44 protein-coding genes and 1 pseudogene are annotated in these 46,842 nt (G+C 59.2%); 8 read left to right on the forward strand and 37 right to left on the reverse strand.

Annotation, left to right across the window (positions count from 1 at the left end):
* Window positions 1-150 precede the first annotated feature (150 nt).
* The 5 genes and pseudogenes from ASH01S_RS13675 to ASH01S_RS13695 all read right to left on the reverse strand — a co-directional run bounded on the left by ASH01S_RS13675 (window position 151) and on the right by ASH01S_RS13695 (window position 4,315).
* Window positions 151-1,404, reverse strand: coding sequence for an ABC transporter permease (locus ASH01S_RS13675; protein WP_067929014.1), 1,254 nt, complete (start codon window positions 1,402-1,404; stop codon window positions 151-153).
* Window positions 1,401-2,294, reverse strand: coding sequence for an ABC transporter ATP-binding protein (locus tag ASH01S_RS13680; RefSeq protein WP_067929015.1), 894 nt, complete (start codon window positions 2,292-2,294; stop codon window positions 1,401-1,403). The genes ASH01S_RS13675 and ASH01S_RS13680 overlap by 4 nt, the downstream gene beginning before the upstream one ends.
* A 316-nt stretch (window positions 2,295-2,610) precedes the next feature.
* Window positions 2,611-3,078 (reverse strand): GNAT family N-acetyltransferase, encoded by a 468-nt coding sequence (locus tag ASH01S_RS13685; RefSeq protein WP_169794241.1) that lies wholly within the window; start codon window positions 3,076-3,078, stop codon window positions 2,611-2,613.
* Window positions 3,079-3,163: 85 nt separating this feature from the next.
* Window positions 3,164-3,573: pseudogene (locus tag ASH01S_RS13690) on the reverse strand (NUDIX hydrolase).
* 61 nt (window positions 3,574-3,634) lie between these two features.
* A complete protein-coding gene (locus ASH01S_RS13695; RefSeq protein ID WP_083517179.1) occupies window positions 3,635-4,315 on the reverse strand; it encodes an aminoglycoside 3'-phosphotransferase in 681 nt (226 codons plus the stop codon).
* A gap of 67 nt (window positions 4,316-4,382) precedes the next feature.
* Here ASH01S_RS13695 and ASH01S_RS13700 point away from each other — a divergent pair, with 67 nt between their 5' ends.
* Window positions 4,383-5,366: an aldo/keto reductase gene (locus ASH01S_RS13700; RefSeq protein WP_067929018.1), complete on the forward strand. Its 984-nt coding sequence runs from the start codon at window positions 4,383-4,385 to the stop codon at window positions 5,364-5,366.
* A gap of 228 nt (window positions 5,367-5,594) precedes the next feature.
* Here ASH01S_RS13700 and ASH01S_RS13705 read toward each other — a convergent pair whose 3' ends face one another.
* Window positions 5,595-6,812, reverse strand: a complete 1,218-nt coding sequence (locus tag ASH01S_RS13705; RefSeq protein WP_067929019.1) for a murein hydrolase activator EnvC family protein — start codon at window positions 6,810-6,812, stop codon at window positions 5,595-5,597.
* Between the two features lie 227 nt (window positions 6,813-7,039).
* On the opposite strand from ASH01S_RS13705, the gene ASH01S_RS13710 reads away from it, so the two are divergent.
* A complete protein-coding gene (locus ASH01S_RS13710) occupies window positions 7,040-7,339 on the forward strand; it encodes a hypothetical protein (RefSeq protein ID WP_067929020.1) in 300 nt (99 codons plus the stop codon).
* Window positions 7,340-7,652: 313 nt separating this feature from the next.
* Here ASH01S_RS13710 and ASH01S_RS13715 read toward each other — a convergent pair whose 3' ends face one another.
* Window positions 7,653-8,147, reverse strand: coding sequence for a MarR family winged helix-turn-helix transcriptional regulator (locus ASH01S_RS13715; protein ID WP_067929021.1), 495 nt, complete (start codon window positions 8,145-8,147; stop codon window positions 7,653-7,655).
* Between the two features lie 344 nt (window positions 8,148-8,491).
* Here ASH01S_RS13715 and ASH01S_RS13720 point away from each other — a divergent pair, with 344 nt between their 5' ends.
* The gene (locus ASH01S_RS13720) at window positions 8,492-9,631 is read left to right on the forward strand and encodes an MFS transporter (protein WP_245629088.1); all 1,140 of its coding nucleotides are present in this window, start codon (window positions 8,492-8,494) and stop codon (window positions 9,629-9,631) included.
* A gap of 152 nt (window positions 9,632-9,783) precedes the next feature.
* Here ASH01S_RS13720 and ASH01S_RS13725 read toward each other — a convergent pair whose 3' ends face one another.
* The 13 genes from ASH01S_RS13725 to surE form a co-directional block, all read right to left on the reverse strand.
* Window positions 9,784-10,995, reverse strand: coding sequence for an ABC transporter permease (locus tag ASH01S_RS13725; protein WP_067929022.1), 1,212 nt, complete (start codon window positions 10,993-10,995; stop codon window positions 9,784-9,786).
* The gene (locus tag ASH01S_RS13730) at window positions 10,992-11,714 is read right to left on the reverse strand and encodes an ABC transporter ATP-binding protein (RefSeq protein ID WP_067929023.1); all 723 of its coding nucleotides are present in this window, start codon (window positions 11,712-11,714) and stop codon (window positions 10,992-10,994) included. Before ASH01S_RS13730 ends, ASH01S_RS13725 begins: the two co-directional genes overlap by 4 nt.
* A complete protein-coding gene (locus ASH01S_RS13735; RefSeq protein ID WP_083517181.1) occupies window positions 11,714-13,099 on the reverse strand; it encodes an efflux RND transporter periplasmic adaptor subunit in 1,386 nt (461 codons plus the stop codon). The genes ASH01S_RS13730 and ASH01S_RS13735 overlap by 1 nt, the downstream gene beginning before the upstream one ends.
* 165 nt (window positions 13,100-13,264) lie before the next feature.
* Window positions 13,265-14,674: a sensor histidine kinase gene (locus ASH01S_RS13740; protein WP_067929025.1), complete on the reverse strand. Its 1,410-nt coding sequence runs from the start codon at window positions 14,672-14,674 to the stop codon at window positions 13,265-13,267.
* Window positions 14,671-15,357: a response regulator transcription factor gene (locus ASH01S_RS13745; protein WP_067929026.1), complete on the reverse strand. Its 687-nt coding sequence runs from the start codon at window positions 15,355-15,357 to the stop codon at window positions 14,671-14,673. The genes ASH01S_RS13740 and ASH01S_RS13745 overlap by 4 nt, the downstream gene beginning before the upstream one ends.
* A gap of 31 nt (window positions 15,358-15,388) precedes the next feature.
* On the reverse strand, window positions 15,389-16,762 hold the full coding sequence (gene aroA / locus ASH01S_RS13750; RefSeq protein WP_067929051.1) for a 3-phosphoshikimate 1-carboxyvinyltransferase: 1,374 nt from the start codon (window positions 16,760-16,762) through the stop codon (window positions 15,389-15,391).
* Window positions 16,763-16,887: 125 nt separating this feature from the next.
* Entirely contained in the window at window positions 16,888-17,748 is an 861-nt protein-coding gene (locus ASH01S_RS13755; protein ID WP_169794242.1) for a ZIP family metal transporter, read from the reverse strand.
* A 280-nt stretch (window positions 17,749-18,028) separates the two neighbouring features.
* Window positions 18,029-18,778, reverse strand: a complete 750-nt coding sequence (locus ASH01S_RS13760; RefSeq protein ID WP_067929028.1) for a DnaD domain-containing protein — start codon at window positions 18,776-18,778, stop codon at window positions 18,029-18,031.
* 30 nt (window positions 18,779-18,808) lie between these two features.
* The gene (gene asnS, locus ASH01S_RS13765) at window positions 18,809-20,098 is read right to left on the reverse strand and encodes an asparagine--tRNA ligase (RefSeq protein WP_067929029.1); all 1,290 of its coding nucleotides are present in this window, start codon (window positions 20,096-20,098) and stop codon (window positions 18,809-18,811) included.
* A gap of 212 nt (window positions 20,099-20,310) precedes the next feature.
* A complete protein-coding gene (locus ASH01S_RS13770; RefSeq protein WP_083517183.1) occupies window positions 20,311-21,849 on the reverse strand; it encodes an ATP-dependent metallopeptidase FtsH/Yme1/Tma family protein in 1,539 nt (512 codons plus the stop codon).
* Complete coding sequence (locus tag ASH01S_RS13775) at window positions 21,846-22,367, reverse strand: hypothetical protein (RefSeq protein WP_067929030.1); 522 nt, start codon at window positions 22,365-22,367, stop codon at window positions 21,846-21,848. The genes ASH01S_RS13770 and ASH01S_RS13775 overlap by 4 nt, the downstream gene beginning before the upstream one ends.
* Before the next feature lie 94 nt (window positions 22,368-22,461).
* Window positions 22,462-22,974 (reverse strand): hypothetical protein, encoded by a 513-nt coding sequence (locus ASH01S_RS13780; RefSeq protein ID WP_157067147.1) that lies wholly within the window; start codon window positions 22,972-22,974, stop codon window positions 22,462-22,464.
* A 4-nt stretch (window positions 22,975-22,978) separates the two neighbouring features.
* A complete protein-coding gene (gene surE, locus ASH01S_RS13785; protein ID WP_083517184.1) occupies window positions 22,979-23,956 on the reverse strand; it encodes a 5'/3'-nucleotidase SurE in 978 nt (325 codons plus the stop codon).
* A 129-nt stretch (window positions 23,957-24,085) separates the two neighbouring features.
* Here surE and ASH01S_RS18570 point away from each other — a divergent pair, with 129 nt between their 5' ends.
* The gene (locus tag ASH01S_RS18570; protein WP_157067148.1) at window positions 24,086-24,244 is read left to right on the forward strand and encodes a hypothetical protein; all 159 of its coding nucleotides are present in this window, start codon (window positions 24,086-24,088) and stop codon (window positions 24,242-24,244) included.
* Between the two features lie 45 nt (window positions 24,245-24,289).
* Here the strand turns inward: ASH01S_RS18570 and ASH01S_RS13790 are convergent, their stop codons facing one another.
* The 4 genes from ASH01S_RS13790 to ligD all read right to left on the reverse strand — a co-directional run bounded on the left by ASH01S_RS13790 (window position 24,290) and on the right by ligD (window position 28,476).
* Window positions 24,290-25,618, reverse strand: a complete 1,329-nt coding sequence (locus ASH01S_RS13790) for an amidohydrolase (protein WP_067929032.1) — start codon at window positions 25,616-25,618, stop codon at window positions 24,290-24,292.
* Window positions 25,602-26,774 carry an S-methyl-5-thioribose-1-phosphate isomerase gene (gene mtnA / locus ASH01S_RS13795; protein WP_373278582.1) on the reverse strand — a complete coding sequence of 391 codons (1,173 nt, stop codon included), beginning with the start codon at window positions 26,772-26,774 and terminating at the stop codon, window positions 25,602-25,604. Before mtnA ends, ASH01S_RS13790 begins: the two co-directional genes overlap by 17 nt.
* Window positions 26,692-27,492, reverse strand: coding sequence for an S-methyl-5'-thioadenosine phosphorylase (mtnP, locus tag ASH01S_RS13800; protein WP_067929033.1), 801 nt, complete (start codon window positions 27,490-27,492; stop codon window positions 26,692-26,694). The genes mtnA and mtnP overlap by 83 nt, the downstream gene beginning before the upstream one ends.
* 72 nt (window positions 27,493-27,564) lie before the next feature.
* Window positions 27,565-28,476, reverse strand: a complete 912-nt coding sequence (gene ligD / locus ASH01S_RS13805) for a non-homologous end-joining DNA ligase (RefSeq protein WP_067929034.1) — start codon at window positions 28,474-28,476, stop codon at window positions 27,565-27,567.
* Window positions 28,477-28,552: 76 nt separating this feature from the next.
* Between ligD and ASH01S_RS13810 the strand changes: the two genes are divergently transcribed.
* Window positions 28,553-29,440, forward strand: coding sequence for an ATP-dependent DNA ligase (locus tag ASH01S_RS13810; protein ID WP_067929035.1), 888 nt, complete (start codon window positions 28,553-28,555; stop codon window positions 29,438-29,440).
* Between the two features lie 3 nt (window positions 29,441-29,443).
* On the opposite strand, the gene ku is transcribed toward ASH01S_RS13810, so the two are convergent.
* The 9 genes from ku to ASH01S_RS13855 all read right to left on the reverse strand — a co-directional run bounded on the left by ku (window position 29,444) and on the right by ASH01S_RS13855 (window position 39,548).
* Window positions 29,444-30,286, reverse strand: a complete 843-nt coding sequence (gene ku, locus ASH01S_RS13815) for a non-homologous end joining protein Ku (RefSeq protein ID WP_245629089.1) — start codon at window positions 30,284-30,286, stop codon at window positions 29,444-29,446.
* A gap of 45 nt (window positions 30,287-30,331) precedes the next feature.
* Window positions 30,332-33,181, reverse strand: a complete 2,850-nt coding sequence (locus tag ASH01S_RS13820) for a helicase C-terminal domain-containing protein (RefSeq protein ID WP_067929037.1) — start codon at window positions 33,179-33,181, stop codon at window positions 30,332-30,334.
* A gap of 51 nt (window positions 33,182-33,232) precedes the next feature.
* The gene (locus ASH01S_RS13825; RefSeq protein ID WP_067929038.1) at window positions 33,233-34,411 is read right to left on the reverse strand and encodes a tetratricopeptide repeat protein; all 1,179 of its coding nucleotides are present in this window, start codon (window positions 34,409-34,411) and stop codon (window positions 33,233-33,235) included.
* A gap of 91 nt (window positions 34,412-34,502) precedes the next feature.
* Window positions 34,503-35,540 carry a biotin--[acetyl-CoA-carboxylase] ligase gene (locus tag ASH01S_RS13830; protein WP_067929039.1) on the reverse strand — a complete coding sequence of 346 codons (1,038 nt, stop codon included), beginning with the start codon at window positions 35,538-35,540 and terminating at the stop codon, window positions 34,503-34,505.
* Window positions 35,537-36,865 carry a CCA tRNA nucleotidyltransferase gene (locus ASH01S_RS13835; protein WP_067929040.1) on the reverse strand — a complete coding sequence of 443 codons (1,329 nt, stop codon included), beginning with the start codon at window positions 36,863-36,865 and terminating at the stop codon, window positions 35,537-35,539. The genes ASH01S_RS13830 and ASH01S_RS13835 overlap by 4 nt, the downstream gene beginning before the upstream one ends.
* Window positions 36,862-37,992 (reverse strand): N-acetyl-alpha-D-glucosaminyl L-malate synthase BshA, encoded by a 1,131-nt coding sequence (gene bshA / locus ASH01S_RS13840; protein ID WP_067929041.1) that lies wholly within the window; start codon window positions 37,990-37,992, stop codon window positions 36,862-36,864. Before bshA ends, ASH01S_RS13835 begins: the two co-directional genes overlap by 4 nt.
* A 2-nt stretch (window positions 37,993-37,994) precedes the next feature.
* Window positions 37,995-38,402 carry a methylglyoxal synthase gene (gene mgsA / locus ASH01S_RS13845; RefSeq protein ID WP_067929042.1) on the reverse strand — a complete coding sequence of 136 codons (408 nt, stop codon included), beginning with the start codon at window positions 38,400-38,402 and terminating at the stop codon, window positions 37,995-37,997.
* 19 nt (window positions 38,403-38,421) lie between these two features.
* The gene (gene dapB / locus ASH01S_RS13850; RefSeq protein WP_067929043.1) at window positions 38,422-39,135 is read right to left on the reverse strand and encodes a 4-hydroxy-tetrahydrodipicolinate reductase; all 714 of its coding nucleotides are present in this window, start codon (window positions 39,133-39,135) and stop codon (window positions 38,422-38,424) included.
* A 77-nt stretch (window positions 39,136-39,212) separates the two neighbouring features.
* Window positions 39,213-39,548, reverse strand: coding sequence for a nucleotide pyrophosphohydrolase (locus tag ASH01S_RS13855; protein ID WP_067929053.1), 336 nt, complete (start codon window positions 39,546-39,548; stop codon window positions 39,213-39,215).
* A 155-nt stretch (window positions 39,549-39,703) separates the two neighbouring features.
* Here ASH01S_RS13855 and spoVV point away from each other — a divergent pair, with 155 nt between their 5' ends.
* On the forward strand, window positions 39,704-40,960 hold the full coding sequence (gene spoVV, locus ASH01S_RS13860; RefSeq protein WP_373278583.1) for a dipicolinic acid transporter SpoVV: 1,257 nt from the start codon (window positions 39,704-39,706) through the stop codon (window positions 40,958-40,960).
* A 371-nt stretch (window positions 40,961-41,331) separates the two neighbouring features.
* Here the strand turns inward: spoVV and ASH01S_RS13865 are convergent, their stop codons facing one another.
* The gene (locus ASH01S_RS13865; protein ID WP_067929044.1) at window positions 41,332-42,135 is read right to left on the reverse strand and encodes an undecaprenyl-diphosphate phosphatase; all 804 of its coding nucleotides are present in this window, start codon (window positions 42,133-42,135) and stop codon (window positions 41,332-41,334) included.
* Window positions 42,136-42,255: 120 nt separating this feature from the next.
* Here ASH01S_RS13865 and ASH01S_RS13870 point away from each other — a divergent pair, with 120 nt between their 5' ends.
* The gene (locus ASH01S_RS13870; protein ID WP_067929045.1) at window positions 42,256-43,344 is read left to right on the forward strand and encodes a YkvI family membrane protein; all 1,089 of its coding nucleotides are present in this window, start codon (window positions 42,256-42,258) and stop codon (window positions 43,342-43,344) included.
* 72 nt (window positions 43,345-43,416) lie between these two features.
* A complete protein-coding gene (locus tag ASH01S_RS13875) occupies window positions 43,417-44,262 on the forward strand; it encodes a YitT family protein (protein WP_067929046.1) in 846 nt (281 codons plus the stop codon).
* A 75-nt stretch (window positions 44,263-44,337) separates the two neighbouring features.
* Here ASH01S_RS13875 and ASH01S_RS13880 read toward each other — a convergent pair whose 3' ends face one another.
* The 3 genes from ASH01S_RS13880 to ASH01S_RS13890 form a co-directional block, all read right to left on the reverse strand.
* Complete coding sequence (locus ASH01S_RS13880; protein WP_067929047.1) at window positions 44,338-45,108, reverse strand: menaquinol-cytochrome c reductase cytochrome b/c subunit; 771 nt, start codon at window positions 45,106-45,108, stop codon at window positions 44,338-44,340.
* A gap of 72 nt (window positions 45,109-45,180) precedes the next feature.
* Window positions 45,181-45,852 carry a menaquinol-cytochrome c reductase cytochrome b subunit gene (gene qcrB, locus ASH01S_RS13885; RefSeq protein WP_067929048.1) on the reverse strand — a complete coding sequence of 224 codons (672 nt, stop codon included), beginning with the start codon at window positions 45,850-45,852 and terminating at the stop codon, window positions 45,181-45,183.
* 178 nt (window positions 45,853-46,030) lie between these two features.
* A complete protein-coding gene (locus tag ASH01S_RS13890) occupies window positions 46,031-46,684 on the reverse strand; it encodes a hypothetical protein (protein ID WP_067929049.1) in 654 nt (217 codons plus the stop codon).
* Window positions 46,685-46,842 lie beyond the last annotated feature (158 nt).

The raw sequence follows: 46,842 nt of genomic DNA on the forward strand, positions 1-46,842 counted from the left end.
CTTGGCTGATATATCCTCCTGACGGATGAAACACCTTGGTTGTGTTGGAATCGCCTCCGAGTTACGATACTGTTTCTTTCGGCTCCGTTCAAAATGATCATATCCGTTATGTCAACTAGATAGATAAGACCCGTAGTACCCTTGTTTTCTCTACTCTGACACATCAGCCTGTTCCACTTTCCACAGATTTCGCCACTTCAAGCGGCCCGACGTGCGCAAGGCGAATCGACTATACACGCGTGCGCCGATGCGAACCAACAGCCAGGCGCAGGCGATGTTGAGTACAATCGCCGCACAGACTTCCCAGACCGGTACGTCTGAAAGCGCGAGGCGCGCGGGCATGGAGAATGGGCTGACCATCGGAATGAACGAGAGCACCTTGGAGAACAGTGAATCAGGGTGCGGCAGCACCGCAAACAGCTCCAAGTAAAAGACAATCAGTGTCGCGAGCACCACGGGTGAAACGGCCATTTGCTGCTCCTCTGCGCGGGTGACCAAAGATCCAGCGACGCCATAGCCAATGGCCCAGAGAAAATATCCAATCACGAAGAACACCGCGAACCAGGCGAGCGTCGAGATGGGCACACTGTGTAACAATCGTCCGCCCATGTTGTCGGAAATCAACCGTACACAGCCGACAACCGTCATCCAGATGGCGTACTGGAGTAAACCGATCAGCGCTATTCCAATCACCTTTCCGAACAAGATCTGCCATGGCTTCGAGGTGATGAGCATCATTTCAATAATACGGTTCGACTTTTCCTCCACCACTCCTTGCGCGACCCAGTTGCCGTACATAATGACGGTAACAAACAGCAGGATCAGCATAAAGTAGACCACAATCTCTGATTGAACGATCTGTGCCGTCGACTTTGCACCGTTCTTCCACTGATGCATGTCAATTTTAATCGGTGCCCCGAGCGTCGCTTGACTTGCTTGCGGCAAGGTGGAGATCCGCGCTTGGGTCACCGACTGCTGCAGCAGCGTCTGCAGACTCTGTAATGTGCTCGGATCGATGGTTCCGTTTTCTTCAATGACGAACGAAGCGTCAGTCGTCTTGTCCCCGTTGACGGCAACCACCAGACTGACGTGATGATCTCTCATGAATGTCTGCATGTGTGTCTGATTGAACCTGCTGACTCCGGCGGTTTTTGTGGTGGATAGCCTGAAGTCAAACCGGTCGGGGGCTGCCTTCACCCTCTTTTGCAGCATGGGCGCTACAATCTGCTGTGGATCCGCAATCAGGACCTCGGTTTTGGTGTTACGCTGCAACCAGTTCAACAGCGACGGCAAGAAGGTGAAAGCAACGAGCATAACTAGTCCGATTATAGTGAATATCCAGTAACCTTTGCTTCTGGTGCGTAGTTTGAATTCACGCTCGATCCAAATCCAAAATGCCCTCACGCTGCTCCCCCTACCTTCTGCAAAAAGATATCTGCAAGTGACGGGCGAACCAGTTCGAAATAGGATATATCAACCCCAGCCGTAACCAAGCGCTGCAGAAGCGTGTGCGGATCGCACGCATCAATCGGGATCGAAAGGACACCGCGCTCTGTTTCCACGGCTACTCCCTCATCAAGATGTGGTCGCACATCGTCTGGGTTCGCGCGCAACCGGATCTCACGTGGTGGCTGTTCATGCAAGATCTGTTCCACGTCGCCGTACAGCACCATGTGGGCATCGTGAACGATGCCAATGGTGTCACTGAGTTCTTCGACATGTTCGAGTTGATGACTGGAGAAAATGATGGTGCTGCCTGCCTTCACCATCTCCCGGAACACCTCCTTGAACAGAGAGACGTTGACCGGGTCCAGACCACTGAACGGCTCGTCGAGGATGAGGAGCTGTGGATTGTGTATGATCGCTGCGATGAACTGCACCTTCTGCTGGTTACCTTTGGACAGTTCCGAGATCTGTTTGTCCCGGTAGTGGGCAACTCCAAACCTATCCAGCCATATGGCGCTTGCCGCAATGGCTTCCGACCGCGTCATGCCCTGCAGACGAGCGAACAACACGAGGTGATCCATGACCGTCATCTTCTGATATAGACCGCGTTCCTCCGGCAGGTACCCCACGTGGCCTTGAATAACCTTCCTTGCAGGTTGACCTTGCCAGAGAACATCGCCTCGATCTGGTTCTAGAATGTTGAGAATCATCCGGATGGTTGTGGACTTTCCAGCACCGTTCAGGCCAAGTAGTCCGAACACCTTTCCCTCATCGACAGTGAAACTCAGGTCCTGCACTACGTACTTGGAACCAAACGATTTGCATAGGGATCGCACTTCGAGACTCATTCACTTCCTCCTTCCTGCCACAATCTGTTGCAAAATATTAACCTAGTTTTGGAATGCAATCCGGCCAGACTCGGTGATCGCAAGCTATGTTCTCGGTCGCTTCCCGCATACCGCTTAATCAATTCCTATTATACCAATTATAATAAAAAATGTAAGTAGCAGCTACTTTCAAATTTCCACTAATAGATCTTGGACCACACCACTAGATGTGGCAAAGGGCCGGCTCTATGATTGGAGACGGAAAGGCATATGGATATTTAGGTACATCTCATGACCCGCGGATTGCCCCACGAATTAAGCCAGAAACGAATCGAAACTAATCGGATGAAACCTCATATTCATAAAACGCCGTTGGATATGTATGGACAAGTCTTTCGTCGACTTTTCTGAAGCCTTGGTCCTCGTAAAACTGGCAGAGTTTGCGTCTGTCGGCTGCGCAGTCCAGGCGCACGTACTTCTTCTGCCGTCGCTTCGCCTCTTGTTTAGCCCAATACAACATCCTTTGTGACAGGCCAGTCTTGGCAAACACCCGACGTATGCTGAATTTGTGAATGAACACGGATTCTCCTTGAGGTACGTCCGGCCAAAAAAGCTCATCGGTCTCCTGGAGAATGATTGTGGCGGCAGGTCTATCATTCACATGACCCAAGAATAGCTGATCCAGTGAATAGTCGCGAAGCAGATTGTCAACGGACACTTGCTCAGCGCTCCACATCTCTTTCCCACTTGTCTGCAGCCAAGCCGCTGCCTCCTTCAGGATCGCAGAGAAATCTTCCAGTTCCATTATCGAGACTCGCCGCACGTGAAGATTCACGATGACCGCATCCTCCATGCTCGAGAGTAGGCTGTGGTCAGACAGGGGTATCTCGTCAAAAGTCAACGTAGAATGGGTGTGTACTTTCGTCTAGGCACATTTGAATTCGTTCGGAGAAGTTTTTCCAGGTGACCATGTGCAAGGCCTGAGCGACAGTGAAGTATCCGACCTCCAGACTTGCTTCAGATACGGCTAACTCACCGCCAACTTCCCGGGCCAGCCACAGCGTGTTGCAAACGCCTCTCGACGCATTGTGAAAGATGCCACAGAACTTTATGACTTCCACATCGATTCCTGTTTCCTCCTTGACCTCCCGCATTGCTGCTTGTTGAATAGACTCCCCCTCTTCCACTTGCCCCCTGGCATCTCCCATCCACGCCTAGGGCTCCTTACCAATAGGATCTTGCCTTCCGAATTCAGGACAATCACACCGGCAGATAGGATAAATTGAGGCGGCGAATGCACATCTACTCCCCTCCCTTGCCGCAATAGCGTCCCGTTCTCCAGACCAACCTGCCTGAGTCCACTACCCACTCAAGCGCTCATAAAATTCCAGTTTCTCCTCATCCACTGCCCTCAACCCGTATGCCTCGCTGAACACCGAGAAACACGTTTCCGGCAGGCGATTGTAGCGCAGGGAACGCCAAACGGTGGCCAAGTCCCAGTACCGGTCACCCACGCCCAATTGTCCCAGGTCGATGAACCCCCGGATGGCCCCGTCCGAAACCAGGACGTTGGGCAGCGAATAATCGCCATGACAGACCACCAGATCCCCCTCTCCCCTGCCCTGGTCCTCCTGCAGTCGAAAAGGGCACGTGTCTACCGCCAATGCGTGAATCGCGCGCAGCCCCGTGGCCAGCAGCTTCGCCAGTTTCTCGGGGGTTTGCAGACAGGCCGGGTCCGAAGCCGGCAGGCCCGGGACCTCGGACATGAGCAGAAACTGGTAGGGCCCGCGAACGCCAAAGTACAAGACGCTTGGTACCGGAAGTTTTCCCTGCAGCCAAGCGAGCCGTCTTCGCTCCGGTTGGAGACTGCCGGTGGCGCCGTACTGCACCTTCAGGTAGACGGCCTGACCCGTTGGGGGCACCAGCCGGTATACCTGGCTTGATGAATGGCCCGTTCGATTTTCGCAGATCTGCCACTCCCGAACCTTCTGCGCCAAATCGTCCGGGAGGATATGCGCAAGGCTGGGCAACGTCCACCTCACACCCCTCCTACTGTGGATACGCTTAGTATAAAATGAAAGCGGATCATCAAACTAGGGGGCGAACTGTGTGCGTTATCGTGAACTGGGCAACACCGGACTCCAAATCAGCGAGGTCAGCTTCGGCACCTGGGCCATTGGTGGGGCCTGGGGCTCCGTGGCGGAGAGCGACGCCCTCAATGGTCTGGCTCGCGCCATCGACGCGGGGGTCAACTTCTTTGATACGGCGGACGTGTACGGGGACGGCCGTGCCGAGCGCCTCTTGGCCAAAGCGACCAAGGGCCGCGAGCACGACATCTATATTGCCACCAAGTTCTGTCGCGCAGGGGATATTCACGATCCGGCCACCTATTCGGAGGCCTGTGTGCGCGCCTTTTGCGAAGCCAGCCTGCGCCGGCTGGAGCGGGACACGATTGACCTTTACCAGGTACACTGCCCACCCCACGACATCATTCGTCAGGGCGCGGTCTTTGAAGTGTTGGACAAGCTGCAGCAAGAGGGAAAGATCCGCTACTATGGGGTGAGCGTCGAGACCGTGGCCGAGGGCCAGACCGCCCTTCAGTACCCCGGTGTTCGCGCGCTCCAGGTGATCTTTAACATTTTTCGGCAAAAACCGGCCACGGAGCTGTTCCCGCAGGCGGCGGCGCAAGGTGTCGGCATTCTTGCGCGGCTTCCGCTGGCCAGCGGGCTTTTGACCGGGAAGTTCAAAAAGACCGATACGTTTCCCGAAGACGATCACCGCAACTTCAACCGCGACGGCCAGGCCTTCAATGTCGGCGAGACGTTTGCGGGACTGCCGTTCGAAAAAGGCGTGGAATTGGCCGACCAGCTGCGCTGGATTGCCGCAGGCCGCGGCACCATGGCGCGCGCCGCGATGCGCTGGATTCTGGACCATGGCGAGGTCAGCTGCGTGATTCCTGGATTCAAAAATGTGGCCCAGGTGGAAGACAACCTGGCCACCTTGGATGCGCGGGGATTCAATGTGGAAGAACGGCAACGCCTGCACCAGTTTTATGAGCGCGACGTGGCGCCTTTCATTCGCGGTGCCTACTGATATGACGGGCAGCCTGGGAACCGGTATACCGGTTGACGTTGGGCGCATCATGTATGGCCCCGGGGTCCGCTTTCCCAGAACCATTCCGTATATGGTGCGGCGGACCAGGGGCCATAGGCGTCACTTGCCGAATCCCGGATGAGCATCCCCCATACCCTTGCGGTGGCGGCGCGCCAGGACCGTGCACCCGATCCAAGCATCGCCGAAGGCCCCAGTGAAGGAGCAGGGTCAACCGACGAATGAAAGGATACTGTTAAAGTAGCGCCGGACACCGTAGGCCCAGTTGGGATCGGTGGCGTAGATGCCCCAGGGATTGTGCGGATCGTTCAGCCAGAGGATAGCATCCTCTCCCTTCGGAGGCGGAGTGGACAGCTTGTGGCGAATCGTGTCCGCGGCAATGTTGGCCGAGTCCGCCAGTGTCGTGTTGTAGACCTGCCAACTGTAGAACACGTTGAAAGGGTTGTTACGAATCAAAGCAGCATCCGGACCGGGTGGAACAAATGCTTGTTCCTGACCCGTTATCGCCACCAGCAAGGCCGGGTTCACGTCATAGCGATGGGCCGCCGCGCAGATGGTCTCAATGTCTGCTCGGGAGAACGTGGACCCCTGTTGCTGCACATAAGCATACAGTCTATCCACGGATAGGTCGTGCCATCGCAAACTCGGAACAGTCACGTCCCCCGACGGCGTCGCGATGATGCGCTCCTGTTGCGCCGCCTGGCGTTTTAATTCAGCAATCTGCTCTTGTGTCAGGTGAATACGCGAACTTAACTCCTGCCGCTGTTGCATCAAGGAGGAAATGCCGCGATTCGCGAGCTGCAGCGAGGCTTGCTGCCGTCTTTCCAGGGCCAGCCGCGAGCGCTTCAAGGCCATCAGGTTTCTCCCCTTGGCGACCAGGCTTTGCAGGTTGTTCTCCTGTTCCCGTTTGTCTGCCCGCAACGCGTGTTCCAGTTGTTCAACCTCCCGCATCAGCCGATGCTCTCTCTCCGTAACGGCGGAGAGGGTCTGAACGCGGCTGAGCAAATCGGCCCACCCGGACGCTTGGAACAAAACTTGCAACAGCGGTACGTTTCCGTATTCATACGTCGCCTTGAGCATGGACGCGACATTGTGTTTGTCCCGGTCCAATTGCCGTTGTTGACGCGCTATCCGCTCGTTGAGCGCGGCTATCTTGTGTTCGAGGCTCTGGATATCCGTCTGGTTCTGTGCAATTTCCTGCGAGAGTTGAGAGATTTGCTGACGCGTCTGCGCCACTTGCCCCTGCAATTTTCCGACTTGCTGCCGCTGTTCTTCCAATCGTTGCTCCGTCTGGTTGGCTCGTTGTTGCAGTTGGGCCATCTCGTGCTGCTTGTCGCTCAGTGTGCTGGCGTCGGCCACCGCGTTGCACCAGCCACTCACGATGCACACGGCGGCTGCAGACGCTGCCAACTTTCCGGTCACTCGCACGGTGTGCTTTCACTCCCCTTCGCGGTTCCAAACTTGGCCTCATGTATATCTGTTCGTGGCCGTCGGCCTTTTCTGACCGTCCATCGGCACATTCTGGCAACCGTCACATCTTTCCTGCCGGCCACGGACCTGCTGCAAGTGGGTGTATCCCTGTCCGCGATCGCACACCCGCTGACTTGCCATGAGCCATATGGTATGGCGATCCGCACAAAAAGGGGGTGCTCAGGATGGCGGTGAACTATCATCTGGCACATCGTTACCTCGGTCACTGGGTGTATTGCCACTCCATCTACGGAATCCACCGTGGGGTATTGACACGGGTCCTGCCAAGCGGCATCGTTCTGACCCGCACCGTGTACTTGGCCAGCACGGACAATGGGCCGCGTGGCGTTCGGCTGCTGGTGTCTGCGGTAGACGAGGGGCAGAATGCGCATGGGGACATCGTGCCGGCGCAATTCTTTGGAGGCTTCTTCGTTCCGTTTGGAGGCATCTATGGCCTCTATCCCGGGTTTGGTTTTGTCATTTGACGGCCGTGGACGCCATCCAACCCGAGGGCCGCGGCCACCCGCGCAGGATTTCCCACTTGCCGGGCGAATTTCTTATGGGAAAGCCAGCTCACATTCTCATACTTCATGCACACAGACATTCAGTTTGCTTGGGCATCTGCACGAAACCTGCCCGGGTGGCTCAGGGCCCATGGCATCGAGGGAAGGGTGTTGTCCGCGGTCGCCGACGGTCAGGACGGATGCAGTCTCAGCAACGTGCGCCCGATTTCCCAAGAAGATTACCGGGACATCCTTGTTCAGGCGTACTCCGGCTGAAGCTCACAGGCCAAGGTTGCTACCGCCCCGGTTCCTCGCGTTCGTCCAGCTGCTTGTGGGAGTACCGGATGGATTCGTAATACGCTTGATTCAAGCGTACCAGGTAAGCACCCAACTGTGTGAGGTCCTGCGCTGACCAATCGCTGAGTAATTGGCGGTAGCGGCGCAGACGGGACGTCTTGGCTGCGAGAAACCGCTGCCGCCCTTCTTCCGTCAGGTCGACGCGGCTAATGCGCCCGTCACGTGGGTCCGGTGTACGGGCGATAAGTCCCTTGTCTTCCAAAGCACGCACCTGCCGGCTGGCTGTGGAAATGTCCAGTTGTAGGAATTCCGCCAGCTGGCCCACGGTCAACGTGCCTTCATTGACGAGAAAGCCCAGCATGAGGTAGGCGGACCGGTCCAACCGGTTCGTATCTTGTTGAGCCGTACGTTCTGACTCTGAGCGTCGGATGAGAATGGAGATCTGTTGTTGAATGAGGTCAATCGCTTCCATCGGTGGCAAAGGTTCTTCCACAAGTTCTCCCCCTTATCCGTTCCCGCCGCAGTATCCTTATCATACCTTCTCGTCTTTTGGTCTGTCACCTGTCCCGTTCTGTGGAACGCTACCGGAATCGCGGTGTTCAGCGGATCGTCGATTGGCACAATTCTCTTGACGATTTTTATTTCGGTTGTATAATACATATATTGTCTTGGGTCGATTCGGGGGTGACCCACTGCACACTTATGGAATGAACAATAGATGTGGGGGGATTCTGGATGCAGAGCGATACGGCGGCGCAATCGGTGTCTAAGGGTAGGGACCAGTCTTCAGGCCATCACGGAGCTGACGGTGAGAAGATTCAGTTGTTGCGTCAGCCCATGGCCGTTTGGGCGGTCGCGTTTGCGTGCGTCATCGCCTTTATGGGATTGGGACTGGTCGATCCGATTCTGAAGGCGATTGCCTCGCAGCTGCATGCGACCCCGAGTCAGACCGAACTCCTGTTCAGCAGTTACATGCTCGTGACAGGCGTGGCGATGTTGGTCACCAACTTCGTGTCACACCTCATTGGCCCTAAGTGGACTCTTTTGGCCGGGTTGTTTTTGATTGTCGCCTTTGCGGCTTTGGCCGGTTCTTCCCAAACCATCTGGCAGATTGTCGGCTTCCGGGCTGGATGGGGCTTGGGCAACGCGCTGTTCATCGCGACGGCCCTGGCCGTGATTGTCAGCGTGGCGAGCGGCGGCACCGCCGGCGCCATCATCCTGTACGAGGCCGCACTGGGGCTTGGCATTTCCGTCGGGCCTTTGCTCGGCGGTGTGCTGGGCAGCATCAGTTGGCGCGGACCGTTTTACGGCGTGGCGCTTCTTATGGCTATCGGATTTATCCTGATTCTCGTCTGGTTGCGGGGCGTGCCCAAACCGGCGCATGACAATTTGCTGCACTCGCTGGCGGCGCCCGCCATGGCATTGCGCCACAGGGGTTTACTGATCATGGGCATCATGGCCCTGTTGTACAACTTCGGATTCTTTACACTGCTGGGTTTTTCTCCGTTCGTATTGACTCTGAATATCTACGGTCTTGGGTACGTGTTTTTTGGCTGGGGTGTACTGCTGGCCATCACCTCGGTCTTTGTGGCACCCAGGCTGCAGGCGCGGTTTGGTACGGTGCCTGTTCTCATTGCTATCCTCTTGCTGATTGGCTTGGATTTGTTGACCATTGGGTTGTTCACCACCTCCCAGACTGTGGTGATTGTGGCCATTATTGTCGCAGGAGCGTTTCTGGGAGTGAACAATACGGTGGTCACCACGGCTGTGATGGAAGTGTCGCCGTTTGAACGGCCGGTGGCCTCTGCGGCCTACAGTTTCGTGCGCTTTGTCGGCGGGGCTGTGGCGCCGTGGCTGGCCGGCAAACTGGCGGAATGGTACAATCCGCACGTTTCCTTCTATGTTGGCGCCGCGGCGCTCGGCCTGGCCATCCTCGTTGTCTTCTCTGGTCGACGCTTCTTGTTGAAGCAAGTCTGACCTAATCTGACTATCCCCCCAGACTTGGACCAGGGGCGACGAGGCGTGGCTTCTTCCTGCAGCGCCCGTCGCCCCTTATCCTATATCCACTTGGACTCCGAGAGCGCCGCTTGCAGCGTCCGGATCGACCCTCGGATGCGCATCCAGTGCGACTACTCGTAGCGCAAAGCGTTCATTGGGGACATGCGCGCTGCGCGCAAAGCCGGATAGACGCCAAACACCAGTCCGACGGCCACCGCGACCACAAACGAAATCCAGATGCTGGACGGGTTGACGGGAACCGAGGTCTGAAGAAAGCGGCCGATGCCTTGAGCCCCCACGATGCCCACAACAATGCCGATGCATCCCCCCAAGAGACCGACGACGGCCGATTCAGTCAGAAATTGACCCAGGATGGAGCCTTGCGTGGCCCCCAAGGACTTGCGCAGGCCAATTTCTCGGGTGCGCTCGGAGACGGTCACCAGCATGATGTTCATGATGCCGATGCCGCCCACCAAGAGGGAGATACCGGCGATGCCGCCCAAGAACACCTGCAGGGTGTGGCTGACGTTGGACAGGGCGGACAGCAGCGTCGCCTGGTTGGTCACGGTGAAGTCGTCACTTTCGCCAAATCGCAAGCCGTGCGCCTGACGGAGCGTCGCCTCCACCTGCAGCTGGGCTTGGGTCATCGACTGGCTATCGCGCGCTGAAGCGTAGATGGTGGTCAGGGAATCCCCGCCCAGCAGGTGGGCCTGCATGGTTTGCAGAGGAATCAGGATGCGGTCATCGTTGTTGGTCGCTCCGCTGCTGCCTTCGGAAGCCAACTCCCCCACCACCTCGAACGCCAGTCCGTCAATCCAGATGGTCTTCCCGACCGGTGACTGTGCGCCAAACAGGTTCTCGGCGGCCGTTGACCCGATGACCGCCACATAGCCGTCGTGATTGGCTTCCACGGTGTTGAAAAAGCGTCCCGCCGCCAATGACAGGTTGCGAATGGTTTGTATATCGGGGGTAGTCCCCTCCACTTGGGTCTGGTAGTTGACAGATCCATAGACAACCTGCGCACGCGTGGTCACGTCTCCTGCCACAGCGGCGAGGGCGCTGTCTTTCTGCAGCGCCTTCACGTCGCTGTCCGTCAACGACGCGGAACTCCCAAGGCCCTGGCTGATGCCATTCTCAGTGCTCTGACCCGGAGAGATCACCAGCACATTCGTGCCCAACCCTTGAATCTGCGAGGTCACGCTGGCGGTAGCCGCCTGTCCGACCCCCAGCAGCGCCACCACAGCCGCCACGCCAATAATGATGCCCAGCAAGGTCAGGGCTGTGCGGAGCGGGTTGTGGCCCAACCCCAAAAACGCGGTGCGGAGGATGCGGTTGAGTCTCATGCCTCCACCCCCGCTTGTGGGCCGGCTGAATGGACCACCGCTTCGTCGGACGCGATGAGACCATCACGGACGCTCACGATGCGGCGCGCGTGTCGAGCCACATACTCCTCATGGGTGACGAGCACGATGGTTGTTCCCTCTCGGTTCAAGGAAGTAAACAGGTCCAGGATGTCGTCCGTAGTCTGGCTGTCCAGGTTGCCCGTGGGCTCGTCCGCCAAGACCACTCGCGGTTCGTTGACAATCGCGCGCGCTATCGCCACCCGCTGCTGCTGTCCGCCAGACAGTTGGTTGGGGTGGTGGTGACCGCGCAGGTGGGGATCTATCCCCACTCGGGCCAACGCTTCTCGCGCTTTGGCCAAGGCCGGTTGCGTCCGGTACCCTGCGTAAAACAGCGGCAGAGCTACATTTTCCACCGCGCTGGTGCGCGGCAACAGATTAAAATTCTGAAAGACAAAACCAATCTTTTCGTTCCGCAACCGCGCCAGGTCCCTATCTCGCAGCAGCGATGCCTCCACATTGTCGACGAGGACATGACCCGTTGACGGGACGTCCAGCAGGCCCATTAAGTGCATCAGGGTCGATTTTCCTGATCCGGACGGTCCGACAATAGCCACAAATTCTCCCGCATCAATGCTCAACGTGACATCACGGACCGCCTGCACAGTTTGGTCTCCGACCCCATAGCGCTTACTGACGTGTTCCAAGCGCAGGACAGCCATCAGTGGCCACCTCCGCCGGTTCCATACCCACCGTTCCCGCCGGAGTATGCGCCGAATCCGGTGGAAGTTCCGCCGTAGCCCTCCATGGCTCGGCCGGAGAACTTGCCGCCGTAGCCACCCATAAGCGCCCCCAGTCCGCCACCGCTCATGCTCGACTGGTTCTGGCCGGTGGAGGAGGCGACAGTGACTATGGCCACTCGTTCACCCTGTTTGAGGCCGCTCCGAATCTCCACCGTGTTGTCCCCATACAGGCCCACCTGGACGGGTACAAACGTCAGCCCATCCGGAATGCGGGTTCCTGGAAATCCGCTCCCTTCGTTCGCAGACATTGTGCCGCTGGGCTCTGCGCCTTTGTTTTGACTCGCTTGTACATACACCCCGGTCTGACCGTGCTGTGACACAACGGCCGCCGTCGGCAACATCAGGACATTCTCGCGGCTTTGAACAGCCACACTTACGGATACACTCTCTCCAGGCAGGAGGTGCACATCTTGGTTGTCCGGTGCGTTCACCTTGATGGTCACAGGGTACAGGGTGACCCCGTTTTCTGTCTGCGGCTGGTAACCTATGGTATCCACTTTGCCGGTCAACACGGGACCGCCTGTACCGAGCGAGATGGTGGCACTTTGCCCCTTCTTCAATTGCCCGATGTCCGCTTGGGCTACGTTGGCGGAGACCAAAAACTCATCCGAGCCCAGGTTGGCGATGACGGAGACAGTGTTCCCGCTGCCAACGCTGGAGTTGGAAGATGAATTGGACGATGCGGAGGAGCTACTGCTGTTTGAGGTCTCCCCGCCGTTCACACTTGCAACTTGCAATACAGTGCCGCTGATGGGGCTCTTGAGTGTGCAAGCGGCTATCTCGTCTTCGATTTGGTCGACGCTCGCCTGCGCGGCATCCACATTGGCCTGCGCTTCCGCCACCGCATTGGCGTCCGGCTGCTGGGTCTGGGTTTGGCCACGGCCGTTGGTTGTGGTGGTGACCTCTTCCGACTGCGCCAGCTTCGCCTCGGCTTCCGCCAATTGGGCCTTCGCCTGCTGCAGCTGGTTTTCGTAGTCGGTATCGTCCACGTGGGCGATGACCTGGCCTTTCTTGACCTTATCTCCCACCTGGACAGAGACGGAGGTCAGAGTTCCGGTGGTGGTGATGGTTGCCTCGTGAGCGGGCACAAGGGAACCTGTCAGGCTGACTGTGTTGACCACGTTCCCCCGCTGCACAGTGGTCCAGCGGATGGATGCCGCAGAGGCGGACACAGTGTGGCGATGACCGACGACCATGTACCCGGCCCCTCCAAGCACCACGATGACCGCACCCACCCATGGCCACGGCCGTGTCCACCATCGTCGTTTTGTCTCTGGTGGTTGAACATTCGATGTCTCTGACATGGTACCGTCCTCCCTCTACGGGGCGGCCGGAACCTTCGCACCACGTGCTTCCCGCTTCACCCATGTGTCCGCGTCTGACGGCGGATCTTGACCAAATTTTAGGAAGGACAAGGTGAAAAGTGGTGGACGATTTGTGGAGAAAATGTGGAGAATTTGTGGAGGCTGTTATGATTCCGTATCCAACGATGACTCGGGAGCTGCGGGGCTGCGCGGCAGCCGAACGACGAAGGTCGTACCCGCGCCCGGTTGCGACTGCACTTCAATGGTCCCTTGGTGCGCCTCCACATACTCTTTGGCTATAGCCAGCCCCAGGCCCGTACCGCCGCTCTCCCGGGATCTGTCCTCCTGGCCACGGTAAAAGCGGTCAAAGACGTGCGGCAGGTGCTCGGGCGCGATTCCGGGACCGCTGTCACGGACCGACACCACAATGGTGTCGGTGTCCTGACCCATTGTAACTTGCACTCGGCCGCCGGCAGGGGTGTAGCGCAGGGCGTTGCCGATAAGGTTGACAAACACCTGCGTAATGCGGTCCGGATCGACCGCCGCGTGTACGTCGTTGGACACAAGGGAGCGGAAGGACAGTTCCACCCTGTTGGCCTCCGCCTCCACCTGGAAATTGTCGACAATCCGCGCGAGGAGCGCGTCCAGCTCAGTGGACTGAATGTGCAAGGGCAACTGGCCCACTTCAGCCAGAGTGAGTTGGTGCAGGTCTTGTACCAAACGTGTCAGGCGTATCACCTCGTCGTGAATGGGTAGCAGAGTCTCCGGAGCGGCTGGTTGAACCCCTTGCTGAATTAATTCCAACTGCCCCTGCATAATCGTTAGTGGGATGCGCAATTCGTGCGCCACGTCCGCCACTAAATGTTTGCGCGCCTCCTCGGTCCTGTGCAGGCGTGAGGCCATGTCGTTGAACGCCTGGGCCACCTCCCCGTACTCGTCGCGGGTGACGACCGGCAACTGGGTGGCCAGATCGCCCGCACCAATTCGGTGGATAGCGTTGATCATTTGGTGCAAGGGTCGGGTAAGCCGACGCGAGAACCAGGCCCCTATCAGCAGCGCCATGCCCACCGTCAAAACCGTGCCGACGACGCTGGCGACGGTCATCGAATGCACCACAGTTTGTTTCAGCGCATACAGGGCATCCAAGCCGCGGTCGCGTATCCATAAATGGCCCACCACCTGATTGCCAACGGTCACCGGCACTTCGACCTCGCCATTGCCGCCGAGTGGACCGGGAAGCGACCGATGGTCCGTGTCAGGATGGCCGATGAAGACAATGACATGGTTGTTGGCATCCTGCAGAATGAGTTGATCCAAGCGGCGCGCGCTGGGCATGCCCTCACCCTGCTCAAAGATCCCCGATATGTACTGATCTACACCTGTCCACGAATCGTGGTTGGCATGATAGTAGTAGGCAAGCGATTGCGCCCATTGTGCGGCCGTACCTTGCTCGGCCGCCTGCGCGTATCTGCGGAATAGACCCCCGAAGTACGTGTACGAGATGAGCAGGTCCACCGCCGCCAGAAACAGGACGAGACTGGCGATACCGAGGAAAATCTTGTTGCGGACCTTCATTGGCCGCCTCCAAACCGGTAACCGACGCCGTGAACCGTTTGAATGAACACGGGATTGGCCGGATCGGACTCGAGCTTTCTTCGCAAATGGCTGATGTGGCTGTCAATGGTGCGCTCGTAGTTCATGTAGGCGTCGCCCATGGTGGCTTTAAGCAGCTGCAGGCGGCTGTACACGACACCCGGTTTGCGGGCCAGGGTCAGGAGCAGTTGAAACTCTGTCGGGGTCAACACGATCTCCTGATCATCCTTGACGACGCGAAACTGATTTTCGTCAATCATCAAGTTCCCGTAGCGCAAAACGCCGCTCTCTTCCGTCGGCGGCTGCGTACGCCGGAGGACAGACCGGATACGGGCGACCAACTCCCGCAGGCTGAACGGCTTGACGAGGTAATCATCCGCCCCCACTTCCAGGCCAACCACGCGGTCTGTTTCTTCCCCCTTCGCGGTGACCATGATGATGGGCACCTTCGATTGCCGCCTCAATTCCCGGCACACGTCGAGGCCGCTCATTCCGGGCAGCATCCAATCCAAAATGACCAGGTGCGGTCTGTCCTGCTCGACCATCTCCAGCGCCTGCGGCCCCGAGAACGCGGTCAGCACCTCGAACCCTTCCTCCTCCAGAAAGGGCTTCATGACGTCAATCACTTTCGGTTCGTCATCCACCAAGAGCAAGGTTGTCCGCATACTGTCCCTCTTCCCGGATAATGGTGTAGGATTAGGACTCTCCGTGGTAGTTTACACCGATTCCGAGTGTTTCTAGCATCGTGAAGTACCCTGGACAGGTCTTGCTCACACATCCGGGATCGAGAATACGAATACCGGGAACCCGAGCGCCAATGAGAGACAGCGACATGGCCACTCGGTGGTCGTCGTAGGAAGCCAGGCAAGCGGGCCGAATGGTGCCGGGTATGACCATAAATCCGTCCTCCCGCTCCCGGGCCTCAATGCCCAACCGGTTCAACGATTCGCAAACCGCCTGGATACGGTTGGACTCGTGGTGACGGATGTGCCCCACTCCGGTGACCGTCACCGGCGCGTCCGCAAAGGCAGCGACCGCTGCCAACGTCAGGGCCTGGTCCGACAGTTCCTTCATGTCCACTTCCAGTCCACCTTTGAGCACCGGTGGGCCCGTGACCTCAATGAATGTGTCTCCCCACTCGACACGGCAGCCCATGCGGGCGAGAATCTCCGGAAAGCGGGCATCCGGTTGACGCGTATCCCGCGACAAATTCGTGACGCGCATGCGCCCGCCGGTGACTGCTGCCAGCGCAAAGAAGTAGCAGGCGGTCGAGGCGTCTGCCTCCAAGGACAGGGGCTGGCCTTGGTAGCGGCCAGGACGGACGAAGAACCGACGAAACCGGTCATCCACATCAACCGGCACGCCCATGGCTGCCATCATGTCGAGTGTGATTCCCACATACGCGTGCTGGACAATTTCGTCGCTGACCACAATCTCCACAGGACCTTCGGCGTATGGCGCGGCAATGAGCAGTCCGCTGAGAAATTGACTGGAGACCTTGCCTGAGATCTCAACTGGTCCCCCAGACAGTCCCCGTCCGTGAACTCGCAGCGGCAATTGACCTGGCTCACGCAGCGACTGAATATCGGCTCCGAGTGTATGTAAGGCGTCCAGAAGCGGCCGCAGCGGGCGCTGACTCAGCCTCCGGCTGCCCCGAAGCAGCCATTGTCCGGAGTGCGCCACGGCCAAGGCCCCGGGCAGAAAACGGGCACTGGTGCCAGCGGCTCCGATATACAATTCGCCTTCGCGCACGGGCCACTCCCCAGCGGCACCCTCAATACGTACGGTCTCACCGCTCACCTGGCAGTGTACACCGAGTTTTTTGAACGCATCCAGGCACCAATACGAATCGTCCGATTTCAAGATGCCGTTGATTTCGGAGGTGCCGTCGGCCATCGCGGCCATCACCAGGGCGCGGTTGGTAAAACTCTTGCTTCCCGGGATTGCGATCTCGGCGTCGACAGGACGCTCCAGGGGTGACAAAGACACGGCAGCTATGCCGGATAGGGCAGCCCACGGGGAGCGGGCCTCCAAGTCAGCCGCTCCTGGGTCTGACCCGGAGGCGGGCATGGGGGTGAATGTGGCAAGTCGGTCGTGGCCGGATTGGTCCGCCATTCGCATCGGAGACTCCTCTCGTCGAATCATGCTCGCCATCCGCTCATTCGCGGGACAAGCTTGCTATCCCCCATTTTAGCCTAGTCCACCCACATCGTCAGCAGGCAGATCACGAGGATGCCGAATAGGAACGGCACCAGTACGGCCCGTGACGCATTCCCGCGCAGGGTCGGCAGCAGTTCCGAAAACGCGATGTACAGCAAGCACCCGGCGAGGACGGCCATGACCCACTGCAGGCTGGCCATGATATGGGGCAACACCTCGATTCCCACACTTGATCCGATGATGCCAGCGATTCCGGGAACACAAAGCATACTGACCACACGGCGTCGTTGCCCGAGTAGCGAAGGGAATCCGGATACCAGAGCGAGCGCCCACAAAACGCCTTCTGGGAGCTTGTGGATGACCATCCCCAAGAGAAACACCCAATCTTGGTTCTCTCCCGCGGTGACGGAGGCAGCCATCGCTCCTCCCTCCAGCAGACTGTGCAAGGCCAGGGAAACCATGATGACAATGCTGCTGGCCTGGTTGAGAACGCGGGGAGTGGGTACATCGGAGGCGGCTCTTGTCGGGTCCTGGTACGGCTGCGCCGCATCAAAGCGCCGGTCAATCAGGTGGGTGAGCGCCCACAGGAAAACCGTTCCCGTCAAGACGGCGTACGGGATGCCCGCTGCTTCCGACTGGACGGCATCGGGCAAGAAATCCACCACCACCAAGGCGCAGAAAACGCCCGCGCCAAATCCAAACACTGTCAGAATGCGGCGGCTGTCCATGTCCGCAAGGCGCCGCTCTTGCCCCAACACCCAAGCGCCGCCGGCCAGGATGGCCAGGGCGCAGACCCCGGCGGCAGCCAAGGCTGTCCACAACGGCATAGCCATCACCTTGGCCAACGCGGTGGACGCGGGAGCGGCTGCGGCTGCGGCCGTCCGATGGTTCCCCACGGCCATCGAGGAACAGGGGGACCGGCGATGGGGCGGCGAATCAATCCGTGTGGCAGGCCGCAGAACGCAAGAACCGTGTCGTGCGCGATATTGGGCATTGTCATCCCTCCCCTCCCATTGCATGTAGCTGTGGCGTCCGCGGTCAGCGGCAGAGGCCCGCTTGCACGGCAAACAGGCGCCTGCGTAAACAGACGCCCGGATCATCTGCTCAAGGCGATTTGTCGCTGGGAGGGTCTTGTTTGGCAACGAGTGGGGAAAGGCGGGTCAACCCGGTTAGGGTTCAGGCATCAGGAAATAAATGATAAAAAGCTTCATACCGTTCGTCACGGGTTGTTGCTTGGTTCCCGCCGCGCTTGCGCTGCAGCGGGCGTGGTTTGCTGGCTGCCACTTGTTCCCGGCCCTGCTGGCGCTCTCGGTAGCTTTCTCGATAAGCCTCCAGGTCTTGGCGCGTACGCACGCGGTGCCGCTGCCAATCGTACAAGATGCGGTCGATGTATTTGAAGCTGAACTTGTTGCCCAGAACGGCTTCGCGTAACGCCTCCATGACCAGCCATTGCGGGTGTCCGTCCGTATCCAACCAGTGACGAATCTGTTCAAACTCGAACTCCGACAGGGGGCGGCCGAATTCCTGTTCGAACAGGCTGAACAAGTCTGTCGGGCCAACATGCGGATCGACCGCCGCTTCCTGACGGCCCCGCAACGCTTGCCACAACGGGCTGAGGTCATAATAATTGGTTCGTGTTCCATCTGATTCTAGCCGTTCTCCGATGGACAACAGGTTTCGTTGGACGAGCCGAGCCACCGTGTCCCCGGCTTCCCGGGGGCTTAGGCCACAGCGCGCCGCCAGGTCCGCCGGCGTGAGGAAGCGTTCTTCCTGCGTCTGTACAGAGGCGATAACCTGCACCAGTACGGCAAACTCCGCCGGTGAGAGACTCAGGTCGCCGCAGTGCCGAATCAGATCGATGGGAACCGCCACAAACGGATGCGCCAAAAAATCGGCGTTATCGACAGAACGAACAGGAGGTTTCATGGCGGACATTCCTTCTTTGGCGGGACTAACTTAAGGATACAAACGATACAACAGCCGTGGGAACGGAATGGCTTCCCGGACGTGCTCAAGTCCGCAGATCCAGGCAATCGTGCGTTCCAAACCAAGGCCGAAGCCCGCATGCGGTACCGATCCGTAGCGCCGCAGATCGAGGTACCAACCGTAGCCGTCCAGCGGCAGATCATGCTCTTCAAACCGCTGCTGCAACAGGTCGTAGTCATGGATGCGTTCACTGCCGCCGATGATCTCCCCGTATCCTTCCGGCGCCAAGAGATCATCACAGAGCACCACTTCCGGCCGCTGCGGGTCAGGTTGCATGTAGAATGCCTTGATTTGCGTCGGGTAGCGCTCGATGAACACCGGACGGTCGTATTGCGAAGCCAATGCCGTCTCGTGTGGCGCTCCAAAGTCGTCCCCCCACTGGATGTCGTGACCGTGGTCCTGCAGCCAACGGATGGCCTCGTCGTACGTAAGCCGCGGAAACGGCGGACGTACCTGGGATAATTTTGACGTATCCCGGCCAAGCACTTCCAGTTCGTGGGGACAATGCTCCAACACGTGCTGAACGATGTGGGAAACGAACTGTTCCTGCAACGCCAGGTTGTCTTCATGTTGATAGAACGCCATTTCGGGCTCCACCATCCAGAACTCAATGAGGTGGCGACGTGTCTTCGATTTCTCCGCCCGAAACGTCGGTCCCATCGAGTACACCTTGCCCAGCGCCATCGCCGCGGCCTCGCAGTACATCTGTCCGCTCTGTGTCAGATAGGCCTCCTCGTCAAAGTACTGGGTATGAAACAATTCCGTCGTATCTTCGCACGAAGAGGGGGTGAGAATGGGCGGATCCACACGCGTGAAACCTTGTTCATGCAGGAATTCAGAGATGGCCCGCTCAACTTCGGAGCGGATCTTCAGGATGGCGCGTTGTCGAGGCGTGCGAATCCATAGGTGACGGTGATCGAGGAGAAAGTCGACTCCGTGTTCCTTCAAGGTAATCGGGTAGTCGGCCGACTCCTGAACCAGAGTGACATCCGTGACGGACAGCTCGTACCCGGATTGGCTGCGCTCGTCTCGACGCACCACTCCACTCACGACAATGGAAGACTCTTGGGTGAGACGTCTGCACCGCTCAAACAGCTCGTCTCCCACTTCGTTGCGTACAACCACGCACTGAATCAAGCCCGTGCCATCACGGACCTGGAGAAACAGGATTTTCCCACTGCTGCGTTTATTGTACAGCCACCCTTCCAGGGTGACCGTTTCTCCGACAAAGCTACCAATTTGGCCAATGCTAGTGCGCATGCTTACCGAAGTCCCTCCGCCCCGCGTTTCCATCAGAAAGGATAACTCGATTATAGCAGAAACCGTAGGTCGCCATCGAACGTCGTGTGTCGACACAAAACGACCGTCTCCGACACCCCCGGAGCTCCCACGGCTCCATTGCGCACCAGAGAACGGTCATCGTTTCACGCAGGCAGCTAAAAACGGTCGACCAGCGACCGGATGTCGGCGACCTAGATACCAACGGTTGCGCCTTGGCCGAGTGGTTGGCGCATGGCAATCGATTCCTTGGGAGCTGGCAGCGCCTTTTGCACGCTACGGAGCCAACGCCGGAACTCGTCACCCCCGATGCTCTCGACCTCCACGATATGGAACGCAAAGTGCGCAATATCCGCCTTGAACGGTGCCAGCAGGTCCCTTGTGGCACGCTCCTGTTCCGCCAGGATATGCCGTACCTCCGTATCCAAGACGGACTCGGGGAGATGCTCCTCGTCCACGATGCCGATGCGCGAAAGCCCGCACTTGACCATGGTGCGAGCCAACTGGGAGGCTTGGACAAAGTCGTTTTGAGCCCCAGTGCTGCGGTCTCCGTAGTGGAGCTCTTCCGCCAGGCACCCCGCCAACGCCACATTGATCTGTTGCAGCAGGTGTTCACGCGTATACAAATACCGGTCGTGCTCCGGAATCTGACGCACAAACCCAAGCGCGTTTCCGCGTGGAGCAATGGTGATGTGAGAAACCGTCCCTGGGCTCATCAATTCACTGATGATGGCGTGCCCCAACTCGTGCACCGCGACTCGGCGCAATTCCTCGTGGGTAGGCTTGCGCCCCGTCTTTTCGCCCATCAGCACCTTGTCCACCGCATCGCGAAACATCTCCTGCGAGATTTCCGATTTCTCCTGGCGCAGCGCGATGATGGCCGCCTCGTTGACCAAGGCTTCCAACTGGGCCCCAGAGAAACCGAAAGTCTCTCGGGCAATGTGTTCCAGGTCCACATCGGGAGCCAACGGCTTACCTTTGGTCTGGATGTGGAGAATATGCAGCCGCCCGTCCTTGTCCGGCAGGTCCACCTGGATTTGCCGGTCAAACCGCCCTGGACGCAGGAGAGCCGGATCTAAGATGTCCGCCCGGTTTGTCGCGGCCATAACCAGAACCAACGGAGATTGGGTCGTCGACATTCCGTCCATCTCCGTCAGCAGCTGATTGAGCGTCTGGTCGTACTCCTGATGGCTGTACTGACCGCGTCTGCCCCCCAGCACGTCAATCTCGTCAATGAAGATAATCGCACTGTCCTTGTTTTCCTTTTTCGCCATGGTGCGGGCTCTGCGGAACAGTTCCCGCACACGCTGCGCGCCGACGCCCACATACATTTCGACAAACTCCGATCCAGCTGCCGACAAGAACACCGAGTCGGTATATGTGGCTGCCGCTTTGGCCATCAACGTCTTGCCGGTGCCCGGCGGTCCGGTCAACAAGATGCCCTTCAAGGGGCGAATGCCCAAGGACTGTATGCGGTCGCGGTAGCGCAAAAAATCCAGTGCCTCCATGAGCTCCCGTTTGGCGTGCTCTTGGCCGCCGACGTCTGCGAACGTGACCGGATGTTTGACCGGAGCCTCCCGTGAACTGGCCAGCGGATGGCCGCGGCGTTCCAGGAGCATCCACATGAGTACTCCCAACCCAATCAAAAAGATCAGGGGCAGTACGTTGATTCGCAGATACAACAAGAACAGCGTCAGGGCGATCCCGATGCCTATCAGCCACTCCTTTATCATGACACCGCACCCCCTTGGCGCGAGGTATATTTAAAGACGTCATAGAGATGGTGCTTCCCATCATTCATTTGCACGTAGACGTACGTTTTATCCATTGTGATTGCAGCCTGAATCCCGTCTTCGGCCGCCTGCTTTTCCACGGCCGCAATCATTTCTGTGTAGTTTCCCTTGGCCACGCCCTCGAGCAGAGCAGGCGTGAGCTTTTGATACTCCTTGACTAAACGCGTGTCGCGCGTATCCTCAATGGATATCGAAACGCTGCTGCCCAGCGATTGCGAGACCTGGTCATAGATCTTTTGATAGGTGGTCTCCAAATCATCGACGTCACCCAGTTGGATGCGCACTGTGGTGGGCTGACCACTCTCCACCACGGCCGAACGAACACCGGAGATTCTGGACAGATGATTTTCCAACGGTCCAATCATGTTGAAGTGAAGGTATGCTTGCCAACCGCCGAAGAGGATGGCGAGCGTGATGACGGCGATGAAGATGATTGGCACGAGGCGTACTCGCGACACCAACCTCGCCCCTTTCCGAACCACCAGCCAGGCCTACCCGCAGGTTGGAATCGCACCAGGCTGGTACATGCTGAGTATACCACGCAACACCACGTTATGTTGACAACATATATTTCCACAAAAGTTTTCCATTTACAGCATCATAAAAAATATACTCTGAGCGTCCATTTTTCCGCTGCTTTCCATAGACTTCCCAAACCACGTGACGGCTAGCTGGCAGCGTCTTCGCCAAGGAGGATGGAACATACGCAGGCTCCGCGTCAATCGGTGTGACGCCTGCGCGCTCCGCCAACTGTTCGACCCTGCTCTTGACCAGCACTTGCGAAGCCGGGACGGCGTAGGCGTGGCGAGGATTGTCCGTCACAAACGTGTACCACGACCGTCCGAACATGTCCCGCCCGTAAAACACTTCCTGAACGCCTGCGCCTGTGGAAAGTGCATGTCCTTCGATGCGCTCCAGGGGAGAGTGATTCAAGGCGTATTGGGCGGAAGACTGTTCGACATCCCACTCGTCGCGGACTTGGTTCCACAGGGTCATGCCTATGCTCACAAGTGCCATCAAGACGATGATGGTGCCCGTAATCACCCATATCTTACTCGTGTTCATCTGTTCACGCCCGATACAACGTTAAGATCATTTTATCCGGTTGTTGTTTGTCTAACGACAGGCCAAAGATGACATCCTTATTCTTCAGGTTGCGGTTCAAGAAATCGACTAACTGATACAAATCGTCGGTTCGTGTACAGGTGTGCGTACCGATGATGATGCGCTCGTGCGCCCCGGCCGCCCGTGCGCCCACAGGCGGGGTGCTGGCACTTGAATCGGCCGCATCACCTGCCAAATACAACTTTAGACTATCAATGATCTGGTGATTTGTAAAATGGTAGCGCAGCGGTGTCACGCTCACCTCACCACGCCGTACGGCCGCGACATCGGTCTCTTCTCCCCTCGGCTCCTGCAACTCCTCCCCCATGTAGCGGTACCCTGTCCGCTCTCCGTTCTTATCCGCAACCACAAAGGAATCGCGAAAACCGCGGACACCCAGCTGAGTAACGGCAACTCTGGTTTCCGCATGGACGGTCGATGGGAGATTGATGCTTAAAAATGTATCCTCAGGCCATGGAAACTCATCCAAATCTCGAAGGATCTGCAGCGCCTTTGCGGCCGCCTGCGCGAACGGAAACGGGGGTCCGCCTAAGGACAGCGCTACGGCCGGTATGCCTTGTACGGCCGCTTCTCCCGCGGCCGCGATTGTACCCGAATAGAGGACATCGGTGGCGAGATTGGGCCCCTGGTTAATCCCTGAGACCACCAGGTCGAATGGACTTTGCGTGGCCAACTCGGCTATCGCCCATTTCACACAGTCCACCGGTGTGCCGGCGACCGCGTATGCCGCTTGAACTCCGGGGATAGACAGGCTTCTCCGCTGTGTCCAGATGGTTGCGTGCAGAGACATGGCGTGGCTGGATGCCGACCGTTGACCATCGGGTGCCACCACGGTGACCTCTCCCAGGTCAGCCAACGCCTGTGCGAGCGCACGAATTCCCGGCGCTTGGATGCCATCGTCGTTGCAGACCAGTATGCGCATGAGTTGTCTCCTCTCCTGCCAGCTTTCTCGTCACATACGCCCAAATCCCTCGCTCATACTAGGAACACGCGCCACATAAGCGGACCGTCGACAACGCCGCCTGTTCATGCGCCAAGAGGAGGGTGCTGAATGCCGAAACGCCAGAACCTGGATGAACGGCCGCACCAGAACCCACCCTTGCGGCCTACCGAGAATATCCGCTGGTGGCTGGAGGCGATTTTGGACTCAGAGGAAGCAGATCCTTTGCAAGCGACGCGTTCCTTGCGAGCGACGTTGTCCCGGGATTGACAGACCCTGTTTTAGGGTCCGCTGTTGGTGTCGCAACGGTTGGGTTCACTGTGCTTTCAAGTGTGCTTCGAGGCTCCGGGCTTCATACCGAATGCGCTCGACATCAAGGGTCAGCGATTCGCGGTTGGACAATAGTTGTCGCCCGGCCACAAACACGTCGGTTACGTCGTCCGCTCCCGCCGCGTAAACGACGTTGGAAAGCAAATCGTGGATTGGCACGAAGTGGGGGCTGTCCAAGTCCAACAGGGTGATGTCCGCCCACGCCCCGCTGGTCAGTGTGCCGTGCCCCGCCGGCAAGAACGCACACTTGGCGCCCTCCTCGGTCGCCATTCGAAAGGCGGTCGGGGCGGGCACCGCCGTTGCATCCATCGTCACACCTTTATGCAGAGTGGCCGCCAACCGCATCTCCTCGAACATATCCAGATTGTTGTTGCTTGCGGCTCCATCGGTACCCAATCCCACCACAATGCCTTTTTCGAGCATGCGGGCCACAGGCGCAACCCCGGAGCCTAGTTTGAGGTTGCTTTGCGGGTTGTGGGCCACATGCACTCGACGCGCCGCCAGCACATCCATGTCGTCCTCATTCACGTGTACACAGTGAGCCGCCAACACCGGGTGTTCCAAGAGGCCGCACGCTTCGACCTGGGCGATCGGAGTTTTTCCGTAGGTTTGCAAGCTCTGCTCCACCTCGCCCCGGGTTTCCGATAGGTGAATTTGCAACGGCACCCCGAGTTCTCCCGCGAGATCGGCGATTTCGCGCAAATAGTCGGGCGGACACGTATATGGGGCGTGCGGCCCCAACGTGACCAAAAGGCGGCTGCTGGCCCCTTTCCACTGATTCACGAACGACCGTGAATTCGCCACCCCGGCCGCGCGTCCGGAGTCGTCCAATCCCACTACACCCCAGCACAGAACGCCACGCATCCCGCTTTCCAGAACCGCTTGGGCGGCGTCGTGCATCTGGAAGTACATGTCCGTGTAACAGGTTGTGCCTGAGCGAATCATTTCCCAGCAGGCTAACTGGGTTCCCCAATAAATCGCTTGCCGGGTCAGCTTCGCTTCCATCGGGTACACCTTTTCTTCCAGCCACCGCATCAAAGGCAGGTCGTCTCCAGCCCCGCGGAGCAGGGTCATCGCCGCGTGCCCATGTGTGTTGACAAGACCCGGTATGGCCACTGTACGAGGCCGGCGTATGTACTGTACCCCCGCCTCCCCACGCCAAGAGTCTGTCCTCGCTCTGTCGGCGGATACTCCCACCTGTGCCAGTGGTGTCACCGCTTGGATAATGCCGTCCTCGATGACGATGCGCACAGGTTCGTTGTACACTTCTTGTGCTGAGCACACGGCCGCGCCCACCTCAAGAATGGTTTTCATGCAATCCACCCCCGGCCTTCGCTCCCGTTTTGGCTATTTCTGTCGATAAAGCGGCGGTTATCCGCTGCGCGTTGGGATGTCGGATAACCCCTCTTTCACAAATAATACCCGTGATCAGGTCGTGAGGGGTGACGTCGAAGGCTGGATGCGCGGCGGGGGTTCCCTTCGGAGCCACCCGCAACCCGTGAAAGTGTGTGACCTCCTCGCTTCCCCGATGCTCAATCGGGATCTCCAATCCGGTCGCGACACCGAGGTCAAAGGTGGATACCGGCGCGGCCACATAGAATGGAACGTGGTGGTAGGCGGCCAGCACCGCCAGCCCGTAGGTTCCGATTTTATTCGCGGTGTCGCCGTTGGCCGCAATCCGGTCGGCTCCCACCACCACCGCATCGATGGCGCCTTGCTGCATGAAGTAGGCGGCCATATTGTCCGTGATCAGGGTATGGGGAATGCCTTCTTGGCCGAGTTCGTAGGCGGTCAAGCGCGCCCCCTGCAAATACGGGCGCGTCTCATCCACGTAGATGCGGGCCACCTGACCTCGCTCGTGCAGCGCGCGGACGACGCCGAGCGCCGTGCCATAACCCGTGGTCGCCAGCGCACCCGTGTTGCAGTGGGTGAGCAGCGTCACCCGCGCTGGCTGCGGGAACAAATCCGCCCCGTAGCGTCCAATGGCGCGATTGATGCGCAGGTCTTCTTCCGCCATCCGGTGGGCTTCATCCACGAGCGCCTGTTGCAGGGCGCTCAGGCTGGCGCCGTCCCAGTTCTGTACAACCTCGCGCATGCGTTGGGTCGCAAAGAACAGATTGACGGCCGTGGGGCGGGTTCCTTCCATTGTCTGCAGTACTTGCTCCAGTTGCCCACGGACGTCCTCTCCGCTCGTCAACCGCATCGCCGCCAATACGGTTCCGTAGGCCGCTGCCACGGCGATGGCCGGTGCTCCGCGCACTTTCATGGCGGCGATGGCCGCGGCCACCTCCTCAGCGTCCGAGTATTCCTCCCACACCGCCTCGCGAGGGAGCTTGCGTTGGTCCAGCAGGCGCAGTGTACGGCCGGTCCATTCCAGTGCGTTCAGCTCATTTCCCCTCCTCGCTGAGTTCGCCCTGTCCGCTGACCGCGTGCGGGCATGCGCAGGTGCGGGTTCCGTCCAGTTGATCAATGACCGTGAAGAACAGGTTGCGCAGGCGCGGCACGTTGGCGGCCATTTGTTCCACCACCTCGCTGTGGGTGAGCGGTGTCGGCGACAAGCCGGTGCCGTAATTGGTGACCATGCACACCGTCGCGTAGCACAGTTCACACTCCTTGGCCAGCACCACCTCCGGGACGCTGGTCATGCCAACCACCGCCCCGCCCAACTCGGCGTACATGCGAATCTCGGCCGCCGTTTCAAACCTGGGTCCGTCCGTGCACACGTACGTGCCGCCGTCACGCACCGGGATGCCCAATTGCTCGGCGCATCCCCGCAGCCGCGCGCGCAACCGGCCGCAGTACGGATCGGACATATCGATGTGCACCACGCGGCCTTCGGAGAAAAACGTGAGCGGCCGCGAACGGGTGAAATCCAAAAAATCGTCCACAATCACAAAGGACCCGGGGTGGATGTCCGGTTTGAGCGATCCGACCGCGGTGGTGGCGAACACTTGCTCCACGCCCAGTTGCTTCAGGGCCCAGATATTGGCGCGGTAATTGATGCGGTGCGGCGGCACCTGATGCCCGCGTCCGTGCCGTGCAATGAACGCGACGTGTTTGCCGTGAAAGCGCCCAACCGTAACTTCGCTGCTTCCAAAGGGTGTATTAATCACCTGGGTTGCCGGGTGTTCAAGCAGCGCCGGGTCATAGACGCCGGTGCCGCCGATAATGGCGTATTGTGCTTGCATGGATTCGCCCCTGTTTCCGTTGGGTATGTATCGGCCCCGCCAAGCCTCCGGGGAGTTGGCGGGATGATCAAATTATACGGGATTGCGGACGGATTTGGCAGTCCGGGCAAGAAGCCGCAACACTTCACGCAAATCTGCCGACGGCTGTTGCGTCATAAGGTCTCCCATCCTCTGCACCCGGTCCGGCATGTTGTCGATCCGAAACCACTCCGGACAGGCTCCGTGCGCCAGCTCATCCCAGGTCACCGGCGCCGACACGGTAGCCTGCTCCGTCGCTCGCGCGCTGTATGGCGCAATCAAGGTGCGGTGGCGGCCAAATTGGGGATAGTCGATGTACACCTTGTCGCCCCGATCCCGCTTACGCCGCTCCAGGGTCACCCAACGCGGCAGCTGCTGCTGCAGGTATTGAGCCACGGCGCGGGTGAAGGTGCGGGTTTCGGCAAACGTGTGGCCTGCGGTCAACGGAATGAACACCTGCAGTCCGGTGGCGCCCGATGTTTTGGCGACGTGCGGGATGTTCAGGCTGCTCAACAGTTCGTGCAGCCGCATCGCCACCTCGCGCACAGGCTCAAACCCGGGCACGGACGGATCCAGGTCAAAGGCGACCACAACAGGCTCCTGGTCGTTGCCGGCGCGGGTGAAGCCAATGTGAAACTCAAGGCAGGCCAGATTGGCCAGCCACAGCAGCGTTTCCGCGTTCTCCACCAGCACGTAGCGAATATGTGCCTGCCGTTCATCCGACCATACGGGTACGGTGCGCACCCAGTCGGGTGCCCCCGACGGGACATCGCGTTGGTAAAACGACGGGCCTTCGATGCCGTCGGGAAAGCGGATCATCGTGATCGGCCGCTGGCGCAGGTGCGGCAGCATGTACGGTGCCAGCGTGAGCAGGTAGCGTGCGTAATCCAACTTGGTCACGCCCGCTGTGGGCCACATGAGTTTGTCGGGATTGGTCAAGAGGATTTCGCCGCTCTGCAGCCGCATGCGTGTCGCCTCCGTTCGCTATAGGTGTGCGCATACCGGATGCAGGCATACAAGCAATCTATGGCAGGAGGGTGCGATGACGGACGACTGGTCGGGACTGATGCCGATGGAACCGGTGCTCGTGTCCGCCCCCAGTACGGACAAGGGTGTGTTTTTCCAGGTCAAGTGGGATGGGGTGCGGATGCTGATGCAGCGGCGCGGAAACGAGGTGCGGTTGTGGAACCGCAAGGGCAGGGTGCGCACCCACCTGTATCCGGAACTGGTGGCGTGGGCCAAAGAACAGGCGCAGGATGCGTTTGTCATCGACGGCGAGGTCGTCAGCCTGGGAACGGACGGACGACCCGACTTTCGGCGTGTGTTGCGGCGCGATCTGGCCAGGCGACCACGGCGGGAGATCCCGGTTGTTTACATGGCTTTCGATTGCCTGCAGCTATCGGGACAATCGTTGCTCGAAAGTCCGTTTGAACGGCGCCAGGAAGCGCTGCGCGAGGCTGTCAGCCAGTCGGGGGTTATACAGGTATGCGACAACTATAGCGACGGGCGTGACCTGTATGAACGCATGCAGGCTCTCGGCATGGAAGGCGTGGTCGGCAAGCGGGCGGGAAGCCGCTACTACCCGGGGGAAAAGCGGACCGATTGGCAGAAAGTCAAGTGTTGGCGCCATATCACCCTCGATGCTTTGTTTCTCACAGTGCGCGACGGTCGGCCAGCGTCGGTCCTGGTCGGGGAACGGGCGGATCTGGAGCACCCGGCTGGTGCGGTGGCGACAGGGATTCGCCAGGAGGATTGGGCCGCGCTGTGGGCCAGCGCCAGCCCGGCCCCCACCACATCGCGACCGCGGGAGCTGTGGTCCCTCCCTCCAGGGATCCGCCTGCACATCCGCTATCTGGATTGGACGGATTCCGGGGCCCTGCGCCATCCAGTGGTCGAAGCCATTCATTGGCCAGCCTCTGCGGCGCCGTAACCGCTACGAGCTGCGCTTTCGGCGCCCTCGCTTGGGCTTCACACCTTCTGTCAGAGCAGTGGTTGCGGCGGCATCTGGCTTGTTCGCACTGCGGCGAATGCTCTCCTGGAGCGCCTGCATGAGGTCCACGATGTTGGTCTCGGCCTCTTCCGCCGCCGGGGCGATAGCCACCTCCTGATTTCGCAGCTTTTTCTCAATCATGCCCAGCAGCGTCTGCCGCCGCTCGTCGGTATACTTGGCGGGTTCAAACGGCCCTGCCAATTGGTTGACCAGCGTGATGGCCATATTCAATTCTTGGTCACTCACCGCGGGTTGGGTGTCGATGTTGGGCAACTCCTGCGTGCCTCGCACCTCGGCTGGCCAAAACAGGGTTTCCACCACCAGCACGCGGCCGTAGACGCGCACGCACGCCAGGGTTTCCGAGTTGCGCAGGACGGTTTTGGCTACCGCCACCTTGCCGGTTTCCCGCATGGCCCTCTGCAACAGTTGGTACGCCTTGACCCCGGCCGCTTCGGGTGCGAGGTAATACGTCTTGTCGTAGTACACCGGATCGATGTCGGCCAGATTCACAAAGTCTACAATGTCAATGGTGTGCGACCGGGACTTTTCGACTTGTTTCCAGTCGTCATCGTCGAAGATCACGAACTTGTTCGGCTCATATTCGTACCCGCGGACAATCTCATCCCACTCTACAGGCCGGTCGCAATGCGGGCAAGTGCGCGTGTATTGAATCGGCGTCTTGCACTCTCTGTGCAGGTACCGAAACTTGATGTCCTTGGACTCGGTTGCCGCGAACATCCGCACGGGCACGTTGACCAGTCCAAAACTGACCGCTCCCTTCCACATCGTGTGCACGGCAAGCGCCTCCCTCCGGTCACCCATGCTGCACCGTTAGTGTACAGCGCGCCGTGGTGAACATGCATCCGACACTTGGAAGAACGTTTGGACCTTGCCAATCACCTCCGATTCCGGCGCGTATATGGGCACCACGCCGTCCAGGGAGCGGACGAAGACGCGGCCGTACCGACTCTCGACCAAGCGCCGGTCGTAGCAGATGACGGCACCCCGGTCCGAACTCGTACGAATCAGCCGCCCGAATCCCTGGCGGAACCGCACCACAGCCTCGGGCAGACTGGCGTGCCAAAAGGCACTTTGTCCCTGCTGTTCCAGTTGCTCATGGCGCGCCTTGGTGACCGGATGTGTCGGCGGCGCAAACGGCAGTCGGACGATGACCAGGGTGCGCAGCTGGTCCCCGGGTAGGTCGATGCCTTCCCAAAACGATTGTGCGCCGAACAGCACCCCATGCGGGTGTTGGCGGAACGCCTCCAGGAGGCGCGAGCGGTTTCCGTCCAGCCCTTGCGCAAACAGTTGGTACCCGGCGCCCACGAGCGGATCGCGCACGTGGGCAGCGGTGGCCCTGAGCAGTTGATGGCTGGTGAACAGCACGAGCATTTTGCCGCGGCTGGCCATGGCCAATCGATACACCGACTCAGCCAGCCACAAAGCCGCATCGTGGGTCTCCATCTTGGCCAGCTCTGGCGCATCGTTGGGCACGCAGAGCAAAGCCTGACGCCGCAGTTGGAACGGGGACGGCACCTTCACCTCCGCCAGTCGCCCGGATTTGGAGAAGTTGGCCAGCCCCAGGCGATGGGTGACGTACGAGAACCGGCCTTCGACGGAGAGCGTGGCGGAGGTCAAGACGACCGAGCTTTTCTTCGCGAACAGACGTTCCTCGAGGATGGGAGCGATGTCCAACGGTGTCCGGTAGAGATTCACGTTCCGCAGCGCGGATGCGCCTCTGACTTCGGCGCCGGCTTCAATCCACGTCACCCATTCCGGCGTCTCCTCCTGCGCCTTGTCCATCGTTTCGATGGCGGCCCCCAGCGCGGGAAAATAGCCGACTGCATCCAACATACGCCCAGCCAGTTCGTCGTCACTGGCCGCGGCTGCGTCGGCCAGACGGGACAGTTTGCCCTGCGCTCGCTGCCAGAGTTGGCTGAGTTCCGCCACGGCGCCGGCATACTGAGGCCACGCCGGGTGGCTGTGTATCTGCGCCGTCAACCGAAGCTCGTTGGCATGCGGCGGGATGATTTTAGCCAGGGCGGCAAACGCGTGGTTCAACTGCGACTCGAACTCCTGGCAGATATCCATCAATTCGGACACGTCGGCCACGAGGCTGGTCCGTCCCTGTTCTGTGAGTCGCTCATGCAATTCGGGGAGGACACCTTGCCGACCGTGATCGCGCACTAATCGCGCCAAGAGGGCGCGTATCTGCCCGTGGCGCACCTCTTCTCCCAACTGCCGGGTGGCCTCTTCCTCCAGGTGATGGGCCTCGTCGACGATGAGCTTTTCGTACGGCGGAAGGACCCGGTTCTCGGCCTTGAGGTCGGTCATGACCAGGGCGTGGTTGGTGACGACCACGTCCGCGTCGTAAGCCTGGGCGCGCGCCCGAAAGTAGAAACACGGTTTAAAGAAGGGGCAGCGCTTGTTGATGCAGGTTTCGCTCTCGCTTTGCACTCGCGGCCACACCCTCTGCTCGGCTCCGGTCATGGCCAATTCTTCCCGGCTGCCCGTCTCGGTCTCCGTCAGCCAGACCAACAGGCGCATGTACGCCCGCACCTCCTCCGGCACGTGCGTCCAACCGAGAAGCTCAGATTCGTGTCGCAGCTTGCGCATGCAGATATAGTGGGTGCGGCCCTTGAACACCGAGAGTTTCAAGGGTTCGGCAATGACGCTCCGCAGCGTCGGAAAATCTCGCTCAGCGATTTGGTCCTGCAGGGCTATCGTATGGGTGGAAATCACCACCCGCGTGTCGTTGCGCCTGGCGTACAGCACGGCGGGGATGAGATAGGCCAACGATTTGCCCGTACCCGTGCCCGCTTCGGCAATCAGGTGCCGGTCCTGCTGCAAGGCGTCCGCCACGGCAGTGACCATCTTCTGCTGTCCGGGCCGGACCTCAAATCCCGGCAAGGCGGCCGATAACGGGCTGTCCGCCGCCAGCAGCCGCTCCGATTCACTCGTCCAATCTTCGCTCGCCGTTGTCTGGCTGGGCCTATTGGTTGGGCGCGAGCTGGCCGAACGGAAGGCGAGCTGGTCAATCGTCTCGCACCCTTCTGGCAGGGCATTCGGAGCGTGTGCGGCCTGCCTATCCGCCAGTTCTGCCAGCCATTGTCCGGTGACGGCCGAATACAGGCTGGCCAACCGCACCAACGCCTGCAGCGTGAGGTGGGGTAAAGCCAAGGCCTTTTGCGACAAACCGCTGATGACACGGGCGGTGGTCAGGGCATCCGCTGGCGCTCGATGACTTTGCTCCACCTGGATGCCCAGCCGGGCAGCGGCGTCCTGCAGACGGTGGCTGCCCGCAAAGGGAAACAGGACGCGCGACAGGTCCCTTGTATCCAAGCCATCCGCGGCCGTCGGCAGCACATAGCCAACCGCCTCGCACGCGTGGGTTAGAAATTCGATATCAAAACCAACATGGTGGCCAGCTAAAGGCTTCCCTTCGATAAAGGCCAAAAAGCGCGGCAGCACCTCTTCCAATGTGGGGGCCGATGCGAGCTCTGACATCGTCATGCCGGTCAACCCTAGTATGGATTCGGGGACCGGACGAGTCGGGCGCACCAAGCTGTGGAATTGTTCTCCAATTCCGTCCTCCGTCCACTCCACCGCGCCGATTTCTATAATTTCATCTTGATCCGGTGACAAACCGGTGGTTTCAACATCGATGACCACAAGTTTCACAGATGCAGGCCCCCCTGCCTGTGGCTTGTCCCTATTGTACCAAAATGGGGGTCAATGGGGCGGGACGCTCGCATCTGCCCTATCCGAGTTCATGCGGGATATCAGCGTGCGCATCAGCGGTCCCTGCCGAATGGCCTCTGGCAGCGCTCCCACCACGCGCCGAGCCGCGGCCGCGTCCCCCCTCAGCCAGTGAAGAATGGCCAACGCAGAGAGCAGGCGAGCCTGGCTAGGCTGGGCGGCAATGGCTTTTTTCAGCGCGGCGACGGCCGCTCCCGGACCGGCGGTGTGCCACAGTGAAAACGCCAGTCGAATCGAATTGCCCGGTTCAGCCGGTGCTGCTTCCACCAGCTTGCAGGCGTACCCCTGGGCTTGTTGCCAGTCGTCAGACTTGACCGCCAGCCGCCACAGCAAAGACAGGAGCCCGGGATGCCGAGGGCGCTCCTCCAGGACCTGGGTTGCCACCCGTCGGGCTTCAGCGTGTTCGCCCAGATTCATGAGTGCCTGCACCAAGAGACAGGCCGTCTCCGTGTCTGGACCCGGGCCCAGCTCCAACGCTTGTTGGAAGGCGGTAGCCGCCGCCGGCCAGTCGCCCATCTTTCCGTAGCAGATCCCCAAATTATGCCACGTGTCGGGGTAGTCGGGCAGGATAGCCACGACTTCGTTCAGGCAGTAAACGGCCTGCGTGAGTTCACCGGATTGAAAATAGACCTGTGCGGCGATCTCGCAGGCGGCGCAGTACACGATCTCGTCAGGTTGCTGGGCCAAAATCGAGCGGACTTGGTTCAGGGCCGCCTGAGGTTGCCCGGCCAAGCGCAGGGCGGAAGCGAAGAGCAAACGGGCGGGCAGTGGATCCGGGGCAGAGGATGCCGCCTGGGCAAGCGAGGAGATGGCGTCGTCGTACATGGCTAGATCGAAATAGCCAAGCCCTCGGCGCAACGAGTCCAACCACTCGCCGCCCTCGGGGTCCAGCGGTGGCAGCACCGTGGACAACCAGTGGCCCAGGGACGCCGCTTTCTCATCCTGCGCACGCCCACTGACTTCGTCGCAGCGGGCGGCCAGGTCCAGGATTTGATCGCAGATGTTTGACCATTCCTGTATCCTATCCTGGGCCATCTGCCAAAATTGCTCTAAACTTCTGATCACGTCGGATTTCGGACCAGCCGCCCCATGTTGCAGCCTGGATTCCATGTCCTGCAGGGCGCGCAAAACCATTTCGGTTTCTCCCGGCATGAAAACCCCTCCCATCCTCGGCTTAGGATGGGCTGATCTGACGGGGTGGATGCGGGGCACACGAAGTGTCGAGGCCGAGGAAGCGGTTGGGCTAAGGCTGGGATTCACCTTGGGCCAACAGCACTTCCCCACTATGAATTGGCAGCCGGACGCCGTTGTCGAGCCGCAGTTGGAGGACCCCGTCGTCATCCAACCATTCTGCCAGTCCTTGATATGTATTGTGGCCTACGGTCACTTCTACACGTCGCCCCAGCGTCGCACTGTGGGCTCTCCACTCGTCCGCCACCTGGCGAAATGCGGACTGACCCTCGACCAGCCGGTCGTACATCGGCTCCAATTCGGTCAGGATGTCCGCTGTAAGATCGACATGGGAAATCGGCTCCCCGCGGTACGCGGCCAGCGAGGCGGCTTTGGCGTTCAGGTCGGTAGGCAGGTCGACCGGCTGTACATTGGTGTTGATCCCGATGCCGAGCACCGCGTAATCCACCGTCTCGCCGTCGGTTCGCATCTCAGCCAGAATGCCGCAGACCTTGCGCCCGTCGCAAAGGATGTCGTTGGGCCACTTGATACTCAGCGGAAACGCAGCTTGCTTTTGGATGGCGCGATATACAGCCACCGAGGTCACCAGGGTTAACTCGTGCGCCACCGCCAGGGGCAGCGATTGGCGCAGAATCAGCGACAGCCACAACCCCCCGGACGGGGACACCCAGCTTCGGCCCCGTCGGCCGCGTCCGCCAGTTTGGACCAGGGCGTTGACCAAAGTCCCGTGTGGTGCACCCTGTTGTGCCAAGCGAAGCGCCAATACGTTGGTCGAATCGACTTCCGGCTGCCAGACCACGGGGCGGCCAAACCGCGCCTGCTCCGGCAGGCGCTGCCACAAAATGGGGCCCAGTAACAAATCCGGAACCCTCTCCAGCTGATAACCGCGACGGGTGGCGGCAGAAAACTCAAAGCCCAATTGTTCCAAACTGTGAATGTGCTTCCAGACAGCGGCGCGCGTCAGGCCCAGCTGTCGGCTCAACTGGGCGCCCGAGACACGGTGCTCCTTGGCGGCCAGAAAGGCGGCAAGGATTTGATCGCGCACAGAGACTTCCCATAGGTTGGAAGAATAGGCGGATTCTACGCTCATCGCAGGCCTCCTCCTTCGCGGTGCGAAGCATGCAGGTCTGACAATCGCTGCGTCAGCCATTGCAGCAAGGTGTACCGTTCGTTTTCGATCTCGCTGCGCAAAACGGCCTCTGCCAACAATCTCAGCGCATCCCCCACCTGCTTTCCGCGCAGACCGAGCGCGGCCACATCATGGCCGTTCACGGCCAACTCCGACAGCCGGTGCAGGGGCTGGGTACGCAGTCTGTCCCTGAACATGGCCAGCCGGTTTTGGGTGACCGGAGACAGCGTATCGAACACAAAGCACACCCAACCGACCAGGGCGGCCGGACGTTCAAACAGGGCTTCACGCCAGGCACAATCCGACCAATCGACTGGATCCTCTACGGCCAGGGACATCATGTTCTGAACGTCTCGTCCTACTTGCTTGGGCCAGGCGAAGCGGCGGATAGCCTCGACCGTCTCGTCGGTCGACGCCCCCGTCAGGCGGCTCAGCCAAAACATCCATGCGCTGACCGTCGCCCACTCGTGCTGCCAGCCCAAGTCCAGGAGCACAGTTTGCCAGCGTCGGCCAAAGCGCGCCTGCGCGGCCTCGGTCGTTCCGACGGCGGCGGCTCCTTCCCGCAGCGCGGGCTGCCACTTTGGCCACGGATGCGGATACACGGTCAGCCACGGGCCAGCGCTCCACAGGGGCCAGGCCAGCCACCACATGGTTTGCACCATGCGACGCATCTCTTGGCCCAAGCGTTCGTTGGAAACGCTTTGCAACCGTTGCGCCTCTTGATGCATCGCTGTCAGGGTTTGTGGCTCAATCGCAAAACCGAGTTGGCTGACAAAGCGCAGGGCTCGGACGATGCGCAGGCCATCTTCAGCGAAGCGATGGCGCGCATTCCCCACCGCCCGCAGGCACCTTTGCGCCAGGTCGGCCAGGCCGCCGAACGGATCGATAATGTGGCCCGAGATGTCTGCAGCCATCGCGTTGACGGTAAAGTCGCGGCGAGCCAGGTCCTGGACGAGGTCGTCGGTGAACGTCACCCTATCCGGACGGCGCCCGTCACTGTACGCCGATTCCGTGCGAAAGGTGGTCACTTCCACCGGCCTCTTGCCTGTCCAGACGGTGACCGTTCCATGCCGCAAGCCGGTCGCCAGGGTGCGCGGAAACCATTGCTGGATGCGATCCGGACGTGCATCGGTGGCAATGTCGTAATCGTAGACGGGTTGCCCGCGCAGTCCATCGCGGACGCAGCCGCCGACCAGATAGGCCTGGCTGCCGTGTTCAAGCAACGTCCGCATCACACCGGACACGTCATCGGGAAGTTCCGGCAAGCGGGGAAATGAGTTGGTCATTGGGCTCTCTCCTGACCCAAAGCCTGCTCGTACAGTCGCTCGTATTCGGCCACCTTGTCTTCAAGACAGAACAGTCGCATCGCCCGCGCTCGACCCGCCTCCCCCATGCGCAAACGCAGGGCTTCATCCGTCAACAGTCGCATCACCAGTTGGGCCAGCCGCGAAATGTCCCCCACTGGCGCCAGCAGTCCAGTCTCTCCGTCCGCCACCACCTCGGGGATGCCACCGGCGGTGGTGCCCACCACGGGCACTCCGCTCGCCATGGCCTCGAGCGCGACCAAACCAAAGCTCTCCTTTTCGGACACGAGGAGAAAGACATCGGACGCCTGATAGAGCTCCGCGACCTCGTCCTGTTTGCCCAGGAAGTGGACCCTCTCCTGCAATCCCAGTCCGGACACCAGTTCCCGTGCCGCGCTCAACTCCGGGCCTTCCCCGACCAACAACAGCCGACTCGGGATGCGCTGATTGACGAGGTGAAACACCTGAATCAGGTCGAGCACCCGTTTGACCTTGCGGAAATTCGAAATGTGCAACAAGATCCGTTCCCCGGGCCTGGCAAAGCACTCACGCAAGCCCGTGGCCGCGGGATGGAACACGTTCGGATCGACAAAGTTATGCACGCACTGAATCGGCGTATCGATGTGAAACAGCTCCTGGGTCTGGCGGGCCAAGCTGTGGCTGACGGCGGTTACAATGTCGCTTTTGGTCAATCCCAGTTGAATCACGCGATACAGGCTCTTGTCCTGCGCGAGCACGGTAACATCGGTTCCGTGTAGGGTTGTCACCACGCGCACCGGGTGGCCGGGCAACATCTCCCGCGCGAGAAACGCCGATACAGCAAACGGGAGCGCGTAATGGACGTGCAGGATCTCCAAATCGTACTGCGAAATCACGTCGGCCATCAGCGCCGCCAGGGTAAAGTCGTGGGGCGGCGTGCGCAGGACCGGATAGGTCATGGTATCGGCTTCGTGCAGGTAAATGTTCTGGTGAAACTCGCCTAAACGAAAAGGCACGTCCGTGACGATGAAATGGACCTGATGGCCGCGGTGGGCAAGAGCCTTGCCGAGTTCGGTGGCCACAGCGCCAGAACCCCCGATGGTGGGGTAACAACTGATGCCAATCCGCATCGTCACGACCCCTCAGGGTGCACCGCCTTGCGCCAGTTCAGGTCACCGCGTTCAAGCGCCCGCATCAACGCTTCCGCCGTCGCCAGATTGGTGGCGACCGGAATGTCGTGAACGTCGCACAAGCGCAGGAGAGCTGAGATATCCGGTTCATGCGGCTGGGCGGTAAGCGGATCGCGCAGAAAGATGACTAGGTCCATCGCATCCTCTGCTATCTTCGCACCAATCTGTTGGTCTCCGCCGTATGGACCGGAGAGGACGCGCTGAATGTGCAGACCCGTGGCGTCCATGATGCGCCGTCCTGTCGTGCCCGTGGCGAACAGGGTGTGCTGGGCGAAGATGTGCTGGTAGGCGACGGCGAAATTGACCAGTTGTTCCTTCTTCGCATCATGTGCAATGAGTGCGATGTTCATTCCGTTCACTCCTGTCCGGTTACCAGAGAATGTGTTCCAAACCATGGACCATGCCGCGAACGCGGCCGACCTCCGCGCAGGCGGCCAAGATGCCCGGCATGAAGCTTTGCCGTGACAGCGAGTCGTGCCGAATGGTCAATACCTCGCCGGTGCCGCCGAACAACACCTCCTGATGGGCCACCAAGCCCGGCAGGCGAACGCTGTGGATGGGCACGTCCCTCCCCAGTTCCCCTCGCATCTGCTCGGCGGTTCTGCGCGCGGTGCCGGACGGAGCGTCCTTCTTCCCAGCGTGATGCAGTTCAATGATCTCCGCGGCTGGCAAGAACCGAGCGGCTTCGCGGGCAAACCGCATCATCAACAGGGCCCCAATGGCAAAATTAGGGGCTGCGATCCCGCCGATGCCCCGCTCTAAACAGGCCTCGTGCCATCGCTTGACATCCGCTTCCCCGTAGCCGGTGGCTCCAACCACCGGCCGAATACCGTTGGCAATGGCGAAATCAACGTGCTCGACCACGCTCGTGGAATCGGTGAGGTCCAACCATACATCCGGTCGAGTTTCTAGCAACAATTCCGACTTGTCCTGAAACACTGGCCAGTCTTGCTGGGCTTGTCCGCGGCTACGCACAAGCCCTCCCACAACGGCAAAACGCTCGTCGGCACTCAGCGCTTGTGCTGCCTCCCGCCCCATTTTGCCGTGAATCCCCGCAATCGCGACTCGAATCGGATCTGGCATTTATATCCTCCTGCTTCTCTTAGCGCTGTCTTTTCAGCAAACTAGCCGTTTGTATGCACGTAACCTCCAACGCAGGCTCACTGGTCGGCACGGGAACGGCTCGTCTCCGCAGGTTTGATGCGGGTCCAGCGGTCGTGGTCCCGTGTCTCAAACTTGTGCATGACGGAGCGGAAAGCTTCGTCGAGATCAATCTCCAAGCGATTGGCCAGGCAGCCGATGACAAACAGCATGTCAGCCAATTCCAGGGCGATGCTGCCCTCTGGCTCGTCTGGCTTCTTCGGTTTTTCTCCGTACGCGTGGTTGACCTCCCGTGCAAGCTCTCCCAACTCTTCGGCAAGCCGCACGACCAAGGTCATCGGGGAAAAGTAGCCTTCTCGAAACTGGCTGATATAGGCATCGATGCGCTGTTGCATCTCGGTGATAGTCACGGACGTCCCTCGTTTCTGACCTGCCTTTGTCTGCTATTATAGCGAACTCCGTCCCTAAAACATAAACCTTGGGCTTGGACATATGTTTTAGTGATGTCTTGGACCTGTGGCGGTGTGCCGCGATGAAGGAGATGAAGCGGTTGAAGCGATGGTGGAAAAGCGGCCAGCTCTCGACCCTGTTGCTTGGGACAGCTGTCGTCGTATTCACGATAGCTTTGGTGATTTATCCCAAGCAGAGCGTGGAAGCGGGATTAGTCGGGCTCAAGCTGTTCTGGGATGTGGTGTTCCCGTCTTTGCTGCCATTTTTCATCCTGTCGGAATTGATGCTGGGCCTGGGAATTGTACGGGGCTTCGGCGTCCTGCTGGAACCCTTGATGCGTCCCCTGTTCAGCGTCCCCGGTGTGGGCGCCTTCGCCCTCTCCATGGGGCTGGCGGCCGGCTATCCGATGGATGCCGTAGTCACAGCACGCTTTCGCGAGACTGGGATGTGCACACAAGTAGAAGGAGAACGGTTGCTGGCTTTCACCAATACAGCAGACCCCTTATTCATGTTTGGCGCCGTGGCCGTTGGGATGTTCAAGAGTCCGGAACTGGGAGCCCTGCTTGCCGTTGCGCACTACGTTTCATCTTTCCTGGTGGGCGTCACCTTTAAGTTCTGGGGGCGTGGCAGCGACGTCACTCGTTCGCAGGCGGTTCAGGAACGCGGGAATATCCTGCGCCGCGCCTATCGTGAGATGATGAAAGCCCGCGAGGAGGATGGCCGTGGTTTCGGCAAATTGCTCGGTGCGGCTGTCACGGAGTCGGTACAAACCCTCCTCATGATCTGCGGCTTCATCGTGTTTTTTGCCGTGCTTATCGAGATCCTGAATTTGTCTGGCTTGATGCGCGTCATCGGCTGGCCAGTGGCCTTTCTGTATCAACTGTCGGGCATCCATCCCAGCCTCATGAGCCCTACGATGGCCGGACTCTTAGAGATTGACATCGGCACAGCCCAGGCTGCGGCCTCCAGTGCACCCATGCTGCAGAAAGTTGCCCTGGTCAGCGCCATTATTGCCTGGAGCGGTTTGGCGGTTCACGCTCAGGTCGCCAGCGTCCTGACCCAGACGGATATCCGCATGACGCCCTACTTCGTGGCTCGGTTTCTGCATGCCGTTTTGGCCGCAGGAGTGACCGTCCTGTTTTGGCTGCTCGGTGTGGGCAGACCGGTGGCGCACGCGCTGGCCGACAAGGTGCCCGTATTTGCTGCTGCCACAAGCGGGGCCAGTGGATCGCCATGGATGGTGACCATGTGGCACGGGGTCACGGCCTGGGCTTGGCTGATTGCCGCTCTGCTTGCGCTGTCGCTGGTATGGACGCTGATGCAGCGCCTGCGCCTGCTGGTAAGGCGCGCGCGTTGAGCGCCTGGGTGCGGTCTGTCCATGCTCTCCCTGGCGGATATGTCGCACCGCCGTCACCATCATGTCTGGGAATCTCCCCCATCGAGCATGGGGGACTCCAGCCCCCGCCGTTCGCGTGCGCGCGAATAGCCGCCGGCGGCGCACGCAACGCCAGAGAGCGTGACACACGCGTTTGCAGCTGGATCGCCGCCAAAATCCGCCTCTATCACGTGGGCAACCTCATGGAGTCAGGCTCAACTCAATAGCGCGTCGAGCCTCCTGGATCTGCTCTTCATCGCCCATGTCATGAGCGTATTCCAAGTGAAGGGGCAAGCGGCAAAATACCCTCAACCACATCCGTAGGTATTTCGCCGCTTACCCGGGTGCGCGGATCAAAACAGCGGTGGGAACCACCTGTGCAACGTCACCTGGTCAAGGAGAATCCAGGCTGCCAGCGCCCATACATATACGGCGAACACGCGCATGCGAGCCTTCCGCAACAACCACAAGGTGGCTCGCACGCCGACGTATCCACTCACTGCGGCCGCTGCCATACCCAATCCGAGATTGGACCATTCGACGTGCGCGAGAACCGACGGGGTTTCCATCAGCTCCTCCAGCTGCACTGCCGTCGCTCCCAGGATAGCAGGTATAGAGAGAAGAAACGAGAAGCGTCCGGCCGCCTGGCGGTCCATTCCCCGCCACAACCCGCCAGCTATGGTCAGGCCAGAACGGGATAATGCGGGGAGGATGGCGGCTGCCTGGAAAGCCCCAATGCACAGGGCGTCCCAAACCTGCATGTCCTCCTCCAGCTTGCCGAACGTGGGGGCACTGTCCATCCACCAGAGGATGACACCGGTAATGACAAATTCGAGCCCCACCGTCCCACCGTGGGCAAACACGTTTTCAAACCAGTCTTCCAACAGGATGCCGGCCGCGGCTGTGGGAATCAGCGCCGCGTACAACATGCGCGCTGTCCACGACCAAGGATGTTGGATCAGCCATCGGATGTCTCGCCGAAAGGCCGCACCCACTGCCACCAAGGTTCCCACGTGCACGCACACCACAAACAACAGTTGCTCATTTCCAATGTGCCAGATCCGTTGCAACAGAACCAGGTGTCCTGAGCTGCTGATCGGCAAAAACTCTGTAACTCCCTGCACAACGCCCAAGATAACGGCTTGGAGATGGGTCATGGCATCTCTCCTCGCTTCATCCTGACGGGGGTTGATTTATGTATATGGCTTGTCTCGACAAACATGTCCAGGGTCTGAACCCGTGGGCTCGGCCATATGGTGTAAGGGGGGGGATGTCCCATGACCGGTACACAGCGCGTGCGCGCTTTCCAGGTCGCCTGCACCTACATCGGCACAGTGGTGGGAGCTGGCTTTGCTTCGGGGCGAGAGATCTACCAGTTCTACGGCCGGTTTGGATTCTGGGGTGTATTGGCCATCCTAGCTTCTGTAGCTTTCTTCAGTTGGATTGGGTATCGCATGATGGCCTTGGGGTCCTCCTTGCAGGCTCAATCCTTTCGCGATGTGGCCATCCACCTGTTCGGCCGCTGGCTGGGGGGCGCTGTCAATCTGATTCTCCTGCTGATGCTGTTCGGCGTGAGCGCCACCATGATGGCCGGAACCGGTGAAATGGCGCGGGAGAGCCTCGGTTTGCCGTTCGCGTTGGGCGTGTGGGTGACCTTGGCTGTCACTTTTCTCACCCTGTTGCGTGGCATGTCCGGCGTGATGCGAGCAAACAGCGTCATTGTGCCCGTCTTGATTGCCGTTATCCTGACCACCGCTGTCCGGTCCGCCTGCGTTCCAAATGGCGTCCAGCGTGCGCTTGAGGCCGGTTTTCTCCTGTCGACCCCCAAGCCCCTCACGGCGGGCATGTACGCCGTGCTGTACGTCGCCTTCAATACCGGATTGGCCGCTGGCGTTCTGATACCGCTCGGCTGCAAGGTACAGGACCGTCGGGTGCTGCAGGCGGGCGCGCGGTCTGGTGCCGTGGCGCTCGGATTCATGCTGGTAGCCGTGACGTTCACGCTCTTGGTCCATCACCCGCAGGCGATCCGTTACGCGGTTCCTATGGGATTTATCGCATCGCAATACGGCGGCTTGCTACAATGGCTGTTCAGCTTCATTTTGTGGGGCGAGATTTATTCCACGTTGGTGGGCAACGTGTACGCCATCGGCAGTCAGATGCCCGTTCCCCGGCGATTGACTCGCCCCGATTGGGTTCGCGACCTCTACCATTTGGTTCTGTTGCTGTTGGCCGCGGCGCTCAGCAGCGTGGGTTTCACTCGCATGGTGGCGTTCGGCTATACGTTGTTTGGCTGGGTCAGCCTGCTTTTGTTGTTGGCGCTCATGTGGCCACACCGATTTTGCCCCAATGACTGCCAAAATCTATAATGGAGGTTAGAATTGGCGGATGGTACGTCTTTTCGACGCCTTGTGTTCATTCTCGGCTAAAGGAGTTTTTGGATGCAGCAGCGACACCTCGGAAAAGAGATCTGGAAGTGGATTCAAATCCTGGCCGGTTCCTTGATATACTCATTGGGCCTCAATGCGTTCTTGGTGGCCAATCATCTTGCTGAAGGCGGCTTCGTCGGCATCTCGCTGCTCTTGTTTTACAAGCTCCACTGGCCAGTCGGATTGACCTTCTTTATCATCAACATCCCGCTTTTGTTTCTGGGAGCGCGCATCTTTGGCGTCGGATTCATCGTGAAGACGGCGGTCGGAGTCGGAGCGGTCTCATTGTTCACCTCGCTGACCAGTCAGCTCAAGGTCCCCACCCATGACCCCTTGTTGGCAGCCCTGTATGCCGGAGTCGTGACCGGCTTGGGCCTGGGATTGATTTTTCGATCCGGTGCGACCACGGGGGGCTCCGACATCATTGCCCGTTTGGTGCGCCACAGGTACGGGATCGCCATGGGCAGAGTCCTGTTCGCCATCGATTTGTGTGTCATCGGTTTGGTCGTCATTGAGGTGGGACGCGAAGTTGCGATGTATTCGCTGGTGGCCCTGTTTGTGGCCAGTCGAGTGATTGATTTCGTCATTGAAGGTGTCAAGACGGGCAAGGCGTTGACCATCATTTCAGATCGCAACCGGGAAATCGCATCCGCGATTCACGAACGGCTGGAACGCGGGACCACCATCCTCAAGGCTACCGGGGGATATACCGGACAAGACCGTCCAGTCGTCTACTGCGTGGTGCCAAGAGAAGAGGTTACTCGAGTTCAACAAATCGTGACAGAGACTGACCCGAGGGCGTTTGTGGTCATTAACGATGTACATGAGGTGTTGGGCGAGGGATTCACATTTGACTGATCCAATACATGCGAGGTCGGCACAGGGGGACGCACGCCCCCCGTACGAATCCGATGTCGAGTTGCGGCTGCAACCTCAATACCCTCCGCCGCTGTGACTCTGTTTGACGAGCCAAGCCACCACCTGATCAACCTGTTTGTCGCTGGAGAGCCCGCCTTTCGGCGGCATACCCCCACTTGGATTTTCGACAAAGCCCTTGAGTTGATTTTCATCCCAGAAGTGACCGATGGCGTAAATCGGGGGCCCGATATGCCCCTCGCCCTTCGACCCGTGGCAAGTGGCGCACGTGGACTCAAACAGCTTGTATCCGGGCATGTTGGTGTTGCTGAATTTGATTTGTGAAGCAGGCACCTGCTTCAATTGGGGCAGATTGGCGTTGCTACTGAGTTGTCCGGTTTCTGCCAAGTGCTGAACGCGCGCTTCGTTGGTCAGCCAGATGACGAGAAAGGTCACGAGCACCATAGCAGCAGTGGCAAGCGGGCGTTTGTAGGGGTGCCGTTCTGTGGAGACATCTAGCCACGGCGTAAACAGCAGAAGCAACGTTCCGATGAGCGGCACGAGGACGACGCCTACGACAATCTGGGATCCCGGATAATACTTTAGAATTTGGTAGAGAAAAAGAAAATACCAATCGGGAATCGGGATGAACGTTGTGTCATCCGGATTGGCCTTTGGCCCTAAATCCACTGGATTGAACACAATCCACAGCGCGAACGCAAAAAGGAATACGGCACCGACTATCCATTCCTTGAGCAAGAAATTTGGGAAAAACGGCTCATATCCTGAATGCACCTGCAAACTGTGCCGGTACCTCGGGGTACCTGGAATGCGCTCGCCTTCAGCCATATCCGTATCTCCTCGCTTTCAGGCACAATCGGCACTGCGACGTCTCGATGATGGCTCGCCTGACTCTTGTCCTCACAGCGGCCCTGAAATGTGTTGGGTCCGGATCATGATAAAGTGTAGGGCCAACAGGACAAGCAAAGCAGCGGGCAGAAAAAAGACGTGGATGGCGAAGAAGCGCGACAGGGTCAAAGCCCCCACATAATGGCCTCCCAACAGCAGGGTTTGAATCCAAGGGCCAATCCACGGGATGGAACCTGCAATCTGTGCACCCACGCTGGTCGCCCAATAGGCTTTTTGATCCCACGGCAGCAGGTAACCGGTGAATCCAAAGGCAAGTACGACAAAGAAGATAAGGACTCCAACCACCCAGTTCATTTCTCGGGGTTTCTTGTAGGCGCCTGTGAAAAACACGCGCAGCATATGCAGGAACATCATCACAATGACCAAGCTGGCACCCCAGAAGTGCATGCCCCGGACAACTTGGCCGAGCAACACCTGGTCGTCAATGTACTTCACACTGTACCAGGCATTGTTGATGTCAGGCGTATAATACATGGCCAAGAACATGCCGGAGAGAATCTGGGTGGTGATGACTAGAAAGGTGAGACCGCCGAAACAGTAAATAAAAGCTGACATCTTGATAGCCGGATTGACATGAGGCGGCACGTCATGGTCGGCGACATCGCGCCACAAAGGGGTGACATTCAACCGCTCATCAATCCAATCATACGCCTTTTTCAGCATTCTGTTTCATCACCTGCCCTGAGCTTCCATATCCCAGTCTTAGTGTTTCCCTTTGCCAGACTCGGCCCTCAAAACGAAATTTTCCTGCAAATAGTGGCAGACTCTAGCTCCCCAGCGCTCGACGGGAGTATGTAAACGAGATGTCTGCTGCACGCTTTCATCTTATCTTTCACAACTTTCACGTGTCAAGTTGGGATTGGTCTGCTCCAATCGGGGCTTGCCGCTGAGCATGGGCATGGGCCGTTTCCTGCCACATGCGTTCCACCGCCGCTGCGGCAACTCGCACCCAGACCTCCATGATGCGCTCTCCCTCCCTGTGCATGGACTCGGCAGTGGCCGACGAGACACCAAGGCTGTGGAACTCGGGCCGGGATCGATAATCCATCGAGGTCATAGACAGATACATCCATGCATCCTGGTGTCGGGCAGCAGGTATTCGACGTGATAGCCACTGCCACCAATCACAGACGAGCCATTCCATGCTGTCGCTGCTCAGCCGCTGAAAGCTCCTGGGTAATTGCCTGTCGACCATCACGATGCCAAAGCGAATACCAGGGTCTATCGAATCGTGCAGTGCGTTCTCCAGCCACTGGGGTACATCCGGCGTTTCCGGTGCAGACGTGAGGCGAAAAGTGGCCCCCAGCTCCAACGAGGCGATCCGTCCCTGATAACGCTCTGTCAAGCGGTGGACGATTTGCTGACAGATGATGCGAGATGCACCGTACGGAATGGCCACGTCAAAGGGCTCCAGCTGCCAGGCGCCAAGCAACACGGTGTCTACATAGGGTCGAATATTTTGGTACTGATGCGGTGTCCACCACTGAAGTTCCACCTTCTCGCCCCTTTCAGAGCATCCGTCATTCGGAATGCTTATTTTGACCATACCACAGATAAAAGATAGAGAACGCAATTTGGGGTTGTCTTCACCAAAATGCCTGTCAAACGTATGCTGGGAACGATAAAGCCATAGAACACAAAAAGCACCTGGGA

This window comes from Alicyclobacillus shizuokensis NBRC 103103, from assembly GCF_001552255.1.
Lineage (GTDB): Bacteria > Bacillota > Bacilli > Alicyclobacillales > Alicyclobacillaceae > Alicyclobacillus_G > Alicyclobacillus_G shizuokensis.

What these genes read in the sequence shown, in the direction of transcription:
- ASH01S_RS13680 (WP_067929015.1), bottom strand. Translation starts at nt 2,294, where the DNA reads ATGAGTCTCGAAGTGCGATCCCTATGCAAATCGTTTGGTTCCAAGTAC.
- ASH01S_RS13685 (WP_169794241.1), bottom strand. Translation starts at nt 3,078, where the DNA reads ATGGAACTGGAAGATTTCTCTGCGATCCTGAAGGAGGCAGCGGCTTGG.
- ASH01S_RS13710 (WP_067929020.1), top strand. Translation starts at nt 7,040, where the DNA reads ATGGCGGTGAACTATCATCTGGCACATCGTTACCTCGGTCACTGGGTG.
- ASH01S_RS13720 (WP_245629088.1), top strand. Translation starts at nt 8,492, where the DNA reads ATGGCCGTTTGGGCGGTCGCGTTTGCGTGCGTCATCGCCTTTATGGGA.
- ASH01S_RS13725 (WP_067929022.1), bottom strand. Translation starts at nt 10,995, where the DNA reads ATGAGACTCAACCGCATCCTCCGCACCGCGTTTTTGGGGTTGGGCCAC.
- ASH01S_RS13730 (WP_067929023.1), bottom strand. Translation starts at nt 11,714, where the DNA reads ATGGCTGTCCTGCGCTTGGAACACGTCAGTAAGCGCTATGGGGTCGGA.
- ASH01S_RS13735 (WP_083517181.1), bottom strand. Translation starts at nt 13,099, where the DNA reads ATGTCAGAGACATCGAATGTTCAACCACCAGAGACAAAACGACGATGG.
- ASH01S_RS13740 (WP_067929025.1), bottom strand. Translation starts at nt 14,674, where the DNA reads ATGAAGGTCCGCAACAAGATTTTCCTCGGTATCGCCAGTCTCGTCCTG.
- ASH01S_RS13745 (WP_067929026.1), bottom strand. Translation starts at nt 15,357, where the DNA reads ATGCGGACAACCTTGCTCTTGGTGGATGACGAACCGAAAGTGATTGAC.
- aroA (WP_067929051.1), bottom strand. Translation starts at nt 16,762, where the DNA reads ATGCCCGCCTCCGGGTCAGACCCAGGAGCGGCTGACTTGGAGGCCCGC.
- ASH01S_RS13760 (WP_067929028.1), bottom strand. Translation starts at nt 18,778, where the DNA reads ATGAAACCTCCTGTTCGTTCTGTCGATAACGCCGATTTTTTGGCGCAT.
- asnS (WP_067929029.1), bottom strand. Translation starts at nt 20,098, where the DNA reads ATGCGCACTAGCATTGGCCAAATTGGTAGCTTTGTCGGAGAAACGGTC.
- ASH01S_RS13770 (WP_083517183.1), bottom strand. Translation starts at nt 21,849, where the DNA reads ATGATAAAGGAGTGGCTGATAGGCATCGGGATCGCCCTGACGCTGTTC.
- ASH01S_RS13780 (WP_157067147.1), bottom strand. Translation starts at nt 22,974, where the DNA reads ATGAACACGAGTAAGATATGGGTGATTACGGGCACCATCATCGTCTTG.
- surE (WP_083517184.1), bottom strand. Translation starts at nt 23,956, where the DNA reads ATGCGCATACTGGTCTGCAACGACGATGGCATCCAAGCGCCGGGAATT.
- ASH01S_RS18570 (WP_157067148.1), top strand. Translation starts at nt 24,086, where the DNA reads ATGCCGAAACGCCAGAACCTGGATGAACGGCCGCACCAGAACCCACCC.
- ASH01S_RS13790 (WP_067929032.1), bottom strand. Translation starts at nt 25,618, where the DNA reads ATGAAAACCATTCTTGAGGTGGGCGCGGCCGTGTGCTCAGCACAAGAA.
- mtnP (WP_067929033.1), bottom strand. Translation starts at nt 27,492, where the DNA reads ATGCAAGCACAATACGCCATTATCGGCGGCACCGGCGTCTATGACCCG.
- ligD (WP_067929034.1), bottom strand. Translation starts at nt 28,476, where the DNA reads ATGCGGCTGCAGAGCGGCGAAATCCTCTTGACCAATCCCGACAAACTC.
- ASH01S_RS13810 (WP_067929035.1), top strand. Translation starts at nt 28,553, where the DNA reads ATGACGGACGACTGGTCGGGACTGATGCCGATGGAACCGGTGCTCGTG.
- ku (WP_245629089.1), bottom strand. Translation starts at nt 30,286, where the DNA reads ATGTGGAAGGGAGCGGTCAGTTTTGGACTGGTCAACGTGCCCGTGCGG.
- ASH01S_RS13825 (WP_067929038.1), bottom strand. Translation starts at nt 34,411, where the DNA reads ATGCCGGGAGAAACCGAAATGGTTTTGCGCGCCCTGCAGGACATGGAA.
- ASH01S_RS13830 (WP_067929039.1), bottom strand. Translation starts at nt 35,540, where the DNA reads ATGAGCGTAGAATCCGCCTATTCTTCCAACCTATGGGAAGTCTCTGTG.
- ASH01S_RS13835 (WP_067929040.1), bottom strand. Translation starts at nt 36,865, where the DNA reads ATGACCAACTCATTTCCCCGCTTGCCGGAACTTCCCGATGACGTGTCC.
- bshA (WP_067929041.1), bottom strand. Translation starts at nt 37,992, where the DNA reads ATGCGGATTGGCATCAGTTGTTACCCCACCATCGGGGGTTCTGGCGCT.
- mgsA (WP_067929042.1), bottom strand. Translation starts at nt 38,402, where the DNA reads ATGAACATCGCACTCATTGCACATGATGCGAAGAAGGAACAACTGGTC.
- dapB (WP_067929043.1), bottom strand. Translation starts at nt 39,135, where the DNA reads ATGCCAGATCCGATTCGAGTCGCGATTGCGGGGATTCACGGCAAAATG.
- ASH01S_RS13855 (WP_067929053.1), bottom strand. Translation starts at nt 39,548, where the DNA reads ATGCAACAGCGCATCGATGCCTATATCAGCCAGTTTCGAGAAGGCTAC.
- ASH01S_RS13865 (WP_067929044.1), bottom strand. Translation starts at nt 42,135, where the DNA reads ATGACCCATCTCCAAGCCGTTATCTTGGGCGTTGTGCAGGGAGTTACA.
- ASH01S_RS13870 (WP_067929045.1), top strand. Translation starts at nt 42,256, where the DNA reads ATGACCGGTACACAGCGCGTGCGCGCTTTCCAGGTCGCCTGCACCTAC.
- ASH01S_RS13875 (WP_067929046.1), top strand. Translation starts at nt 43,417, where the DNA reads ATGCAGCAGCGACACCTCGGAAAAGAGATCTGGAAGTGGATTCAAATC.
- ASH01S_RS13880 (WP_067929047.1), bottom strand. Translation starts at nt 45,108, where the DNA reads ATGGCTGAAGGCGAGCGCATTCCAGGTACCCCGAGGTACCGGCACAGT.
- qcrB (WP_067929048.1), bottom strand. Translation starts at nt 45,852, where the DNA reads ATGCTGAAAAAGGCGTATGATTGGATTGATGAGCGGTTGAATGTCACC.